Origin of the sequence: Bacillus sp. FSL K6-2865 (assembly GCF_040311405.1) — a bacterium.
Classification (GTDB): Bacteria; Bacillota; Bacilli; order Bacillales; family Bacillaceae; genus Bacillus; species Bacillus velezensis.
Genome location: NZ_CP152036.1, coordinates 1982878 through 2038302 on the forward strand (window position 1 = coordinate 1982878; position 55425 = coordinate 2038302).

The 55425-nt window shown below is 43.0% G+C and carries 66 protein-coding genes and 2 pseudogenes (1 of these 68 only partly in view); 49 read left to right on the forward strand and 19 right to left on the reverse strand.

Translation table 11 applies throughout. From position 1 onward, the window contains the following. Both ppsA and NYE42_RS09815 read left to right on the forward strand, forming a co-directional pair. Positions 1-239, forward strand: partial view of a phosphoenolpyruvate synthase gene (gene ppsA / locus NYE42_RS09810; RefSeq protein ID WP_352426981.1) — the 3' end only. It extends 2359 nt beyond the left edge of the window; only the last 239 of its 2598 coding nucleotides appear in the window; the start codon falls outside the window, past its left edge; its stop codon occupies positions 237-239. A 276-nt stretch (positions 240-515) separates the two neighbouring features. Continuing rightward, positions 516-992 carry a hypothetical protein gene (locus NYE42_RS09815; protein ID WP_352426982.1) on the forward strand — a complete coding sequence of 159 codons (477 nt, stop codon included), beginning with the start codon at positions 516-518 and terminating at the stop codon, positions 990-992. Here the strand turns inward: NYE42_RS09815 and NYE42_RS09820 are convergent. Continuing rightward, positions 964-1062, reverse strand: a complete 99-nt coding sequence (locus NYE42_RS09820) for a YjcZ family sporulation protein (RefSeq protein WP_072589120.1) — start codon at positions 1060-1062, stop codon at positions 964-966. The two genes, NYE42_RS09815 and NYE42_RS09820, sit on opposite strands and share 29 nt — an antisense overlap. A 502-nt stretch (positions 1063-1564) precedes the next feature. Further along, on the reverse strand, positions 1565-1987 hold the full coding sequence (locus NYE42_RS09825; RefSeq protein ID WP_136803537.1) for a hypothetical protein: 423 nt from the start codon (positions 1985-1987) through the stop codon (positions 1565-1567). A 480-nt stretch (positions 1988-2467) separates the two neighbouring features. On the opposite strand from NYE42_RS09825, the gene NYE42_RS09830 reads away from it, so the two are divergent. Together NYE42_RS09830 and NYE42_RS09835 are read left to right on the forward strand one after the other, a co-directional pair. Then, positions 2468-2653, forward strand: coding sequence for a hypothetical protein (locus NYE42_RS09830; RefSeq protein ID WP_061890627.1), 186 nt, complete (start codon positions 2468-2470; stop codon positions 2651-2653). 346 nt (positions 2654-2999) lie between these two features. Continuing rightward, complete coding sequence (locus NYE42_RS09835; RefSeq protein ID WP_236655738.1) at positions 3000-3461, forward strand: DinB family protein; 462 nt, start codon at positions 3000-3002, stop codon at positions 3459-3461. 150 nt (positions 3462-3611) lie between these two features. Here NYE42_RS09835 and adhP read toward each other — a convergent pair whose 3' ends face one another. Then, positions 3612-4628: an alcohol dehydrogenase AdhP gene (gene adhP / locus NYE42_RS09840; RefSeq protein ID WP_327943176.1), complete on the reverse strand. Its 1017-nt coding sequence runs from the start codon at positions 4626-4628 to the stop codon at positions 3612-3614. 1204 nt (positions 4629-5832) lie between these two features. On the opposite strand from adhP, the gene NYE42_RS09845 reads away from it, so the two are divergent. The 7 genes and pseudogenes from NYE42_RS09845 to NYE42_RS09875 all read left to right on the forward strand — a co-directional run bounded on the left by NYE42_RS09845 (position 5833) and on the right by NYE42_RS09875 (position 10017). Next, entirely contained in the window at positions 5833-6036 is a 204-nt protein-coding gene (locus NYE42_RS09845; protein ID WP_041482442.1) for a hypothetical protein, read from the forward strand. A 20-nt stretch (positions 6037-6056) separates the two neighbouring features. Then, a pseudogene (locus NYE42_RS09850) lies at positions 6057-6272 on the forward strand (hypothetical protein); the annotation flags it as partial. A gap of 183 nt (positions 6273-6455) precedes the next feature. Further along, a complete protein-coding gene (locus NYE42_RS09855; protein WP_352426983.1) occupies positions 6456-6872 on the forward strand; it encodes a UPF0715 family protein in 417 nt (138 codons plus the stop codon). A gap of 35 nt (positions 6873-6907) precedes the next feature. After that, positions 6908-7669: an N-acetyltransferase gene (locus NYE42_RS09860; RefSeq protein ID WP_061860577.1), complete on the forward strand. Its 762-nt coding sequence runs from the start codon at positions 6908-6910 to the stop codon at positions 7667-7669. Between the two features lie 217 nt (positions 7670-7886). Beyond that, positions 7887-8429 carry a GNAT family N-acetyltransferase gene (locus NYE42_RS09865; protein WP_335390053.1) on the forward strand — a complete coding sequence of 181 codons (543 nt, stop codon included), beginning with the start codon at positions 7887-7889 and terminating at the stop codon, positions 8427-8429. 273 nt (positions 8430-8702) lie between these two features. Further along, positions 8703-8942: pseudogene (locus tag NYE42_RS09870) on the forward strand (hypothetical protein). 595 nt (positions 8943-9537) lie between these two features. After that, positions 9538-10017, forward strand: a complete 480-nt coding sequence (locus NYE42_RS09875; protein WP_095352117.1) for a DUF4944 domain-containing protein — start codon at positions 9538-9540, stop codon at positions 10015-10017. A 46-nt stretch (positions 10018-10063) separates the two neighbouring features. Here NYE42_RS09875 and NYE42_RS09880 read toward each other — a convergent pair whose 3' ends face one another. Further along, on the reverse strand, positions 10064-10291 hold the full coding sequence (locus tag NYE42_RS09880; protein WP_095352116.1) for a hypothetical protein: 228 nt from the start codon (positions 10289-10291) through the stop codon (positions 10064-10066). Between the two features lie 284 nt (positions 10292-10575). On the opposite strand from NYE42_RS09880, the gene NYE42_RS09885 reads away from it, so the two are divergent. The 3 genes from NYE42_RS09885 to NYE42_RS09895 all read left to right on the forward strand — a co-directional run bounded on the left by NYE42_RS09885 (position 10576) and on the right by NYE42_RS09895 (position 13322). Next, positions 10576-11196, forward strand: a complete 621-nt coding sequence (locus NYE42_RS09885; RefSeq protein WP_160223078.1) for a DUF3885 domain-containing protein — start codon at positions 10576-10578, stop codon at positions 11194-11196. A gap of 224 nt (positions 11197-11420) precedes the next feature. Then, entirely contained in the window at positions 11421-12494 is a 1074-nt protein-coding gene (locus tag NYE42_RS09890; RefSeq protein WP_168984969.1) for an LLM class flavin-dependent oxidoreductase, read from the forward strand. Between the two features lie 207 nt (positions 12495-12701). Beyond that, the gene (locus tag NYE42_RS09895; RefSeq protein WP_015239922.1) at positions 12702-13322 is read left to right on the forward strand and encodes a lytic polysaccharide monooxygenase; all 621 of its coding nucleotides are present in this window, start codon (positions 12702-12704) and stop codon (positions 13320-13322) included. A 164-nt stretch (positions 13323-13486) separates the two neighbouring features. On the opposite strand, the gene NYE42_RS09900 is transcribed toward NYE42_RS09895, so the two are convergent. From NYE42_RS09900 to NYE42_RS09915, 4 genes are all read right to left on the reverse strand, one after another. Continuing rightward, the gene (locus NYE42_RS09900; RefSeq protein WP_352426984.1) at positions 13487-13585 is read right to left on the reverse strand and encodes a YjcZ family sporulation protein; all 99 of its coding nucleotides are present in this window, start codon (positions 13583-13585) and stop codon (positions 13487-13489) included. Positions 13586-14365: 780 nt separating this feature from the next. Then, the gene (locus NYE42_RS09905; protein WP_007410338.1) at positions 14366-14902 is read right to left on the reverse strand and encodes a hypothetical protein; all 537 of its coding nucleotides are present in this window, start codon (positions 14900-14902) and stop codon (positions 14366-14368) included. 285 nt (positions 14903-15187) lie between these two features. Then, the gene (locus NYE42_RS09910; protein ID WP_265450959.1) at positions 15188-15349 is read right to left on the reverse strand and encodes a hypothetical protein; all 162 of its coding nucleotides are present in this window, start codon (positions 15347-15349) and stop codon (positions 15188-15190) included. 168 nt (positions 15350-15517) lie between these two features. Then, a complete protein-coding gene (locus NYE42_RS09915; RefSeq protein WP_007410336.1) occupies positions 15518-17935 on the reverse strand; it encodes a peptidase G2 autoproteolytic cleavage domain-containing protein in 2418 nt (805 codons plus the stop codon). 379 nt (positions 17936-18314) lie between these two features. Between NYE42_RS09915 and NYE42_RS09920 the strand changes: the two genes are divergently transcribed. From NYE42_RS09920 to NYE42_RS09935, 4 genes are all read left to right on the forward strand, one after another. Continuing rightward, on the forward strand, positions 18315-18749 hold the full coding sequence (locus NYE42_RS09920; RefSeq protein ID WP_003154017.1) for a dUTP diphosphatase: 435 nt from the start codon (positions 18315-18317) through the stop codon (positions 18747-18749). A gap of 375 nt (positions 18750-19124) precedes the next feature. Beyond that, entirely contained in the window at positions 19125-19949 is an 825-nt protein-coding gene (locus NYE42_RS09925; protein WP_352426985.1) for a poly-gamma-glutamate hydrolase family protein, read from the forward strand. A 105-nt stretch (positions 19950-20054) separates the two neighbouring features. Continuing rightward, entirely contained in the window at positions 20055-20204 is a 150-nt protein-coding gene (locus tag NYE42_RS09930) for a hypothetical protein (RefSeq protein ID WP_007410334.1), read from the forward strand. After that, positions 20191-21021 carry a prohibitin family protein gene (locus NYE42_RS09935; RefSeq protein ID WP_007410333.1) on the forward strand — a complete coding sequence of 277 codons (831 nt, stop codon included), beginning with the start codon at positions 20191-20193 and terminating at the stop codon, positions 21019-21021. The genes NYE42_RS09930 and NYE42_RS09935 overlap by 14 nt, the downstream gene beginning before the upstream one ends. A gap of 27 nt (positions 21022-21048) precedes the next feature. On the opposite strand, the gene NYE42_RS09940 is transcribed toward NYE42_RS09935, so the two are convergent. Continuing rightward, entirely contained in the window at positions 21049-21498 is a 450-nt protein-coding gene (locus tag NYE42_RS09940) for a YndM family protein (RefSeq protein ID WP_003154009.1), read from the reverse strand. Between the two features lie 153 nt (positions 21499-21651). Between NYE42_RS09940 and NYE42_RS09945 the strand changes: the two genes are divergently transcribed. Continuing rightward, entirely contained in the window at positions 21652-22080 is a 429-nt protein-coding gene (locus NYE42_RS09945) for a hypothetical protein (RefSeq protein WP_003154006.1), read from the forward strand. A 338-nt stretch (positions 22081-22418) separates the two neighbouring features. On the opposite strand, the gene lexA is transcribed toward NYE42_RS09945, so the two are convergent. Beyond that, positions 22419-23039, reverse strand: a complete 621-nt coding sequence (gene lexA, locus NYE42_RS09950; protein ID WP_076424212.1) for a transcriptional repressor LexA — start codon at positions 23037-23039, stop codon at positions 22419-22421. A 155-nt stretch (positions 23040-23194) separates the two neighbouring features. On the opposite strand from lexA, the gene yneA reads away from it, so the two are divergent. From yneA to NYE42_RS09980, 6 genes are all read left to right on the forward strand, one after another. After that, positions 23195-23506 carry a cell division suppressor protein YneA gene (gene yneA, locus NYE42_RS09955; RefSeq protein ID WP_003154001.1) on the forward strand — a complete coding sequence of 104 codons (312 nt, stop codon included), beginning with the start codon at positions 23195-23197 and terminating at the stop codon, positions 23504-23506. Between the two features lie 15 nt (positions 23507-23521). Next, the gene (locus NYE42_RS09960) at positions 23522-24172 is read left to right on the forward strand and encodes a recombinase family protein (protein WP_003153998.1); all 651 of its coding nucleotides are present in this window, start codon (positions 23522-23524) and stop codon (positions 24170-24172) included. 68 nt (positions 24173-24240) lie between these two features. After that, positions 24241-24474 carry a DUF896 domain-containing protein gene (locus NYE42_RS09965; protein WP_003153997.1) on the forward strand — a complete coding sequence of 78 codons (234 nt, stop codon included), beginning with the start codon at positions 24241-24243 and terminating at the stop codon, positions 24472-24474. 166 nt (positions 24475-24640) lie between these two features. After that, positions 24641-26644, forward strand: coding sequence for a transketolase (gene tkt, locus NYE42_RS09970; RefSeq protein WP_032865999.1), 2004 nt, complete (start codon positions 24641-24643; stop codon positions 26642-26644). A gap of 151 nt (positions 26645-26795) precedes the next feature. Beyond that, the gene (gene sirA, locus NYE42_RS09975) at positions 26796-27242 is read left to right on the forward strand and encodes a sporulation inhibitor of replication protein SirA (RefSeq protein WP_003153995.1); all 447 of its coding nucleotides are present in this window, start codon (positions 26796-26798) and stop codon (positions 27240-27242) included. Between the two features lie 85 nt (positions 27243-27327). Beyond that, on the forward strand, positions 27328-27546 hold the full coding sequence (locus NYE42_RS09980; protein WP_003153994.1) for a YneF family protein: 219 nt from the start codon (positions 27328-27330) through the stop codon (positions 27544-27546). A gap of 73 nt (positions 27547-27619) precedes the next feature. Here NYE42_RS09980 and NYE42_RS09985 read toward each other — a convergent pair whose 3' ends face one another. Further along, complete coding sequence (locus tag NYE42_RS09985) at positions 27620-27793, reverse strand: aspartyl-phosphate phosphatase Spo0E family protein (protein WP_012117647.1); 174 nt, start codon at positions 27791-27793, stop codon at positions 27620-27622. A gap of 201 nt (positions 27794-27994) precedes the next feature. Between NYE42_RS09985 and NYE42_RS09990 the strand changes: the two genes are divergently transcribed. The 3 genes from NYE42_RS09990 (at position 27995) to NYE42_RS10000 (ending at position 29720) form a co-directional block, all read left to right on the forward strand. Beyond that, positions 27995-28702, forward strand: coding sequence for a cytochrome c biogenesis protein CcdA (locus NYE42_RS09990; RefSeq protein ID WP_088056486.1), 708 nt, complete (start codon positions 27995-27997; stop codon positions 28700-28702). Between the two features lie 84 nt (positions 28703-28786). Next, positions 28787-29149, forward strand: coding sequence for a response regulator (locus NYE42_RS09995; protein WP_007410327.1), 363 nt, complete (start codon positions 28787-28789; stop codon positions 29147-29149). A 79-nt stretch (positions 29150-29228) separates the two neighbouring features. Beyond that, positions 29229-29720 (forward strand): CcdC protein domain-containing protein, encoded by a 492-nt coding sequence (locus tag NYE42_RS10000; protein ID WP_007611735.1) that lies wholly within the window; start codon positions 29229-29231, stop codon positions 29718-29720. A gap of 27 nt (positions 29721-29747) precedes the next feature. On the opposite strand, the gene NYE42_RS10005 is transcribed toward NYE42_RS10000, so the two are convergent. From NYE42_RS10005 to sspO, 4 genes are all read right to left on the reverse strand, one after another. Next, a complete protein-coding gene (locus NYE42_RS10005) occupies positions 29748-30176 on the reverse strand; it encodes a DUF2621 domain-containing protein (protein WP_007410325.1) in 429 nt (142 codons plus the stop codon). A gap of 233 nt (positions 30177-30409) precedes the next feature. After that, positions 30410-30781, reverse strand: a complete 372-nt coding sequence (locus NYE42_RS10010; RefSeq protein ID WP_007410324.1) for an Hsp20/alpha crystallin family protein — start codon at positions 30779-30781, stop codon at positions 30410-30412. A gap of 93 nt (positions 30782-30874) precedes the next feature. After that, positions 30875-31021: a small acid-soluble spore protein P gene (locus NYE42_RS10015; RefSeq protein ID WP_003153984.1), complete on the reverse strand. Its 147-nt coding sequence runs from the start codon at positions 31019-31021 to the stop codon at positions 30875-30877. Between the two features lie 29 nt (positions 31022-31050). Beyond that, on the reverse strand, positions 31051-31197 hold the full coding sequence (gene sspO / locus NYE42_RS10020) for an acid-soluble spore protein SspO (protein WP_003153982.1): 147 nt from the start codon (positions 31195-31197) through the stop codon (positions 31051-31053). Between the two features lie 231 nt (positions 31198-31428). On the opposite strand from sspO, the gene acnA reads away from it, so the two are divergent. The 7 genes from acnA to NYE42_RS10055 all read left to right on the forward strand — a co-directional run bounded on the left by acnA (position 31429) and on the right by NYE42_RS10055 (position 36225). Continuing rightward, positions 31429-34155 carry an aconitate hydratase AcnA gene (gene acnA, locus NYE42_RS10025; protein WP_352426986.1) on the forward strand — a complete coding sequence of 909 codons (2727 nt, stop codon included), beginning with the start codon at positions 31429-31431 and terminating at the stop codon, positions 34153-34155. A 61-nt stretch (positions 34156-34216) separates the two neighbouring features. Continuing rightward, entirely contained in the window at positions 34217-34726 is a 510-nt protein-coding gene (locus tag NYE42_RS10030) for a redoxin domain-containing protein (RefSeq protein ID WP_003153980.1), read from the forward strand. A gap of 78 nt (positions 34727-34804) precedes the next feature. Then, complete coding sequence (locus NYE42_RS10035) at positions 34805-34930, forward strand: FbpB family small basic protein (protein ID WP_012117651.1); 126 nt, start codon at positions 34805-34807, stop codon at positions 34928-34930. Positions 34931-34993: 63 nt separating this feature from the next. Then, positions 34994-35140: an acid-soluble spore protein N gene (locus tag NYE42_RS10040; protein WP_003153977.1), complete on the forward strand. Its 147-nt coding sequence runs from the start codon at positions 34994-34996 to the stop codon at positions 35138-35140. A 24-nt stretch (positions 35141-35164) separates the two neighbouring features. Further along, the gene (gene tlp, locus NYE42_RS10045; RefSeq protein WP_007410320.1) at positions 35165-35407 is read left to right on the forward strand and encodes a small acid-soluble spore protein Tlp; all 243 of its coding nucleotides are present in this window, start codon (positions 35165-35167) and stop codon (positions 35405-35407) included. A gap of 86 nt (positions 35408-35493) precedes the next feature. After that, positions 35494-35910, forward strand: coding sequence for a YbgC/FadM family acyl-CoA thioesterase (locus tag NYE42_RS10050; RefSeq protein ID WP_003153973.1), 417 nt, complete (start codon positions 35494-35496; stop codon positions 35908-35910). Between the two features lie 15 nt (positions 35911-35925). Then, complete coding sequence (locus NYE42_RS10055; protein ID WP_043021138.1) at positions 35926-36225, forward strand: hypothetical protein; 300 nt, start codon at positions 35926-35928, stop codon at positions 36223-36225. 33 nt (positions 36226-36258) lie between these two features. Here NYE42_RS10055 and NYE42_RS10060 read toward each other — a convergent pair whose 3' ends face one another. Next, positions 36259-36546 (reverse strand): HesB/YadR/YfhF family protein, encoded by a 288-nt coding sequence (locus NYE42_RS10060; protein ID WP_007410318.1) that lies wholly within the window; start codon positions 36544-36546, stop codon positions 36259-36261. Between the two features lie 88 nt (positions 36547-36634). Further along, positions 36635-37216 carry a glycerol-3-phosphate 1-O-acyltransferase PlsY gene (gene plsY, locus NYE42_RS10065; protein WP_007410317.1) on the reverse strand — a complete coding sequence of 194 codons (582 nt, stop codon included), beginning with the start codon at positions 37214-37216 and terminating at the stop codon, positions 36635-36637. 151 nt (positions 37217-37367) lie between these two features. Here plsY and NYE42_RS10070 point away from each other — a divergent pair, with 151 nt between their 5' ends. The 3 genes from NYE42_RS10070 to parC all read left to right on the forward strand — a co-directional run bounded on the left by NYE42_RS10070 (position 37368) and on the right by parC (position 42592). Further along, the gene (locus NYE42_RS10070) at positions 37368-37775 is read left to right on the forward strand and encodes a CoA-binding protein (RefSeq protein WP_007410316.1); all 408 of its coding nucleotides are present in this window, start codon (positions 37368-37370) and stop codon (positions 37773-37775) included. Between the two features lie 423 nt (positions 37776-38198). Next, positions 38199-40166 carry a DNA topoisomerase IV subunit B gene (gene parE / locus NYE42_RS10075; protein WP_007611767.1) on the forward strand — a complete coding sequence of 656 codons (1968 nt, stop codon included), beginning with the start codon at positions 38199-38201 and terminating at the stop codon, positions 40164-40166. A 2-nt stretch (positions 40167-40168) separates the two neighbouring features. After that, entirely contained in the window at positions 40169-42592 is a 2424-nt protein-coding gene (parC, locus tag NYE42_RS10080; protein ID WP_007410314.1) for a DNA topoisomerase IV subunit A, read from the forward strand. A gap of 52 nt (positions 42593-42644) precedes the next feature. Here parC and NYE42_RS10085 read toward each other — a convergent pair whose 3' ends face one another. Then, positions 42645-42770 carry a hypothetical protein gene (locus NYE42_RS10085; protein WP_013352436.1) on the reverse strand — a complete coding sequence of 42 codons (126 nt, stop codon included), beginning with the start codon at positions 42768-42770 and terminating at the stop codon, positions 42645-42647. A gap of 24 nt (positions 42771-42794) precedes the next feature. Beyond that, the gene (locus NYE42_RS10090) at positions 42795-43148 is read right to left on the reverse strand and encodes a hypothetical protein (RefSeq protein WP_003153956.1); all 354 of its coding nucleotides are present in this window, start codon (positions 43146-43148) and stop codon (positions 42795-42797) included. Between the two features lie 376 nt (positions 43149-43524). On the opposite strand from NYE42_RS10090, the gene NYE42_RS10095 reads away from it, so the two are divergent. The 11 genes from NYE42_RS10095 to NYE42_RS10145 all read left to right on the forward strand — a co-directional run bounded on the left by NYE42_RS10095 (position 43525) and on the right by NYE42_RS10145 (position 55325). Then, positions 43525-44943, forward strand: a complete 1419-nt coding sequence (locus NYE42_RS10095; RefSeq protein ID WP_007410311.1) for an alanine/glycine:cation symporter family protein — start codon at positions 43525-43527, stop codon at positions 44941-44943. 203 nt (positions 44944-45146) lie between these two features. Continuing rightward, a complete protein-coding gene (locus tag NYE42_RS10100) occupies positions 45147-46103 on the forward strand; it encodes a sugar kinase (RefSeq protein ID WP_352426987.1) in 957 nt (318 codons plus the stop codon). A 29-nt stretch (positions 46104-46132) separates the two neighbouring features. Next, a complete protein-coding gene (locus NYE42_RS10105; protein WP_076424227.1) occupies positions 46133-47152 on the forward strand; it encodes a zinc-binding alcohol dehydrogenase family protein in 1020 nt (339 codons plus the stop codon). Positions 47153-47165: 13 nt separating this feature from the next. After that, positions 47166-47801 carry a bifunctional 2-keto-4-hydroxyglutarate aldolase/2-keto-3-deoxy-6-phosphogluconate aldolase gene (locus NYE42_RS10110; protein WP_132105958.1) on the forward strand — a complete coding sequence of 212 codons (636 nt, stop codon included), beginning with the start codon at positions 47166-47168 and terminating at the stop codon, positions 47799-47801. A gap of 1 nt (position 47802) precedes the next feature. Beyond that, the gene (uxuA, locus tag NYE42_RS10115; protein WP_352426988.1) at positions 47803-48879 is read left to right on the forward strand and encodes a mannonate dehydratase; all 1077 of its coding nucleotides are present in this window, start codon (positions 47803-47805) and stop codon (positions 48877-48879) included. After that, positions 48876-49712, forward strand: coding sequence for an SDR family oxidoreductase (locus tag NYE42_RS10120; protein WP_352426989.1), 837 nt, complete (start codon positions 48876-48878; stop codon positions 49710-49712). The genes uxuA and NYE42_RS10120 overlap by 4 nt, the downstream gene beginning before the upstream one ends. A gap of 83 nt (positions 49713-49795) precedes the next feature. Then, the gene (locus tag NYE42_RS10125) at positions 49796-50797 is read left to right on the forward strand and encodes a substrate-binding domain-containing protein (protein WP_060561633.1); all 1002 of its coding nucleotides are present in this window, start codon (positions 49796-49798) and stop codon (positions 50795-50797) included. Between the two features lie 74 nt (positions 50798-50871). Beyond that, positions 50872-52143 (forward strand): MFS transporter, encoded by a 1272-nt coding sequence (locus NYE42_RS10130; RefSeq protein WP_352426990.1) that lies wholly within the window; start codon positions 50872-50874, stop codon positions 52141-52143. A 118-nt stretch (positions 52144-52261) separates the two neighbouring features. Next, complete coding sequence (locus NYE42_RS10135) at positions 52262-53098, forward strand: hypothetical protein (protein ID WP_352426991.1); 837 nt, start codon at positions 52262-52264, stop codon at positions 53096-53098. Further along, positions 53095-53703, forward strand: coding sequence for a DUF4166 domain-containing protein (locus tag NYE42_RS10140; protein ID WP_060561630.1), 609 nt, complete (start codon positions 53095-53097; stop codon positions 53701-53703). The genes NYE42_RS10135 and NYE42_RS10140 overlap by 4 nt, the downstream gene beginning before the upstream one ends. Then, positions 53697-55325 carry a YndJ family protein gene (locus NYE42_RS10145; RefSeq protein WP_342497471.1) on the forward strand — a complete coding sequence of 543 codons (1629 nt, stop codon included), beginning with the start codon at positions 53697-53699 and terminating at the stop codon, positions 55323-55325. The genes NYE42_RS10140 and NYE42_RS10145 overlap by 7 nt, the downstream gene beginning before the upstream one ends. Positions 55326-55425: the final 100 nt, after the last annotated feature.

The following is a 55425-nucleotide window of genomic DNA, read 5'->3' on the forward strand; positions in this document are numbered from 1 at the left end:
CCGATTTGGAAGATGGGGATATATTAGTTACCTCCTATACTGATCCCAGCTGGACACCATTGTTTGTATCCATAAAAGGCCTGGTCACTGAAGTTGGCGGACTGATGACCCACGGAGCGGTTATCGCGCGTGAATACGGCTTACCTGCAGTTGTCGGAGTTGAAAATGCAACCCAATTGATAAAAGATGGGCAGCGAATACGCGTTCATGGAACAGAAGGCTCTATTGAAATATTATAATAGCGGGGGTGTGCAGCACGTCACCAGATATTTCCCGCATTTTACTAAGAAAAGCCGGAACCTCTTAGAGGAGGAATCCGGTTTTTTTTTATGTGAAAATGACTCAATGTGTGAACACCGCATTTTGCGGGTGAGCCCTTCAGTGACTAAATCTTTTTATAAAGGTGAGTAATATCCTTTTTAAGTTCACAACATCTGTAATCCAATGAATTAAAAACGACTTAGTAACAATTATTTAGGGGCTATGTTCATGAACAAGTCTTTATTCAAAACAAAATGACCTATTGGGTTAATGGCGTTAAAGATGAAGATAAGTCTGGTGTCTTTGAAAGAGAAAAGTCTGCAGAAGATACAACGGGGCCATCATCAAACATGATGAGCGGTTGGACTGGATATGTATCAGATTGTTTAGGCGATAAGAATATTAGCCAATGGGTAATCACTGGTTTAGCTATTTTATATGGAACTGCTTGCGAATTGTTGATTTTCGGAATCGTTTTTAAAGAATGGATCACAACGCCTTTTGGATTGTTCGCCTCATTCTTCATAGAGGCAATATTGGCGCAGGCAGGGGTGGAAACTCTCCCGCTTACCAGAGTAAAAATAAAAAATGTTTATCTCAGATTGGTTTTTTTAAAAAGTAAAAACGCCATAAAACTTCTTATGGCGTCTGTCCGAACTAAGGGATGCAATGTTTGGGAGACGAATATAAATCGTCAATGTGCTAGAAAAGGAATGCAGCACCTACAATGATTAACAAAATGAACAGCACAACAATCAATACGAAAGAGTTTCCGCCATAATTTCCACCGTAGTTCCCCATATTATTGCCACCTCCTGTTGTTAGGATAGTACATAATATGCCGGACGATAAAATTCGACATAGATTTAAGTCTAAATAAGAAAAAATGGATGTTATGTCTAAAATGAAGAGCTTCTAAAAATGGGAGGTTAACTGAAAGAGAGAAATGGATGGGACGGTTTGCTGTTTAAAGAGGAGGGATATGACTAAACATGCAATAAAACTGTGTATGAAAGTGGTGAGCATGAAGTTACTTCATCATGCAAAGTCACATACGAAGAGGTACAGGGAAATTATAGTTAACGAAAATATTCATCATTTCCCGGGCAAGCGCAGTATACGACAAATCAAAACAAATCACAAAGGGACGGAAGGTACGATACAAGGAGGCTGCTTGCGGGTTTGTGGTGCAGATAAAGTTTCCGTTTCAAAAAGGTCGTATGTTTATTCGAAACTTTACGTTTATTCCTGCAGAATGCTTGTAAAAGAAAGTCGGCAAAACTGCCGACTTTCCTAACGGAATTTAGATCTCAACAGATCTAAAGAAACCATCGACACTATCACCAGTGCCGCTATCATATTTCAGGATGTATTCTCCTTTTTGGTTAACGCTGAATTCCTGAATGAACGTTTTCCCCGCATTTAATGTCGTAGAGGATAAGAGTGTATTCCCATTAGGATAATTAATGGTGAATTTGAAAGATTTGCTGCCGTCATTCGCAACAAAAACTCTGATTTTTCCTGGAGAGCTGCCTTGATAGTTGAATGAAACCTTACCGGTACCGCCAGAAAAAGGCTGACACGCAATATACGGAGCGTCACATGACCAACCAGCAGGTTTCATGATTTTATCTTGATTTGGCAAAGGTTTTGCAGAAACATCTGCAGTCCCCAGTAGTGGAATTAACCCAAAAGCAAGAGCGCCGGCAATAATTTTCTTTTTCATTCGTATTCCTCCTCTTAATAGTGAATGTGATACAGCTATAAATTTACAATATTTATAAAATAATTCCTTCTTTTTCAAGTTGAGAGAAGGAGAAAAAATTTAAAGAGGACAAATAAATGTCACAAATTAACAATCCGTACACTGCAGTAAACTGGTCAAAGCATGAAGATGATTTCACTCTAATGATTTACAATCAATATGAAACGCAGAGATTGCATTGAACGGCGGTCTCCTCACTGGAAGTATCTGGAGTTAAAACAGGCGATCGTTAACCCTGCGCGGGGACATCAGCGTATCCAGTTCAGAATAAGGAAGAAGCTGCTTGATTAAGTGAGGTATATCATTTAGGCAACGATGACCGGGGCGGCTGCGGATCAACTGAAACGAAGTATATTCCCAGGCAAGAAGTATTTCTTTAACCTGAAACTTTTATAAAGCATTAACGTATTACTTTATAAAGGTAAATAAGGAGGCTTCTGAATGGGATTAAAAAATTTCTTTAATAATGAGTTAAAATGCTCTATCTGCGGAAAAACATTAAAATCAGGGGATGAGATAACAGCTTATCTTACACTTCCGAGTGAGAAGAAGATGCCTGTGGGGAGAATGGATAAAGTGTTAAGCAAACACTCTGATAAGGTCTGCTGTAAAAAGTGCAGTGAGTAGGTTTTTAGTGTTATGAGGAACCTCTGGCGGGTTTCCTCATAACAAATATCAACCAATTAAATTAGAAAAAAGCGAAATTGTGATGATTAAAGTAGATAAAGAACTGAGGGATACCAAAGGGATCATTTTTCGTTTACTTTGCTTTTTTGAAGGTTTGTTTAGCTCGTGGATCACTGCACCCCATAAAAGCATGGATGCTAAAATGATAAGACTCATATGTAACAACACTCCTTTGTTTCTATAAATTTTACCATATATATCACAAGGATGTCGATTGAACGAACATCTCTATAAAAAGAAGATGTTTATCTAAAATTGTTGAGAGATTCAGTGAACTATTATGTAGATTAAATTAGAGAAGTTCGAAAAAGGCCTCAAATTACTCAGTGAAGATGAATATGAAGAGGTTCACAGTTCATATCCTACAATTGCTCAAACGTTCAGTCACATCTGCGCGGTGGATGTTATGTGGCTGCAAGTACTTAAAGGAATAGACATGCAGGAAGCATTGGAAGGTTCTATGGCTTATGCAGAAAGGGCTCATTTATATTCTGCAGATGAATTTGCGGCGTCTTATGATGAACTGGCTTCACAGTTTGAAGAATGGATGAATAGCCAAACAGATGTAGAACAAACAATGAACTTACATAATCCTTGGTTAGGTTACAGAGAAACTGCTTACTCAGAAATTTTATTCCATGTTGCCAATCACGGAACTTATCATCGGGGCAGCATAACAACTATGTTAAGACAGCAGGGCTACGCTTCGGCAATGAATGACCTTGTATTATATTGGTATCAGGATTAGTTCAGAGAGTACTTGCAAAATGCATAACCGCCGAATGATCTGTAGAGCTTCTTTTCTGAACTAAATGACAAAGTCTCATTCAGTCTGGGTGGGGCGCCGAGCAAGAATCGAGATCAAAGGCTGCCGTATCATTCCCGGCAGCCTTAATGATTAGGAAGTAAAATCGATAACCATGCGGCCGGTCACTTTACCTTGCTCCATTTCTTCAAAAATATCATTCACATCTTCGATCGGGCGTTTTGTCACTTTAGGTACAACTTTACCGTCTGCAGCAAATTGAAAAGCTTCCTTCAGGTCTTCTCTGGTACCTACTAATGAACCTACTACCTGAATTCCATCTAACACGAGACGGGGAATATCTAAATCCATTTTGTCCACCGGTAAACCGACAGCGACTACGCGGGCTCCTGCTTTTACAACATCAATCGCTTGATTGAAAGGGGTTTTAGAGACAGCCGTGATGACCACAGCATCAAGCCCTAAATCGTTAGTCACTTCTTTTGCTTTAGCGACGGGGTCTTCGTTTAAACTGTTTACAACCGCATCAGCGCCTAAGCTCTTAACAAAATTCAATTTTTCATCGCTAATGTCGAAAGCAATCACTTTAGCGTTAAAGACATTTTTTGCATATTGAACAGCCAAGTTGCCTAAACCGCCGACTCCAAATACACCGATCCATTGACCTGGCTTAATTTCACTGACTTTAACCGCTTTATAAGTTGTTACACCTGCACAAGTAATGCTGCTTGCTGCTGCAGGGTCTAAATTTTCCGGCACCTTTATTGCATAATCAACCGCTACGATTGCTTCTTCAGCCATTGCGCCGTCAACTGTATAGCCGGCATTTTTTACATCGCGGCACAAGGTTTCACGGCCAGTTAAGCAATATTCACAGCAGCCGCAGCTTTCAAACATCCAGGCAATAGAGACGCGGTCGCCCTTTTTCAGACTTGCTACACCTTCACCAATCTCAGTTACAATGCCTATTCCCTCATGACCTAAAGTGACGCCAGTAACATCCCCGAAATCAGCATTTTTAACATGTAAGTCAGTATGACATACACCACAGTATTCCATCTTAACTTTGGCTTCACCATGTCGCAAAGGACGTAATTCTTTTTGTACGATCGCTATACTTTTGTCTTTCGTTGCTACTACTGCTTTCACGTCATACACCCCTTTTTATCATTGGCAGAAAATTGTTACTTATCTTACAATTTAGCACACTGCTCTCCTTTTGAAAACCCTTACATTTTTTGCGGACAAGTGTCTCTGCAAAAATTGAGGGAGCTATGCAGGGAGGATTCTATGGATATCATGTGTCATCTCCAAATGCACAGAATTTACATATATACATAAATAGATGCGTTTTCAAAGGAGGCTTTTTTTGAGCGATAAAAAGCTGACGGAAGATAAGTTTGACAATCACCGGCTCACTAAGTTTTTGCCCTTTATCAGCCCTAACCCTGTTACATCATGTAATCCGGTTCAAAGATACCTTAAAATCGATAAAACCTCGTTCATAAGTCCGTTTTCCAGCGTGAAAGGAGACGTGAGTTTAAGTAGCGCCAAATGCTGCTATTCGTGCGATTGGTTCAAATACAAATCTTCAAGAGGGAGTCATTTTACATGATTTGTTAAAACAATTTGTTTCAGTCAAAGATAAGGCATATTCTATTTATATCGGAAACAATGTAATTGTCGGACATGATGATCTCATTCATGGCCCTTGTCATCTTGGAAATCACACGTTCATCGGACGAAAAGCAAAATGTGAATATCCTGAATTAAATTGATGCATGAGAATTGGCGCTCCACGATGCAAGGCCAGATAAGTTTTGGGAAGAGTCAGATTTCGCTCAGGGAATCACAAAGGGAAGAGATAAAAGCTGTTCATCGGATATTTTTGGGGGAGCTGCAAGAAGGGTCGAAGGTGAGCAGGGCGGCGGATTAAACCTGACCTTCCTGCAAATTTATTCCAGCAGGACTGACAGGAGGATACAATCATAAAAATAAAATGATAAAGCTTCGCGAATGAGCCTAAAAGCGGCTCTTTTATAATTCACCTTTAACGCTTTAATGTAAAAACGCAGCACTCATGGTTCTGCTGGATAAGACAACTTTTCTTATACAATTAGCATATTGCAGTTACTTATTTTTACATAACTGTTGGAAATGGTCTTTCCATCTGAGATAATAAAATTCATCTTGATTGATACATGGGGGAGTAAGGATGGGCTGTTTTTATCAAGCGGCACGCAAACCATTTTACAAACAAATTCCTCAAGCGGTTTTTATAACCGAAGAAATTAGTGCTTTGGATAAACGCTGTAAGAAGAACTCTCTGTTTAAATAAACGAGGTGAAAATCAATGGATGGAATAGAATTTTTAGAATCTGTGTCGCGACTCGGACAACTCATTTTGGTGTTTTCCAGCTACGCCGTTTATTGGAAATTAGGGAAAACAAAAAGGGAACGAAGACTTACAAAATTCGAAGCTTTGCTTAGGTTCTTTGTAATGTTTGGTCTATGTGCATGGGGGCTGTCGTTTCTTGCTTTGAATTTGTGGTCGTAATCTTTCTGCCGATATTTGAGCTTAAACTGCAGAGAATTACACTGGCAGGATATGATTTTACCCTTAGTGAAAAGAATTTCACGGGTAATCATTTGAACTTGAGCCCGGCTGATAAGGTGAATGGTGATGCAAACAGAAATCATTACTTATTGATCACAAAAGGAGCCGGCTGCGGAGATGTGTGGATTAAAGGCTTTTACGGATTCGAACACGATGAGCCGGATGCAGATTGGTGAGCGATACACAGTCAAGGTATTTCCTTGACCTTTTTTAATGGCAATTAAAATTTCTGGATATTAAGATAGTGAATTGATGATCTGTCAAAAAAACATAGATCTTTTAAAGTGATGGATATATACTGATTTTAAACAATAGGAAAAGTATGAGAAATGTATTCTTATAAAAAGCAGGTGAAATATATGGGAGCGGCGACTTGGAGAAAAAGGCAAAGCTATACCTACACATTGGTTTTTTCAAGTTTGTCGTATGGTTTGATCTTCGGACTATATATGTTTGTATACTCGGGTTTTGTGCCATTTGCATTGGTTACTGTAGTTATCATTGCTTTTTATGCATTTATTACTTACTTTTTGTTTGCTGTTCCTGTTCAACTATGGCTAAGAAAGAAGCCTAAAAAGTTTAGTTTGGTTCATCTTTTCATTTATACAGCAGTCGCTTTTTTAGCTGTGTTCTTGTTCTGGCACATAGATAATCCGTCAATTGATTTCACAGTTTTCAGAAGTTTCATTTATTACATAATGAGCATTGTTGCTGCGTTCATATATTGGTTCTGGGACTCTAAATTTCTGAGAAATTACAATGTTCACTGCAAGTAAAGCTGATGTTTCCAAAAGAAAGCGGGTGAGGAAAAATGGAGTACATTGAGTTGACTAGGGACAATATTGATGACAATCATATTTGCTGTGCATTAGGTACGAAACAATATGAGGATGCGGTAAATGAAAAGAAGAGCTGGCTCAAAGATCGGATGATTGATGGCTTTGTGTTCTATCGCCTAAACGAACGGGCAAAAGTTTTTATTGAATATTTACCTGCAGAAGAAGCGTGGGTTCCGATAAGAGCACCTCATTTTATGTTTATTAATTGTCTTTGGGTCTCAGGTAAATATAAGAATAACGGACATGCGAAACACTTGTTAGAAAAATGTGTGTCAGATGCAAAATCCCGCGGTATGGATGGGATAGTTCATATAGTGGGGAAGAAAAAGCTCCCTTATTTAAGTGATAAGCATTTCTTTGAACATATGGGATTTGCTGTGCAAGATGAAGCAGAACCCTATTTTCAGTTGATGTCACTGACGTGGAATGAACATGCACATCCTCCTGTATTTAAAAAACAGGTGAAAAGTAATTTCGTTAATGATGAGGGAATCACAATATTTTATACAGCCCAATGCCCATTTGCAGTCGGATTGTTAAAGGATTTAAAGGAACTGACTGAAAAGAAAGGACTTCATTTTCAGGCCCGGCGAATAACGTCAAAAGATATGGCGCAAAAATCCCCGGCAGTTTGGACGACTTTCAGCGTGTTTTATAATGGGACATTTCTCACTCATGAGATGATGAGCGTGAATAAGTTTGAAAAAAAACTCAATAAGCTTGTAATGGCTTAACTTTGTTTTATTACTATTCCTCGTTTCTATATTCGATACTGAGGGTTTTTCACGAAAATTGTTCAGTACTTTACATCGCGGGCGGCAAATGAATGATTATTGTTTTTGACAAAGATGATAACGTCCATCATTATAGTAAAAATAGATTGAGATAAGTTCTTCAACAAACGAAGAAGTTCTTTTCAAAGATCGATAACAATGAAACAGGAGACTGCAAATGCAAAAAATTGAAACCCTTCGCTTAATTTTAAGAAATTTTACCGAGAGAGATGCGCAAGGTCTGTTGGAATATTCGGCACATCCGAGAGTGAATTGCTTTCTTGATGACAGAATATCTACGTTAGAAGAAGCTGCAGCAAACGTTCAAAAAAGAAGCCGAGATGACTCTTATATTGCAGTTTGTTTAAAAGACAGTAATGATCTAGTCGGAGAACTATTTTATTTAAAAGAAGAGCCAGATACCTATTCCGTTTGTTGGAATTTCAATGCCCGTTTTGAAGGGAAGGGATACGCAAGTGAAAGTGCGAAGGCTTTCCTTGAGTATCTCTTTATGCTAAAAGAAGCAAGAAGGCTTTATGCATATGTTGAAGATGATAACTGCAGGTCACAAAAATTATGTGAAAGATTAGGAATGCGTAAAGAAGGTTATTTTCTTGAATTTATTTCATTTACAGCACACGAGGATGGAACACCTAAATATGAAAACACCTACCAATACGCATTGCTAAAGAAAGAATGGTTAAAACAAAAACATAGTTAATAGAATTTGTGGGGAAATAATTTCCCCTTTGTCGAAAAAACCTTGCTGAAAGCAGGTTTTTTTGTATTTAAGTAAAATACTTCATTAGGTTACCGATCATACCAATGGATTATGGAATTGAAAAAAGTACTTAGATTAGTAACGATCAAAAAGATTAAGCTTGAAGGCTGGGAAAATCATGAAATTCATTATAGCAACGTTGTAAAATTGGAGAGAGGATGAATGTGATGGACATTTTGCAGTTTAACGACAGAAGGAGCGGGAAGTAATCGAATCAGCAATGATGCGCTCGAGAATGGAAAAGTGGTTGATAATCAAAATGTTAAAAGCTGTTCAGAATGAAATCACCAGTTTGATTATTGGAAATCCAGAATAACTGGTGGACGAGCTGTAACTGAAACCGATAATCAAGTGCTGGATATCATCAAACAAGCATACAATCTTGGAATGGTTGCGAAAGATAATATGCTTTTGAGAAATCAAGCAATTAACGCTTATAAAACATCTATTTAATTTTAAATCGGCGTTTCAGGTGAACTTTATATGATTTCTTTTTTCGTAAACATATTTAAAAACGAAATAAGAATTAAAATATGCAGACAAAGCGGCGAAGCATATCGCATAAAAGGTGTTATCAGATGTATGACCGTTCCTAAAAATAAAACTTATGAAGAAAGGAACTCTAACGTGAAATCAAATTTAGTTTCGTTTCTATTAGCATTGTCAGGATTTATATTCAGTATTTATATGCAGTCAATGGCTTACTGGAGCAATGACTCTATGCTGTGGTATTGGGTCGGTGCGGTTTTGTCGTATCTATTTGCTGCAGGATCAATGGTTACTCTGATTCTTCACAAAAACAAAGACTCAATTCTAACAATAAAGTTGTCTCATTTTAATGATTGTAACCGTTATGCTTATTTTAGTCACAACTTTTTGGACGACTTTTATCATTATTGCATGGCAGTCTGGGATGTGAAGCTAAGGGGAATATGATCTTCTTAGTATTTTTTTTATTCCTGGAATTAGAATCCCTTTTTATTATTCTTTCAAATTAAATGTAACAATTTTAATATTCATACGTTCTAAATGATAAAGGCGGGATGTCATGAAAAAACATAAAGTCATTAAAACATTGCTGGGTATTATCACTGTTCTCATAATAGCAGCCGGATTTGCACTGTTTTCTTTAATTTCAGGAGAAAAAGTTAAATATATCGGCTATAGCCAAAGCAAGACGTGGGAAGCGTCAATCGAAAAATCAGGCAAGACCTCTATCGGCCCTAACTATTTCTTGAATTTGTATTACAGAGGTAATAAAGTGAATGAAAAGAACACGGTGATTAAGAGATTAACATTATTTGTTGACGGCCGGAAATATGGTGAAGATAAAGACTATCATCTTTCAGAATACACCGGAGAGAAATTAGAAGGCGGCGGAACGGGAGAAGACCATATTCAGACGTTTGAATATATGCCGGAACATGAAGTAATCGGTCATGAAATCACTGTTGAAGCAGCATGGAAAACCGATCATGAGTCCTATTCAGAAAAATTCAATCTGAAAAGAACGCATTGGTATGACTGAAAGAATAAAAAGAGGGCGGTATAACCCTCTTTTTGACGCAGAGCCTTTATTTTTGTCTGTTTTTCCTCGATGTGCTGAAGTCGATAAAAGAGGCATTGGAGCCGATAAAATTACTTACTAAGACATACATAAAGAAACCATTAACAGCTCCCTGCCGGCATCCGTAAAAAAGAATGGATAATGAGATAAGCAATACAGCCGTAAGCAAGTCTGCAGCCAGACCTATTTTACGGTGAGACTGAAAATATGCTCTTAATCTTCTGATGTTGTTCAAAGCGGACACCTCTTGATGCTCATGTATAAGAAAATAATACCATTGAAATATATGTAATATCAATGAATAGGGTTGGAACGGAGGGGTTCAAAGTTGGGGCGATCTTGTGTAAAAGAAAGGATCAGGATGAATGTGACCAGCATCCACCCTGATCAATGGGGTTCACAGTGTTCTATTTCATTGTATTCCAATCGGAATAATATTACAAGGGTGAAAAAGAAATAAGCGGAATGTTTTCGGCTTCTTCTGCTTCTGGAGCGGGAAAAGGAAAGTGAGATGTTTGAATGAAAATAAATGATTATCTGAAGGAAAGGTTTCCGACTTTAAAATTAGTGCCCGGCATTTATCATCAATGGGACGTGGGAATTCATTTTTCTCTCGGCGGCAATATGTATCAATTTAATGAAAGCGGTGCTTTGAATCTTGAGTATTTTCAGCTTGTCCATCATCAAACCGCAGCACTTTTCAATGAGCTGTTTGAACATAGCGATGACTTGTTTCTTGTTGCCAACGTGTATAAGCACAAAACTCAAGGTAATCACGCGAGAAAATTAAAGGTTTATCAGCCGTTTCTGAAGTGTAAGGATGATTTATATCGGATTCAAGTGAAGACCTGTCCATGCCCGGTCGAAGAAGAATATGAAATGCAGCAGTTTTCTCTATTATGTAAACGGAAAGATCTGCGTATCCCCAAATTACTTAAGGCAGCCGTCCACGAAGATTTTCCGCTGAAGCCAAGGTTCGGGGGCTGTTCCGTTGGGTATCCCGATGTTTTCTTTGTGAATATGACAAAAGATATTATTTTCTTTGTGTATGATGACAGAGGGTGTGAAGTCATTGCTCTTGATGCCGGAAGAATACGAAAGCTTTATGATCAATATCACGATTGGATTGAATTGGACTGAAAATGAACACATGAATTCGAATCCGCTTGTGCCGGCTTTGTTCTTGCCTAGTCCGGCTGCATGAGTATAATGGCAGAATTGAAGGGTGCCTGAAACTTTTTTTTCTCTCATACCGACCTTCTGCATGTTAAGCTTCTGTATTTATTTTGAACGAATTCCTATTTGTAAAACGGCTGAATAGAATAACATAAAAGCTTTTTTACACAGTGCAGGAGGAGAGAAATGTGAGGGCTGAACACCGTGATTGTATGGAAATTGGAATTTATTCATTTGCAGAATTATATCCCGATCCTCTGACAGGGAAAACAGTCAGCGCAAAGCAGCGGATAGATGAATTGATGAAGCTGGCGAAACTGGCTGACGATGCAGGGCTTGATGTATTCGGTGTAGGCGAGCATCATCGTCTTGATTATGCGGTATCTTCGCCGCCGGCCATCTTATCAGCGATTTCACAGATCACTGAAAATATTAACCTGACCAGTGCCACGACTGTATTATCCACCGCAGATCCCGTCCGTTTATTTGAGGATTTTGCAACGCTTGATCTGATTTCAGACGGCCGGGCGGAAATCATTGCGGGACGGGGCGCATTTTTAGACTCGTTTCCTCTTTTCGGTTATGACGTAGGCCATTATAAAGAACTGTTTGAAGAACACATTGACCTTTTTTTAAAATTAAATTCCGGGGAAGAATCGGTTACCTGGAAAGGACGTTACCGGCCGCCGCTGCGCGAGGCAGAAATTTCTCCTCGGCCTTTTCGCGGAAGCATTCCGCTATGGTTAGGTGTTTCGGGGACTCCGGAAAGCGCAGAACGGGCCGGGCGTGCAGGTGCGGGGTTGGCATTAGCTGTACTGAGCGGTGATCCGATGTCATCTAAGCCGCTTGTTGACAAATACCGGGAAGCGGCTTCTAAAGCCGGTCATCCTCCGGAAAATGTGAAGGTTGCCGTAACCGGACATATGTTCATTTCAAAAACGAATGAACAGGCAATACAAGAATTTTATCCGTATCATTCAAATTACTGGTCTCACGTTCATTCATATCACGGAATCGATGAGCCTTTAACGAAGGAAGATTTTGAGCGGGCGTCCGGAAAAGAAACAGCTTTATTTGTGGGAAGCTCACAGCAGATCATTGAAAAAATCATGCATCAATACGAGTTATTCGGACATCAGCGATTTCTCGCGCAAATCGATATAGGAGGTATGCCGTTTAAAAAAGCCGCGGAAAACATCGAACGATTAGCAGCGGAAGTAGCACCGGTTATCCGAAAAGAAACCGGCAAATCCAGCGAATGAAGTTCTGAGCAAAAGGGGCGGGCCGGTCAATCGCGGATTCGACAACAGAATCGGCCCGGCTTTTTCTTTATGATTATAAAAAACAAAGGGAAAAGCGCCAACCTCATTGCTTTTTCCTATCAAGAAAAGGAAGGTCATTTCAACCTCTATCGTGAAGTGTATACACCGAAAGGTTTTTACTAACAAAAGAGGGAGGATGATGCAGTAATGAAGGGTTTAGTCAAAGCTGCAGTTTTAACTGTTACTCTTGGTATTGGAGGCGCTTTCTATTCAAGTGGTGCATCTGCGCACGGGTATATAAAAGAGCCCGTCAGCAGAGCGTACATGGGAGCATTAGAGAAACAAACATTGGGCTGGACGGCCGCTGCGCAGAAATATGGCTCCGTCATTGATAATCCTCAGTCTGTAGAAGGGCCGAAAGGATTTCCGGCTGCTGGTCCGCCGGATGGAAGAATTGCGTCTGCAAATGGGGGATCGGGACAAATTGACTTCGGTTTAGACAAGCAGACTGCAGATTATTGGGTAAAACAAAACATCCGCGGCGGTTTTAACACCTTTACTTGGTACTACACGGCCCCTCATGCGACATCAAAGTGGCACTATTATATCACCAAGAAAAACTGGAATCCGAATAAACCTTTGTCAAGAGATGAATTCGAATTAATCGGAACGGTAAACCACGACGGTTCCAAGGCAGATACGAATCTGACTCATAAGATTTTTGTGCCGACTGATCGAAGCGGGTATCATGTCATTTTAGGGGTATGGGACGTTGCGGATACTTCCAATGCCTTCTATAACGTCATCGATGTAAACCTTACACAATAATCTATGAATTACTGATCGGCTGCATGTTGATACATCGGCCGATCTTTTTAGTTTTAATGTGTGAATGAAAAGGGGAAAAACAGCAGAGCGCCATAAACATTTCATTTATGGCGCCGTACGATCATGGAGGTGCTGCTGACATGGATGCGGAGGTAAGAGGATTCTTAATAACCGCCGAGGAAAGAAGCCCCAACGATGATTAATAAAATGAATAGCACCACGATTAACGCAAAGGAGCTACCATAACCACTTGAGAATCCCATATAATCTCACCTCCTAAAGAGGATTAATACATATTATGCCGAAATGAAAAGTTTGATAGGGATGCTAGTTTACTTTTTGAAAAAAGTTTTTTTAGTCTATATTTCCTTTACATGACCATCCGTTAAAATGAGTAAAAGGAGGCATCGTACTGCTTCCTGTAATAGAAACGGGTAGGCTCATACATTGAGAAGTTGCGAAGAGGATGCGCAGCTGGCTTGTTTTTTAAAAAATGAAAATGTAACACGCTATTAGGATTGGAACCTTTTGATTCAACGGAACAGGCTGAAGAAATGATTGGTTGGTTTCAAGAGCAGTATCATGAAAAAAGGGAATGAGATGGGGAATCGAGAAAAAAGATGCGAAGGGCATAATCGGAACCATGTATCAAAACGGATTGCCTGATGATACACGCGTATACTCCATTCCGAATGGGAACGTTAACGATCTAAATAGAAGAACTTCAAGTGTTCTGCGGTAAATAAAAAAAGCCGATGAAGGCTTAACATGGATTAGACGCTGTAAAGCATTTTTTTGCTGTGCTTTCTGCAGACGGAGTTTGATTGTAAGAAACGATTCCGATAATCACTAACAAGATGATGAACACCAATATGCTCCACAACACTATTTTTAAAGACTTTGACATGGTATACCCTCACTTTGAAAGACTTTACCGGGGCTGCGATCGGAGCCCGCACTTCAAGTATAGTCGTTATAACGGTGAAAAATGTGCAGTCCAGTTAAAAAAAAACTTGCGGGCGCTGCCGCAAGTTTTCTCCGTATTAAGGTCTGTGGAATTCAATATGCTGATTATCACGATCGAACCACCCTCTGAATGCCCAATTGATCCAGCCCCCGTCTCCTTTGTTATCGAAGGACCCGTCTTCGAAGACCCAGATTCCGTAAGTAATACCGTCATAAACGGCTGATCCGTAAAACTGAACGCCGTTAAAGCGGTCTTCATATTCTTGATTTAAGTTGAACACCATGACGTTGTACTTCTGTCCTGATGCGTAAAATGTTGTTTCCATGACATTTTTTACCCAGCCGGTTCGGTTTTGATCTGACTTAACCGCTTCAGCAATGCGATCTGAAATTCCGAGAACATCTACGTTTACGTTCAGCCCGGCATCAACACCTGCTGCTTTTACGTTTTGGTCTGCTGTTTGGGATAATTTACTTTCTAATGGATTTGCAACGGGTGAAACGTGAGGCGCGTTTGCGTGTTCAGACTGACTGGCTGCTGAGGCACTGGCTGTGAAAGGAATTGTTAGAGATAAAGCTAAGCATGATCCGACTATCGTTCTGGCGATTTTCATGGCTATGACCTCCTGAGGAAATTTTTAAAAATTGTTGCAAATTCATGGTATCGCAGAAAAATTGACCAAGCAAAGAGTAGATTTTCTCAAAAGTCATGTCATTCTATTTGTGTTGTTTTCTGTAAATGAAATACTTTTAATTAGGCGAAAAGGGAAGAAAATAATAGAGTCTTTTTATGTATTGTGATAGGATGACCGGATTTTGGGTGAAAATAGCCCGGAGAAACGCCATAATAAGAAAAACACCCGGAGTTTACCGGGTGTAAAAAGTGTTGATATGTCAAGTTAGCAGCATTTTTTACATTTTTTGCATTTTCTTTTATAAACAACGATGTAATCATAATCAAGATGCTTTTTATCTTGTTTCTTCTTTTTTTGTTTAGGCTGCTTTGGGTGGTGATCATAATGTCCGTTCATTTCCATGTCCATATCCATACCCATATCCATACTCATATTCCTCCTTTTTTCATCTGACGGTAGTATTCTATGACAGTAAGCATGGATGGCTTGGACAAATGAAACGGTATGCTGAAAAAGAGGCATCTCATTCGGTATAAAAAACAGGATCATACCCGCCCGATAGAAAAGAGAGGAGATGATCCTGATATTGAGACCCTATTTGATAACCGCAATTGCAATGCCGTACCCTTTTTCAGAACTGTATAAGGCTGTCAGTTTCAATACCTTCCAGCCTTCCGCGGCTTTAGTCCCGATTCCGTTATGAGCCGTGATATAATCTCCCGGGCTGACCGTACTGTCGACCCGTACGTAATGCCGGCCGTTGAGTCCGACAATGTGCCATTCGTCTCTGGCCGCGCGTGCTTCATAGTCAGCTTCAAGAGCCGGACTGCAGTCTGGGTTTTGTTTCGGCACGCGTACCGTTTCTCCTGTTTCCTCGTCAGTCACATTTTCGTATATGAAACCGCCGAACTCGTTTGTCAAAAAGCGGCTTTGCCATCCGAAGCTTGCGGCTCCTGAGATAAAAGCGGCTGTTTCTGAAATGACGCCGAGCATGTAATCTCCGACGTGAGCCGATTCAATTTTTTCGCCTTTCACTGTGACGATTGTCCCGGCGGGAATTGTCTGGCCGGTTACACTTTCAAAATATTCTCCGTACCCTGACAGGGAAGAGGTGACAGCTCCGGCGAACGTACCGTGGCCGCCCGCTGAATCCAATTTCCATTTGATGGACTGATGCCCTCCGGCAACCGTGTATGGTTCTTCCAATGTAATGCTTTCTGATGACAGAATCGTTCTGGAGACTTTGCTGCCCGTAATATGGACATTGTTTGAAGCGGCGATAAATGCCCTTGAACCTTCAGAACTTGAACCTCCGGAAGAGCTGATGATCGCATTTCTGTCACCTCTGGCTGTAATATCGCCTGTTCCCGCAATAACGGCGCTTGTCGGGTTGAATGCAAAACCGGAGCTGGTCGCGAGCTGTGCGCCTCCCTTTAAATTGACGGGGATCTGCTCATAAGTCTGTCCTTTTATAGATGCGGCCGCGCTGTAACCTTCCGCTTGCACCCCGAGAATGACGGCCTGACTGTTAGGGGACGTAATTCCGACGGAACCGCCGTCTCCGATCATCGTACCGTTCATAATATTTACGTTATATTGGCCTCCTCCGATTGAGATGCCTTTAGGAGATGACTTGTATATATCAAAATTTAAAATTTTAACATAATCGGTTTTATTTGATCCGCCGGATATATTGATGTCAACACCGGCTTGTGTAAAGCCGCGTATTTTAATGCCGTTGATCGTGATATTTTGACTGCGGTATTGAAGAGCCACGACTGGATTCCCGCCATAGTCGTATGAGGGATCACCAATAGCTGTGAATCCGTTTACATTAACGTTTTTATAGGCAGAGATGACCAGCGCCCTCGGGGTCACACCGTCATAGAGAGCATTGAATACCGGTTCAATCGCGGTGCAATCGGTTAAAGTAACATCATAAGCCGTCGTGCTTTCGGGGTCTGAGGCCTGATGATGGCCGATATGACGAATATCAAATGAACGTACATCACGATACGAAACATGACCGATAATATGAACATTTTGAGAAGCCGGCCACAGGCTGTGCGCCTTTACCTCAATCCCGCGGATATTTCCGCTCGTATAGTTATTTAAAAGCCATACATGTTTAGAGCCGTCGTCAATTTCAATGCCGTTCGAGTTTGCGCTGCCCTCAGCATGCTCTGTGCCGCGGGGGTTTCCGGAATGGCAGTTGGAGATGAAAATATACTCGCTGTAATGGGTGGTAATGCCGTCGTCTCCGGCGCCGTATGCCACACAGTTATCAATCCATATATATCGGCAGCCGTCTTTCGTCCATTCTGTTTCAGGCAAATGATCGTAAGTCGGAGATGTAATATCAATACCATGGAGACCCGCGTTAACCGTTTCAACATTCTTAATCCAGCCGTATTGCACATTAGCAAACGTTAAACAGCTGGAAAACTGTCCTCCGGGGTTCCTGACCCCGCATTGACGATCAGGATTCCAGTCTAAAGTCATGTTTTCCACAAAAATATTACGGTTTCCATTTTCGTAATCATCGTTAGTAATGACCCATTCGAATGCGGGAGTGTCCTCATGAAGCTTAAGCACGGTAATCCCTTGTCCCTCACCGGAAATGGTAGTCCATGAGGGGAGTTTTATCCCTTGAACCAAAAATTCTCCTGCGGGAACATTTACTTTGACCCGGCCGTTCCCGATCGCTCTCCGAAAAGCTTCTGTATTGTCCCGGCCGTCAGGGACCGCTCCGTAGTCCTCCACATTCACTTCCCGGGTGATTTTATTCATAAGCATTTCGTATTCTGTATCAAGCCGTTCTTTTAAAAGTGAGGTGACCATTCCTTCCGCCGTCACCCGGGCATCTGCGATCTCAAGATTATCATCCGTTGCGGAATGCTTAATAAAATTCTGCATCCTTGCTTTGAGATGCTCCAATTCAGAGGGCTGTGCAGGGCGAGACTGCAATGGGGCGTTTAAAGACGGATCAGGAAAGTTTTTAAATTGAACCATTCTAAAGACACCTCTTTCTTTTGATATAAGCGCCTGAGGCAGGGGACAGAAAAGAGTCGCGCGCCCTTTAAGCGCTTATTCTTCAAATTCTTTATTCAGAACGAAATTCCTTTTGAAACCAAGGTGAAATTTTAAAAAAGCTCTGTTGAAAGAACGGATATAAAGCTTTGCATTATTGTAATTGAAGCTGTCATGTGAAAATGGAGGAAAAAACTGATAGGAGGGGCCCTCATTTTAGGTTTATTCTCATTGGCTTCGCAGTGCTTCCTCTTCGGCTGCATACACACCAAAATCAACATTCTTATCAGTTAAATGGTATAATGGGGCACGGATTGGTCATCAATACGACTGAAATAGGGAAGCAAAAGGAGCAGCGAAAATGACTTTACAAATCAAAATTAAATATTCAGATGATACGCAAACGAGAATCAGTAAAATTGAACAGGGCGATTGGATTGATTTGCGGGCAGCTGAAGATATAACAATCAAAAAAGGTGAATTCAAACTTATCCCGCTTGGAGTTGCGATGGAACTGCCGGAAGGATATGAGGCCCATGTCGTTCCGCGTTCAAGTACATATAAGCATTTCGGTATCATTCAGACAAATTCAATGGGAGTCATTGATGAATCTTATAAAGGCGACAATGACTTCTGGTTTTTTCCTGCATTCGCGCTTCGGGATACCGACATTTCCAAGGGGGAGCGGATCTGCCAATTCAGAATCATGAAGAAAATGCCTGAAGTGGAGCTGATCGAAGTAGACAAGCTCGGGAACAATGACCGCGGCGGACTGGGATCAACAGGCACGAAATAAAACGAAAAAAGACTGCTTAACAGCAGTCTTTTTTTTATGGAAACAGCAGTTACATTCAATTTGTTTCGGGGATTCTTGAATTGGGAAATCATACGTCACGTTCGAATTTGACTTCGAAATAAGCGGCCGCTCCGTAACCGTCTATGCCGGCTCAAATATTGATAAAATGATTTCCCTGCAGTCCTCACTCTCCTCCAAAACTGGAGAAGGGTTTCATTTTTATCATTTAAGCCTTCCGTCTCTTTGAACAGAAAGACTTTTTTAGGTTAAAGGATAGAAGTTGTTTTGATGTTTTTATTCTTCAAGATGAACGGAGGTTTTGTCCAACGTATATAATATTGTGACAAAAGTGTAAACAAAAGAAAGGATGATGTTATGGCAAAAAGGGTTAGAAGAGTAGACCGTAAAGCAGCTGGCAAAGAGGCAGAGCAGAAGAAACCGTCCAAAGTCACCCTGTTCTGCCGTTCGCTTCAAAGGCTGAAGCATTTGTATTGTAACATAAACATACAAATGCCATCAATAACCAAAAAAGGAATTTTAGTTTTAATTTTACCGTTTTTGCTTCTGCCGTTCTTTCGGGCTGATGCCGCTTCAGATATTTACGGCGGTTTCGAGGAATTAAAGCTGAATGAAGATCCTTCCGATTTTTCCATTTCAACGCGAGAGCATGACCCTTCTGTCCTCATATTAGCTATACACGGCGGAGGCATAGAGCCGGGGACCAGTGAGTTAGCCAGAGAAATTGCCGAAAACCGGAGTTTATATTTATTTGAAGGGTTAAAATCAGCCGGTAATGCGGCTCTGCATTTGACAAGTTCGCATTTCGATGAACCGAAGGCCGTGCAAATGGTGAAAGAGCACTCTCATGTCATTTCATTGCACGGTTACGGCAGTGATGATAAAAAGATAAAAATCGGCGGTACGGACAGAGAACGGGCCGAACTTTTGACCGATGTGCTGAAACGGCACGGGTATCCTGCCGTTCTTCTTGGCATAAATGATAAATATGCAGGCGTCAGTCCGAACAACCTTGCCAATCAATCTTCATCCGGATTGAGTATTCAAATCGAAATGAGCACCGGCTTCAGAAAATCACTATTTGACACTTTTACGCTGAAAAGCAGAGCATCCACACAAAATGGGACCTTTTATCAATTCACAAAAACGATTTCTGATTTTATCACTGAAAATTACCAATAAGCACGCCTATTTTGCCGGCGGGGCTTTTTCTTTTGAAATTTATGAAACTTTAAGTTCTTAAGATCGTATACATAATTGACAGGATGAAAGAAAAGAGGTGGGCAAATGAAAGTGATGATCGGGTCTATCATTCTTCTTGTCATCATCGGATTCGGTTTATGGCTGATGCTTAGTCCAATCTTTAAACAAGTGGGAAGCGGAGCCAAAAAATTCAAAAAGTCATGGGAGGAAGAAGATCAGCATGAGCGAAAATAAGCGCGGAAACACAAAAAAAATTATCGGCGGTGTGATTATAGGTGCAGCCCTTTTAATTGCGGGCGTTACAGCGTCACTATTCATTGAAAAAATACCGAACGGTTATGTCGGGGTTGTATACTCACCGAATGGCGGGGTAAAATCCGACACATTGGACCAAGGCTGGCACTTAGTCGGATTATTTAATAAAGTAACGGAATATCCGGTGCGTATGCAGACAGTGAATAATGAAAATATAAAAGTGGCAACCTCAGACGGTAAAAATATAGAAATGGATATCGCTTACAACTATGTCGTGCAGCCTGATAAAGTAGTCGATCTGTTTAACAAATTCGGAGCGGTAGACGTTGAAACGATTGAAAATACATATTTAAAAACAAGGCTGTGGGATGCGGCGCGAAAATCAATCAGCAAATACTCGGTTATTGACACGTACGGGCAAAAATCTGCAGAAGCCGCTGCCGATGTTCAAAAGAGATTTGCTGATGATATGAAGAGTCTTGGATTTTTAATTGATGATCTGACGCTTGGCGTACCGAAGCCGGATAAAGCCACACAGGAAGCTATCGATGCAAGGGTGAAGTCTTCACAGGAACTTGAACGGACACAAACTGAAATTAAAATAGCCGAAGCCGAAGCGAAAAAGAAAAAAATTGAAGCGGAAGGGATCGCTGATTATAACGAAATCATAAAGAAATCAATGTCCGATGAAATGATCAAATATAAATGGATTGAAAAATGGGACGGAAAAACGCCGAAAGCGACAGGCACAGACTCACTGCTGCAGCTGCCGCTGGACGATCAGAAGCAAAAATAAAAAGAGAAGGAGGCGATTGCCTCCTTTTTATGTTTTTTCCTGAGGGTCTTTTTCCGGCACTAATTCTTCAGACGCCTCGGTTTGATAGCTCCATAGCGTGCTATCCGTCTCTGTTGTGTCCTGATAATCTTCGGGAAGTACATATTGCTGCAAATACCGGTGAAAGAATGCCTCAAAAACAGAAATGCAAAGTGCAGAGATAACCGATGCCGCGGCAGGAGAGACATTAAATCCGCCAATGTTCATAAGGAATATCCATAATATAATGAATGAAATCCCGAAATCAGCTGCAACGGCTGTGAAATTGCTTGTTCTCGGCAGAATCATGCAATCACCCGCAAAATAAGTGATTAAACTTAAGATCACTGTAATAAACAGAACGTTTAAAAAGGTTACTTGGTACATAAGATCCAGAACAATGTACAGTAAAGCAAGTGTGAGCGCCGTTTTAGAAGCGAAAGCAATTACGTGTTTCATTTGAACCACCTTCGTTATTTCGTTTAGTATTCATTGTAAGCAATCCGCAAATTTTTAAACTGGTATATAGTGGTTATAAAGCATACGTTTTAATAAAATGTGAATAGACATCACAGGATTCGCAAGTTAAAATATGTAAAAAGGGGGATGCAAATGAAAAAATACTGGATATGTATTGCTGTTTTTTTATTATGTTTTAGCGGAATACACTCAGCTAAAGCGGCTACCACTGAATTCGGATCAAAAACAAGCTTCACTTTGGAGGGAAATGCAAAAGAGTTTCATATTGAAAATCCGGGGGCTGTAGCTGCCGACGATTACTTTTTAGGATATAAGTTCACCATAATGAACAACTCTTCGTGCGGTTTAAGCATGAAACTCCAGCGGATGGCGCTGAACGGGAATTTTTATACATTAAGTTCTAAAAACTACAGCGGCAGCTGGTTAAACCTCAGTGCCCAGGATAAAAAATCAATTGATCCGTATCACAAATACAGAATTCTGGTTGAAAGTTCTTCAAACGTCTGTGGCCCCGTCTATATTAAAGGGTTTTACGGTGTAGAATATTATCATTTTGATTGAAAATAGATACTCGCTAAAGGCAGCGGGTTTTTTTATATTTAAATATAACTTATTGTACTATGTACTAAATATTCATATATAAATTTTAATGCACCCGTCCAAAAAAAACATAAACAAAAGTAAATTCATCACGCACAAATATACAAAGTTGAAAAACGAATGAAAAGTTTCTCGAGGGAAACATTATTAGTTGACTTCAAAAGTGTGATGTCGGATAATAAGAATGTAAGTTTTTCCTCCTTAGCAGATTCGTTTCTTAAGCCAGGGCGAATCTGCTTTTTTTATGCAAAAAAACCCCTTACAGAGGGGTTTTTTACGATAAATGAAGTTTAATAGAATTAATGTACGGCTCTGAATACGCCGATAACTTTCCCCAAAATGCTTACGTTTTGCAGGATAATCGGCTCCATCGTCGGATTTTCCGGCTGCAGCCGCACATAATTGTCTTCTTTATAGAAGCGCTTGACCGTCGCTTCATCATCTTCGGTCATAGCTACGACGATTTCTCCGTTATTGGCCGTGTTCTGCTGTTTGACAATGACGTAATCTTTGTCAAAAATGCCGGCGTCGATCATACTTTCTCCCATGATTTCTAACATAAAGACATGTTCGCCCGGAGGAACCATCCGGTCAGGAAGCGGAAAATACTCGTCGATATTTTCAACAGCCGTAATCGGAATACCCGCCGTCACTTTCCCGATGACCGGAACGTTTACGACCTGGCTTTTCGGAATGTGGACTTCTTCTTCATCCAATATCTCAATCGCCCTCGGTTTAGTTGGGTCCCGTCTGATCAGGCCTTTTGTCTCCAGCCGCGCCAAATGGCCGTGCACGGTTGAACTGGAAGCCAGTCCTACTGCTTCTCCTATCTCTCTTACAGAAGGCGGATATCCTTTCGTTTTTACCTCTTCTTTAATAAAACGCAGGATATCAAGCTGCCTTTTTGATAGCTTCGTCATATTTCGCACCTCAAAACGTCGATTTTAAGTAGATTATAGCATGATTTTCCTGACAGTACAAACATAGGTTCGAAAAAACGATTGACAGAAACGTTTGTTCGTATATACTGAAAGATATAAAAAGCGAACAAACATTCTTATCGGAGGTTGTTTACATGGCGAAAGAATCTATTATATTTGTCGGACTGTTTACTGCGATTTTAAGTGCCGCTATTTTACTTGTCTCATGTGCGGGAAATGATCAGTCCCTCAGCCAATATGTTAAAATAAAGGTTCAGGACGGCGATACACTCTGGTCACTTGCGGATCATGTAGCAGAAAAGAAACACATTAATAAAGAAGATTTCATTGAGTGGGTGACGGAGAATAATCATCTCCAAACTGCTGATATAAAGCCCGGAGACGAACTTATTCTTCCGGTTAAGAAAAAGCATCCGGCCGTATATCAGCTGGCCATTGTCAATTAGAGAGGAAAGAGAGAAATGAAGGCGCTCATTTATGCCCGCGTAAGCACAAACAAAGAACAGCAGCAAACGTCATTAAAAAGACAGGAAGAGGAGCTCAGTGAGATCGCTGCTGCAAACGGCATGGAAGTCGTGAAAGTCATTTCTGAGAAAGCCAGCGGTTACGAAATGGACCGCGACGGAGTATTTGAAATGCTTGATGAAATTAAAAAATCACATATTGACGCGATATTGGTGCAGGACGAAACGAGATTGGGAAGAGGAAACGCCAAGATTGCGCTTTTGCATTGCATTTACAGGGAGAACGTAAAAATATATACGACGGCTCATAAAGGTGAACTGGAGCTTTCCGAAGCTGATTCGATGGTACTCGAAATCGTCAGTATTGTTGAGGAATATCAAAGGAAAATTCACAATATGAAAATCCGGCGGGGAATGAAAAGAGCCGTGAAAAACGGCTACAAACCTGAACGGAATCTGAAAAACAGACATGAAAACAGCGGAAAAGAAAAAAAAGAGGTTCCGGTTTCGGAAATTATCAGGCTGAGAGCCAACAAGCTTACCTTTGCAGAAATCGCAGCGACCTTAAGGGGATTCGGCTACGATGTGTCCAAAGCCACGGTTCACCGGCGGTTTCAGGAATATACCGCAGACACAGAAGGCAGCTGACGCGCATCAGTTGTAAAAAAGACTGCGTTTTAGTAGTATATAATCAACACGCACCAAAGGAGCTTATTATGATTTCTAAAGAAAAAATCGCAAGAATTAACGAATTGGCTCAAAAAGCTAAATCAAACACGATAACGGATGAGGAAAAAGCTGAACAGCAAAAGCTTCGCCAGGAGTATTTGAAAGGATTCCGCTCCTCAATGAAAAATACGTTAAAGAGCGTAAAAGTGATTGATCCGGAAGGCAACGATGTCACCCCTGAAAAATTAAAAAGAGAACAACAGAAAAATAATCTTCATTAAACAGAAAGAATACGGCAATACGTATTCTTTTTTCGTATATACTAATATCAGGATGTGCTTTACGACAATTTTCAACAAGTTTATCTCAAATTTAAGCTGAAAGAGTTGAGAAAAAGTCAGCATCGCTTTATGATGAAAAGGTACAACAATAAGGAAGGGGATTATAATGGATACAATTGAAAAGAAATCAGTTGCCACCATTCGTACACTATCTATAGACGCAATTGAAAAAGCGAATTCCGGACATCCGGGCATGCCGATGGGAGCCGCTCCGATGGCATATACGCTGTGGACGAAATTTATGAATGTAAACCCGCAGAATCCGGGCTGGTTTAACCGCGACCGCTTTGTTTTATCAGCAGGCCACGGTTCAATGCTTTTATACAGCATGCTGCATTTAAGCGGATATGACCTCAGCATTGAAGACTTGAAACAGTTCCGTCAATGGGGAAGCAAAACACCGGGACATCCGGAGTTCGGGCATACAGCCGGAGTAGACGCAACTACCGGGCCGCTTGGACAGGGTATTGCAATGGCAGTGGGAATGGCAATTGCAGAACGCCATCTGGCTGAGACATATAACCGTGATTCATTCAACGTAGTTGATCATTATACATACAGTATTTGCGGAGACGGCGATTTAATGGAAGGCATTTCTTCCGAAGCCGCTTCTCTTGCAGGCCATCTTGAATTAGGCCGCCTGATCGTATTATACGATTCTAATGACATTTCCTTAGACGGAGATTTAGACCGTTCTTTCTCTGAAAATGTAAAGCAGCGTTTTGAAGCAATGAACTGGGAAGTTCTTTATGTTGAGGACGGAAACAACATCGCTGAATTGACGGCTGCAATTGAAAAAGCGCGCCAGAATGATAAAAAACCGACATTGATCGAAGTGAAAACGACAATCGGTTTCGGTTCTCCAAACCGCGCGGGGACATCCGGCGTTCACGGCGCTCCGTTAGGACAAGAAGAGAGCAAGCTGACAAAAGAAGCGTATGCTTGGACGTTTGAAGAAGATTTTTATGTTCCGGAAGAAGTATACGGGCATTTCAATCAAGCTGTAAAAGAAGCCGGCTCGAAAAAAGAACAGGAATGGAATGAACTGTTCGCGGCTTATAAAGAAAAATACCCTGAGCTTGCTGAACAGCTGTCACTTGGCATGAAAGGCGAGCTTCCTAAAGACTGGGATCAGGAAGTTCCCGTTTATGAAAAAGGCAGCAGCCTTGCTTCCCGCGCATCTTCAGGTGAGGTGCTGAACGGGATCGCCAAGAAAATTCCTTTCTTTGTCGGGGGATCTGCTGACCTTGCGGGTTCAAATAAAACGACAATCAAAAATGGAGGAGACTTCACGGCCAAAGACTACGCCGGGAAAAACTTCTGGTTCGGTGTCCGTGAATTTGCGATGGGCGCTGCATTAAACGGAATGGCGCTTCACGGTGGCCTCCGCGTATTCGGCGGCACATTCTTTGTGTTCTCTGACTATTTAAGACCTGCCATTCGTCTGGCGTCATTGATGGGTCTTCCCGTCACTTATGTATTCACGCATGACAGTATTGCCGTAGGAGAGGACGGGCCGACTCACGAACCGATTGAGCAGCTTGCTTCTTTACGCGCACTTCCTAACCTTTCTGTGATCAGACCTGCTGACGGAAATGAAACCGCAGCTGCATGGAAGGTTGCCGTTCAAAGCCAAGATCATCCGACAGCTCTTGTATTGACACGCCAAAACCTGCCGACGATTGATCAGCAGGCTGAAGAAGCGTATGCGGGCGTGGAAAAAGGGGCTTATATCGTTTCCAAAGCCCAAACGGAATCACCGGCCGCTCTTCTTTTAGCGACAGGTTCTGAAGTCGGACTTGCGATCGAAGCTCAAGCGAAACTGGCTGAAGAAAACATTCACGTATCTGTAGTCAGCATGCCGAGCTGGGACCGCTTTGAAAAACAATCGGCCGAGTACAAAAACAGCGTGCTTCCTCCGAATGTGACGAAACGTCTTGCGATCGAAATGGGTTCAAGCTTCGGATGGGGCAAATTTACCGGTCTTGAAGGAGACGTTCTCGCAATTGACCGTTTCGGTGCTTCAGCTCCGGGAGAAACAATTATGAAAGAATACGGGTTTACTGCAGAAAACGTGGTTGACCGCGTGAAAAAACTTTTAAACAAATAACGAGACAAAAGAGGATGAGTCAAATCATCCTCTTTTTCCTGTTTATGCGACAAAAATAGAAGGGGCGGCGTAACAGTAATAGACAATTCTTTCTTTTCTCCTTTTGTATAATAGAAAGCAATAACGAAGCGCTGTAAAAGGGGATGAGGAAATGGAACGTCATTACTATACACACCTGATAAAGGATGAGTTTGCGAACCACTACTTCGGGCGGGAAACGGCTATGTTTGAGTTGTTTCGAGACTATCATTGGACAGACCTGACACCCCAGGAATATCAAATGACAGAAAAGCAAGTTCAATATATAACGGAACCGATTCCGGTGATACATATGCATCAGCGTCTCCAGCTGCATTTAAACCGAATGAGTTACAGCCGTTTGGATTCCATTTACCGGCTTACACTGCCCGGAGAAAAGGGCCGCGCCACCTTCATGATGAAAGACAGTTTAATTGAGATTGCGGCTTCGGGAGATTATGAGGCGGAAACGATTTTCTTTGAGATTCTGCGTAAAATCAGCCCCTGTTTTCTTGCAATGGATTTCAAGACACGGCGCTACGGGTGGTTAAATCCGGTCAGAGAAAGAAATTTTGTCTAAAAACGAGGAAAAAGAGATGTAAATGTTGTATAATAGCCTTTGGTTTAGTACACTTTAAACTAGACAACATGAAGGAGGAAATAAAATGACTTTATGGGTTGGCATCCTAGTGGGCGTTGTCGCATTGCTCATAGGTGTTGCACTCGGGTTTTTTATTGCTCGTAAATATATGATGAGCTATTTGAAAAAGAATCCGCCTATTAATGAACAAATGTTACGCATGATGATGATGCAAATGGGAATGAAACCTTCTCAAAAGAAAATTAATCAAATGATGAAAGCCATGAATAATCAAGCGAAATAATACGTACAGATTATGATATAGAGATACATGGTTATAAAAATAAAAAACCCGGAGAGGGTTTTTTATTTTGGCGTCATGTTTCACCCCAACTGCCGGTGTGCAGTTCTTTTTGGTATTGTATGAGAAGGTGGTCAAGCTCCTGGCTGAGTTCTATCGTAATGTTTGATGTCATTCCGTTTGTCATGACGATTTTAAGCAGCTCTGCCCGTTTTTTTTCAATTTCATTTAATAGATGCTCTCTAATCACAGGGATATATCCTTTCATACATAAATCTTTCACCTGAGTCGCTATTATTATATCCACATTTATACTGTTTTTCAAATAAGAAGGAGTATAATATCTCGATGTCAAATTAAATTATATAAGCTTTTTCTATAAAAAGTAATCCTTCTCGGAAAAGTGTTAAAAAAATGAAATGATTTTGTCATAACTCGAAGGGAGTGTGTCATCGTGAGTTTTAATTACTTTCTGACGTTTGGGGCCGGATTTCTGTCTTTCATTTCTCCATGCTGTCTGCCGTTGTACCCCGCCTTTTTATCTTACATAACTGGTGTCAGTATGGACGAGGTGAAAACAGAAAAGGTGATGCTGCAAAAGCGTGGCCTCGTGCATACACTTTGTTTTTTGCTTGGTTTCTCCGTGATTTTTATCGCATTGGGATATGGAACTTCGTTTATCGGCAGTTTTTTTACCCAATATCATGAAGCGATCCGCCAGTTTGGCGCTATCATGCTGATCCTTTTCGGGCTGATTACTGCCGGTGTGTTTCAGCCGAAATTCATGATGAAAGAGCGGCGCATTCACTTTAAGCGCCGTCCGGAGGGGTTTATCGGTTCGGTTCTGATCGGTCTTGCGTTTGCAGCCGGCTGGTCGCCGTGCAGCGGGCCTATTTTAGGAGCCGTGTTTTCGCTGGCCAATACAAATCCTTCTTCAGCAGTGCCGTATATGTTTTTATATGTTCTCGGATTTGCGATTCCTTTTCTTGTTCTTTCATTTTTTATTACCAGAATGAATTGGATTCGCAAGCATCAGCTGCTTATCATGAAAATCGGCGGCATTCTTATGATTCTGATCGGAGTTATGCTGTTTTTTAACTGGATGAGCTACATTCTGATCGTTCTGTCAAATCTTTTCGGAGGATTTACGGGTCTGTAACGGATTAATAACTTTTGAACTATTATATACCCTTTTGTTTTTGGTACAATAAGACTAGTTAATGTTAAATATGTGGAGGGGAATATGACACGAGTTTTAGTTGTAGATGACGCCAAGTTCATGAGGGTGAAAATCAGAGAGATTCTGGAATCGGCGAATTATACAGTTGCCGGGGAAGCGGCTGACGGTGAGGAAGCCCTGGCAGTATATCAAAAAATCCGTCCCGACCTGGTGACAATGGATATTACCATGCCGGTCAAAAACGGTATACAGGCCCTGCAGGATATTTTAGCTTTTGACCCGAAAGCCCGGATCATCATGTGCACCGCCATGCGGCAGCAGCGGATCGTTCTGGAAGCGATTGAATTAGGCGCTAAAGACTTTATCGTTAAACCGTTTGAAGCATCTAAAGTGCTGGAGGCCGTAGGCCGGGTAACGGGAACGTAAACGTGTTCTCTTTTCAAATTGGTTTTTTTTATGTTTTTGGAGTATAGTATATAGTATCAAACTCCGTGCAAGCAAAGGAATGATAAAGATGATGATTATAATTTCATCCGTTATTGCAGCGGCCATGGCAATTTCCGTGATGATCGTCAGGATTAAATCCTCCGACAAGCCCGCTTCACCTAAAAAAATAATTCTCCCGCCGATTTTCATGAGTACGGGAGCGCTTATGTTCCTTTTTCCGATTTTCAGAGTGACGGGCGAAGAATTTTTGGAGGCCATTACGCTGGGCGTGATCTTCTCTATTTTTCTGATTAAAACATCTAAATTTGAGATTAAAAATAATGAAATCTATTTAAAACGGTCAAAAGCGTTTGTGTTTATCCTGATTGGTCTCTTGGTTATCAGAATCGCTATGAAATCCATTTTGAGCACGACGATTGATTACGGAGCTTTAAGCGGAATGTTTTGGATTCTGGCTTTCGGAATGATTGTCCCGTGGCGCATCGCGATGTTTTTGTCTTACCGCAAACTTTCGAATGAACTGAAGACCGCTGATATTCAGATGAATTAAAACCTTTCCGTCCGCCGGAAAGGTTTTTTATTTGAGCAGGGCTTGATAAGGAGTAAGATCAATCTGTTTTTCCCGGAGATGCTTTTTTAAAAATTGATGATCACGCTTAGGAGTGGCCAGTATGTAACCCCTGATGATTAAATCACGGTTTATTTGTTCAGCTTCCTCCGCTAAGGAAAGTTCACCGATTTTTCCGGCGATTTTCGCTTTGGCTACATCCCGGAAGAGCTCCGGTACGGGGGCGACCAGTTCATCCAAAAACGCCTTGTCACCCTCATTCCATAAGTGCCTGCTTTTTTCAATATAATAGTCCTGCCAATCCAGTTCTGACCGGCCGTCTTCTTTCGGTAAGCGTTTTAAAAATTTTCGAAACATAAAAAACCCGCCGATAGACAGCAATCCGATCATCACGATGACCCAAAATAAAATAAACCACATAAACCAGCCTTCCAGCATTGTTCTATCTCCTCCTTACTTTAACCATATTGTAAACGAAGACAGAATAGAAGAACACATGAAAAAAAGAATAGAAAAAATGATAGATGTCCAGTCATTCCGGTTGCTAGAACATATTCTATCGTATAGTGATTCTGCTATTTGGCCATGGGAGATTCACTTTGAGGGTATATGACTGATATGACCGGACAAAAAAGCCGCTTCCATTGAGGGATGAAAGCGGCTTTTTTATGTTATAGAGGAAATTGAAAGGAAAATGAGGCAGGAGTCTCATTTGGCTCCTTGTTCATGGAGACGGTCAGAATATGGTTGGTGAAATCAGTGAAAATATGTTTGTCATTCAGATAAAAAGGAAGCATCATTTGTTTGTTTAACGTCCGTTCAAGCGTTTTAACAGAGAGCATAAATTCATTCCCCGAAAGAGTGACGGTTATCGCTTGCACCTGCTTCAGCGCCGTCAGGTCGGCTTCAATGATATATTGACGGCTTGTTTCATATAGATCGATCGGCAGCGTCTCGTCATACCAAGCATACGGGTCCTCGTAAAACTGCCGCAGCCATTCTTCCGTATCATCAAATTCTTCAGCGTTTTTTGAGTGATTCATGGAAGCATCCCTCCATATTAAAAAGCCTTGCTATAACGTATGCAGAAGCTTTGAATGGGTGAATGGCACAAAAAAACAGACACGGGGTCTGTTTTACATATCGTGGCTTGTATTATGTTTTTGTCTTGTATGGTTGCGGTTTTTCACTTTTTTGCTTCCGCTCAGCGGTTCCGGCTGGCCGGGGTTATGGCCCTTCGGAGCATTTTTATGCATATCTTTACTCGTATTTTTATTTGTCATGTTAAAGCCTCCTTTTTAAGGTGTTCCGGCTATTGGTTTGTTTTTCTTTTTTTATTGTTCTGCCGTTCTTCTTCCGTCAGGACGAGCTGGTCATTTTCTATATAACCCGCGCCTTTGCCTTGGCTTTTCGCATCATTCATGCCGTTAATGACATGATTGGCTTTCCGTTTTACCATGATCATCACCTCAACATTAATATGGCTCTTTACAGCCCGTTGTATGAGGCGGAAAATCGGACAAAATTTACCGAAAATCATGCTGATAAGACGATCTTATTGTATTTAATAAAAACATTGATATTTACTTATGTATGATTTTATACTAAGATGAAATTGTGAGAAAATTGTGATGGAATGTGAACATTCATCTAAAGAACGATCTTGATCATTGAAGGGGGATTTTGGGAAATGACAAATCAGCAAAAAGTCGCAACACAAGACGTTTTCCAAGCAAGAAAAACATTTTCTTCAAATGGGAAAACATACAACTACTATTCATTAAAAGCATTGGAAGACGCAGGGGTCGGCAATGTTTCAAAACTTCCTTATTCTATTAAGGTTCTTTTGGAATCAGTTTTGCGTCAGGTAGACGGACGCGTCATTACAAAAGAGCATGTTGAAAATTTAGCAAGATGGGGTACTGCTGAATTAAAAGATATCGATGTGCCGTTTAAACCGTCACGGGTTATTCTACAGGACTTTACCGGCGTTCCGGCCGTAGTTGACCTGGCATCTTTAAGAAAAGCCATGGCTTCTGTCGGCGGAGACCCTGATAAAATCAATCCTGAAATTCCGGTTGACCTGGTCATTGACCACTCCGTACAAGTCGACAAAGCCGGTACGGAAGACGCGTTAGCCATTAATATGGACTTAGAATTCGAAAGAAATGCAGAACGTTATAAATTTTTAAGCTGGGCAAAGAAAGCGTTTAACAATTATCAGGCCGTTCCGCCTGCAACAGGTATCGTTCACCAGGTAAACCTTGAGTTTTTGGCAAGTGTCGTTCATACGAAAGAGGAAGACGGAGTACTTGTGACATATCCTGATACATTGGTGGGAACAGATTCCCATACAACAATGATTAACGGAATCGGCGTCCTCGGCTGGGGTGTCGGCGGTATTGAGGCGGAAGCGGGAATGCTCGGCCAGCCTTCATATTTCCCTGTTCCTGAGGTCATCGGCGCGAAACTTGTCGGAAAATTGCCTAACGGAACGACGGCGACTGACTTGGCGCTGAAAGTCACTCAAGTGCTGCGCGAAAAAGGCGTAGTCAATAAATTTGTTGAATTCTTCGGTCCTGGTGTTGCTGAGCTTCCGCTTGCGGATCGGGCGACTATTGCCAATATGGCGCCGGAATACGGAGCGACTTGCGGATTCTTCCCGGTTGACGAGGAAGCACTTTCTTACCTGCGTCTGACCGGCCGTGAAGAAGAGCAGATCGATATTGTGGAAGCATACTGCCGCAACAACGGTTTATTCTATACGCCTGACGCGGAAGAGCCTATTTTTACAGACGTTGTGGAAATTGATCTGTCAAAAATCGAAGCGAACCTTTCAGGACCGAAACGTCCGCAGGATTTAATCCCGCTTTCCGTTATGCAGGAAACGTTTAAAAAACATCTAGTCAGCCCGGCCGGCAACCAAGGATTCGGAGTGGATGCTGCTGAAGAGAACAAAGAAATTTCATTTAAACTTAACAGCGGCGAAGATGCGGTTATGAAAACAGGGGCGATTGCAATCGCTGCTATTACAAGCTGTACGAATACATCAAACCCTTATGTATTAATCGGTGCCGGATTGGTAGCCAAAAAAGCGGTAGAATTAGGCTTGAAAGTGCCGAATTATGTTAAAACATCACTTGCACCGGGGTCTAAGGTTGTTACTGGATACTTAGTCAACTCAGGCCTGCTTCCTTACATGAAGGAGCTCGGCTTTAACCTCGTAGGGTATGGCTGTACGACATGTATCGGGAACTCCGGCCCGCTTTCTCCAGAGATTGAAGAAGCGGTTGCTAAAAATGATCTCTTGATCACTTCTGTCTTGTCAGGTAACAGAAACTTTGAAGGCCGGATCCATCCGCTTGTCAAAGGAAACTACCTTGCGTCACCTCCGCTTGTTGTCGCATACGCATTAGCAGGCACTGTGAATATCAACCTGAAAACGGATCCGATCGGTGTCGGAAATGATGGACAAAATGTTTATTTCGATGACATCTGGCCGTCCATGGATGAAATCAATTCTCTCGTCAAACAGACTGTTACGCCGGAATTATTCCGCAAAGAGTATGAAACGGTATTTGACGACAACCAGCGCTGGAACGAAATCGAAACGACGGATGAAGCACTGTACAAGTGGGATCAGGATTCCACTTACATTCAAAACCCGCCGTTCTTTGAGGAAATGTCTGTAGAGCCGGGAAAAGTTGAGCCTTTAAGAGGACTTCGCGTTGTCGGCAAATTCGGCGATTCTGTGACGACTGACCACATTTCTCCGGCCGGAGCGATCGGAAAAGACACACCGGCGGGCAAATACCTGCAGGAAAAAGGCGTTTCTCCTCGTGACTTTAACTCTTACGGCTCACGCCGCGGAAACCATGAAGTCATGATGAGAGGAACATTCGCCAATATCCGCATTAAAAACCAAATCGCACCGGGTACAGAAGGCGGATACACAACACATTGGCCTACCGGGGAAGTGACATCTATTTATGATGCCTGCATGCGGTATAAAGATGATAAAACGGGTCTTGTCGTCCTGGCCGGAAAAGATTACGGAATGGGCTCTTCACGTGACTGGGCTGCAAAAGGAACAAACCTGCTCGGCATCAGAACAGTCATTGCCGAAAGCTTTGAAAGAATTCACAGAAGCAACCTCGTCTTCATGGGTGTGCTGCCGCTTCAGTTCAAACAGGGTGAAAACGCGGATACACTCGGCTTAACCGGTAAGGAAGTCATCGAGGTGGATGTTGATGAATCTGTACGTCCGCGCGACTTGCTGACTGTCAGAGCTATCAGTGAAGACGGTACGGTAAAAACATTTGAAGTTGTTGTCCGTTTTGACAGTGAAGTGGAAATTGATTACTATCGCCACGGCGGCATTTTACAAATGGTGCTTCGCGATAAAATGAAACAGTAGCAGAATGAACAAAGGAGAGAAAGCAGTCTGCTTTCTCTCTTTTTATGCGGGAGGCCTTAAGATGCTTGCGAAATGGCTGGGCGGAATGTTACTTATCGGGTTGTTAGTGTATGCGGGCTGGAACATTTATTCTGTACAAAAAAGTCCGAAAGAAGGGACAGAAGAAGGGATGAAAGCCCCTGACTTTACACTTGATACATTGTCAGGAAAAAGCATCTCCCTTTCTGATTATAAAGGAAAAAAAGTGCTCCTCAATTTCTGGGCGACGTGGTGCAAGCCGTGCCGAATGGAAATGCCCGATATGCAGGAGCTGCAAAAAGAATATCCTGATATTGCGGTAGCAGCCGTTAATTTTACATCCTCTGAAAAAAATATACAGGCTGTGAAATCATTTGCTGATCATTATCAGCTGACCTTTCCTATTCTGATTGACAAAAGCGGAATTAACGGAGATTTCAACGTGCTTTCTTATCCGACAACATACATATTAGACGAAAAAGGAACCATTCAGCATATTCGCGTAGGCACGATGACAAAAAAAGAAATGAAAGAAAAACTGGATCTCAAATAGAGGTTCAGTTTTTTTATTGTGAAGGGCTTAGGTTTTGAAAAATTGGAAAAAATGAATGAAAACACGGAGGTGAGAAGATTGAAAAAAATGCGAAAACGTTCTTTTCATGAATTGGTTATGGAAAATAAACGTGAGCTGATGACCAATACGGAATATTTGAATCAGCTTGAAGAAAAGCTGGAGCAGCGGTTCAAACAAAAATAACCTTTAATTTGCAGTCATGTTTGCACCTCCTTTTGCAAAATATACTCTTAAGGAGGGATGAACATGGGCATAAACAAGAAAGACGGCCAGCCGCAATACGCTCCGAGCCACTTAGGGACAAAACCCGTTAAATATAAACGCAACAAAGGGGAAAAGTTTCATGACAAGTCAAACGGACATCCGATTGTCATGCAGACGAAAGGCGAATAACATCATCAAAGGAGAGCAGACATTATGACAAACAATTATCAAAAACCGAATCCGGATGACCGTTCCGATAACGTTGAAAAGCTGCAGGATATGGTGCAGAATACAATTGAAAATATAGAAGAAGCCAAAGAATCAATGGAATTTGCGACAGATGAGGAAAAACAGCGCATTCAAGAGAAGAATGCCAGACGCAATGAAAGCATTGAATCGTTCCGCAGTGAAATCCAGGATGAATCGGCTGCAAGAGAAAACGGCTATCAATCATAATAAAAACCAGGGAAACCTGGTTTTTTTCTCTTTCCGGCTCGTTGTGATAAAATGGGGCTAATCTGATAATAAGGGAGCAGAGAACGTTGCATGTGTCAAAAAAAGAAATAGAAGTGCGTTATGCGGAAACAGATCAAATGGGTATCGTCTATCATGCCAATTACTTAGTCTGGATGGAGGTCGGCAGAACGGCGCTGATTAAGGAACTCGGATTCCTTTACAAGGATATGGAAGATAGAGGAGTGCTGTCCCCTGTATTGGATATCAGCATTTCTTATAAAAAGCCGCTCCGCTACGGAGAAACGGCTGTCGTACATACTTGGATTGAAGAATATAACGGATTTAAAACCGTTTACGGCTACCACATCTATAATCCGGATCAAGAACTTGCCATCAAAGCGACATCCTCTCATATATGCGTTGATAAAGAGAGCTTCAAACCGATTCAGTTTCGCAAGGCTTTTCCTGATTGGCATGCCGCTTACGAAAAGGCAAAAAAATAAGGAGCGGCTGCAGTTATGGCATTTGGAATTACGCGCAGGGAACTGGAAAGATGGAAGCGGGATGTATCGGAAGGGAAAATCGCTTTTTTAACGCATTACTGGCTGGATGACCGTTTTCCGGAGGCTAAGACCGTGACGAAGGCCGGTTCAAGCGATCTCAATAAACTGATCAGATGGGGAGCGGAATACGGGCTGAAGCCGGAGTGGATTCACCATAAAAATGAATTTCCCCACTTTGACCTGCTCGGTGATACGCAAAGAAGCATATTAGAAAAAGAACATCTGACTGATCATCTCAAAAGGTTCAGGCTGTAAAAAAAAGAACGCATCCGCTGCGTTCTTTTTTTCTTACACGTAATCAAATACCGGCTCTTCTGCCTGATCTGAATATGTGACTGACAAATCGTGATTATCAAAGTACCATAAGTCGCTTTCTTCAATAAAAAAGGTAATGCCTTCAACTTCCGTGCTGGTGCCGATGTTCATCGGCCGGTCTTTTAAAATGCCGAGAGAAAAGCCTTTCTGAACGTTGCTGCATCCCCCGTAACGGACAAAGAAACGGACATGGTCGCCTGTTTCCAGATCGAGCTCTTCTTTGTACCAATCCAGCGCGCCTTTCGTTACTTTCATGTTCATCCGGAACACTCCCTTTTTGTTTCTCATATAAAGAAATTATCTCTATTATAAACGCATATGGCATTTTGATGTCAAAATTGAAGTTTCATCAAAACCATTTGATCTTCGGTTCTGTTTTGTTTATAATCCGTTTGATGTTTGCCCTGTGTCTGTAGATAACAAACGCGGTTAAGAGCGTCACTACGACTAATAAATAAGGGTCTTTTACAAACAGACAGTAAATAATCGTATAAATCCCTGTTAACATTGAAGACAGAGAAACAAATTTCGTAAGGAATAAAAATACGAAAAATACTGCAACCATCGTAACGAATAACAGCGGAGCATAAAACAGCAGGACGCCCCCTGATGTGGCTACGGCTTTGCCTCCCTTAAACTTTGCGAACACGGGGAATACATGGCCGATTACTGCTGCCACCCCTGCGAGAAGAGGATGAATGGGGACGTGCAGTAAATATGGGAGCGCCGCGGCCAAGGTGCCTTTTAAAATATCGGCTGCGATGACAACAGATCCCGCTTTAACGCCAAGCGTGCGAAAAGCATTTGTAGCGCCCAAATTGCCGCTTCCGTGTTCTCTAATATCGATCCCTTTCGCAAGTTTGCCTACGATTAAACCTGACGGGATGCTGCCTATTACATAGGCCAAAATAATCAATAAAGCAATCAACATCTACATTTCTCCTTTTCAATGTCCCTTCACTCTATTTTAACACGAGTTGTTACCGTCTGATGACAAGTTTTTTGAGAATTAAGCTGACAAAGCGCTTTTTTTGATTCCGGCGAAGCGGTCATGTACAATATATCAAAAGGAGATGGTAAAGATGCAAAATCCTTCAAAATCAGAGATTAAAGAAATCCTGGATCGGAGCAAACGGATCGCAGTCGTCGGGCTGTCAGACCGTCCCGACCGGACTTCTTACATGGTTTCCAAAGCGATGCAGGATGAAGGGTATGAAATTATTCCCGTCAATCCAACGATTGATGAGGCGCTTGGCGTTAAAGCCGTCGCTTCATTAAAAGACGTGGAGGGACCGATTGATATCGTGAATGTGTTCAGACGCTCTGAGCAGCTTCCCGGCGTCGCTGAAGAATTTTTACAGACGGACGCTCCCGTTTTTTGGGCGCAGCAGGGCCTTGCAAATGAAGAAGCGTATCGCATGATTACAGACAAAGGACGGACGGCTGTTATGGATTTATGTATAAAAGTCGCCCGCGCTGTTATAAAATAGGAACAAAAAAGGCAAAAATCCTTGGCAAATCAGGGGTTTTTGCTTTTTTATTGAAAGAATACTCTTTGCGTATGATGATGAAACAGATACAATAAAGCATGAACAGCTTTTTTAGAAACCCCTTTATACAGGGGTTTACAGTCTGTTTGCGATGGCCGGCATAAAGCTATATAATAGAAAGCGAACTCATGTTCTTATTCGCTGAAAAGGGCACCAGAAAGATGAAAAGCCGTTCGAATGTATGTCTTGCGGCCTAAAAAACGAGCCATTCGCTTAAATATGTTGCGAAATCAAGCATATTGGTTATAATTGTGAGTCCGAGGAGAATTGGACCGAAGCTTGCGCATACTGAAAAACAAAGACATGAAAACATTTAAAAAAGAAAATGATTAAGAGCAGGTTTTTTGAAAGGGGTTTGTACGTTTGGCTAGAAAACAGCAATTTGATTACAACGAAGATGCCATACAGGTGCTTGAAGGCCTGGAAGCCGTCAGAAAACGACCGGGAATGTACATCGGTTCGACGGACGCACGCGGCCTGCACCATCTGGTATATGAGATCGTCGACAATTCCGTCGATGAAGTTCTTGCCGGCTACGGAGATCATATTATCGTAACGATACATAAGGACAACAGCATCTCCGTACAGGACAGAGGACGCGGAATGCCGACCGGGATGCATAAGCTCGGAAAGCCGACGCCGGAAGTTATTTTCACCGTGCTGCATGCCGGGGGGAAATTCGGACAGGGCGGCTATAAAACAAGCGGCGGTCTGCATGGTGTCGGTGCATCTGTCGTAAACGCATTATCGGAGTGGCTGACGGTTACTATTGAGCGTGACGGATATGTGTATAAACAGCGGTTTGAAAACGGCGGCAAGCCCGTGACTTCACTTGAAAAAATCGGAACGACCAAAAAAACAGGAACGCTTACCCATTTTAAACCTGATCCGTCAATGTTCAGCGCAACGGTTTATAATTTTGACACGCTGTCAGAACGTCTGCGCGAATCGGCTTTCTTGTTAAAAGGTTTGAAAATAGAATTAATTGATGAACGGAACGGCGTAAAAGAAGTATTTTATTATGAGAACGGAATTGAAGCGTTTGTCGCTTATCTAAACGAGGAAAAAGACGCTTTATGCGAAGTGGTTTCCTTTGAAGGCGAGCATCATGACATTGAAGTCGATTTCGCGTTTCAGTTTAATGACGGGTATTCAGAAAATATGCTGTCATTCGTTAATAACGTCAGAACAAAGGACGGCGGCACCCACGAATCAGGAGCCAAAACGGCAATGACAAGAGCGTTTAACGAGTATGCGCGAAAGGTCGCCCTTTTAAAAGAGAAAGACAAGAACCTTGAAGGCGCCGATATCAGGGAAGGTTTGTCCGCAATCATTTCCGTGCGTATCCCGGAGGAACTGCTGCAATTTGAAGGCCAGACGAAAGGGAAGCTTGGCACAAGTGAGGCGAGATCCGCCGCGGATGCCGTCATTTCCGAGAATCTTGCTTATTTCTTGGAAGAAAACCGCGATACGGCAACCCTGCTTGTCAAAAAAGCGATTAAAGCAAGCCAGGCCCGTGAAGCGGCCCGTAAAGCGAGAGAAGAAGCGAGAAGCGGCAAAAAACGCAAAAAATCAGAAGCGACGCTGAGCGGAAAACTCACACCGGCCGGTTCCAGAAACCCGGCGAAGAATGAATTGTATCTGGTGGAGGGAGACTCTGCGGGAGGTTCTGCAAAACAGGGAAGAGACCGGAAATTCCAAGCCGTGCTGCCCCTTCGCGGAAAGGTCATCAACACAGAGAAAGCAAAGCTTGCAGACATCTTCAAAAATGAAGAAATCAATACGATTATTCATGCGATCGGAGGCGGTGTCGGCGCAGATTTTGAGATAGACGACATCAATTATGACAAGATCATCATCATGACGGACGCGGATACCGACGGCGCGCACATTCAAGTCTTGCTGTTAACGTTTTTCTACCGCTATATGAAACCTTTAATCGAGCACGGAAAAGTCTTCATCGCCCTTCCGCCTCTTTACAAAGTGAGCAAAGGAAGCGGTAAGAAAGAGATTATTGAATATGCTTGGTCCGACGAAGAAATGGACGGCGTTTTAAAGAAAGTCGGCAAAGGGTATACCATCCAGCGCTATAAAGGTCTGGGAGAAATGAACGCAGACCAGCTCTGGGAAACGACGATGAATCCCGAATCGCGAACGCTCGTCAGAGTCAAGATCGACGATGCGGCACGGGTAGAACGCCGTGTAACGACATTAATGGGAGACAAAGTAGAACCGAGAAGAAAATGGATTGAAAAAAATGTTGCCTTCGGATTAGATGAGGAAAGCAATATTTTAGAAAATGAAAACTTGTCGGTCGCTGAGGAGGTTTAATAGTGGCACAGCCAGAATTATTTCATGATTTACCGTTAGAAGAAGTAATCGGCGACCGTTTCGGACGCTACAGTAAATACATTATTCAAGACAGGGCGCTGCCCGACGCTCGTGACGGTTTAAAGCCGGTGCAGCGGAGAATTTTATACGCCATGCACGCGGACGGAAATACATTCGATAAAAATTTCCGTAAAGCGGCGAAAACGGTCGGGAACGTTATCGGTAATTATCATCCGCACGGTGACAGCTCTGTTTATGAAGCGATGGTGCGGATGAGCCAGGATTGGAAAGTGCGGAATGTGCTGATTGAGATGCACGGCAACAATGGAAGCATTGACGGTGATCCGCCGGCTGCCATGCGTTATACGGAAGCGAGATTATCTTCTATCGCGTCCGAGCTTTTGCGTGATATTGATAAAAATACGGTTGAATTCGTTCCGAACTTTGATGACACTAGTAAAGAACCGGTTGTTTTGCCCGCCATGTTCCCTAACTTGCTTGTCAACGGATCAACCGGGATTTCAGCGGGCTATGCGACTGATATTCCCCCTCATCATCTGGGTGAGGTCATTGATGCCGTCATTAAACGGATTGAATCTCCGGATTGCACCGTCGATGACTTGATGCAGGTGATTAAAGGGCCTGACTTTCCGACAGGAGGCATTATTCAAGGAGTCGACGGCATTCGGAAGGCTTATGAAACCGGAAAAGGCAAAATTATTATCCGCGGCAAGGCTGAAGTGGAATCCGTAAGAGGCGGACGGGAGCAGATTGTCATTACAGAAATTCCGTTTGAAGTAAACAAAGCCAATCTCGTAAAGAAAATGGACGAATACCGCATAGACAAAAAAGTCGAAGGTATTTCTGAAGTCCGGGATGAAACTGACCGCACGGGGCTTCGGGTGGTCGTTGAGTTAAAGAAAGAAGCCGATGCAAAAGGCATTTTGAATTTCTTATATAAAAACACTGATCTGCAGACAACTTATAACTTTAATATGGTCGCCATACATAACCGCCGGCCGATGCTGATGAGTCTTACGGCCATCCTGGATGCGTATATTTCCCATCAGAAGGAAGTGGTGACAAACCGCTCCGTCTTTGAATTGCAAAAAGCAAAAGAGCGGCACCACATCGTTGAAGGACTGATGAAGGCACTGTCTGTGTTAGATGAGGTCATAGCCGTCATCCGGGCAAGCAGCGACAAGAAAGATGCGAAACAAAACGTAATGTCTAAATTCGCATTTACGGAGCCGCAGGCCGAAGCGATCGTATCCTTGCAGCTGTATCGTCTGACAAACACGGATATTACGGCGCTAAAAGAGGAAGCGGAAGAGCTCAGCAAGAAAATTCAGGAGCTCGAAGCCATTTTAAGTCATGATAAAAAGCTGTTAAAAGTCATTACAAGCAGCCTGAAAAAATTGAAAAAGACCTATGCTGACAGCAGACGGTCTGTCATTGAAGAAAAGATTGAGGAAATTAAAATCAATCTTGAAGTGATGGTTGCCTCTGAGGACGTATATGTGACAGTCACAAAAGACGGCTATGTAAAACGAACAAGTCAGCGGTCATTTGCCGCTTCTAACGGCCAGGATTTCGGTATGAAGGATACTGACAGGCTGATTCACCAATTTGAAATGAATACAACGGATGTTCTCCTGCTCTTTACCAATAAGGGAAGCTATGTTTATTGTCCGGTTCACCAGCTTCCCGATATCAGGTGGAAAGACATGGGGCAGCACGTAACGAACATCATCACGATTGACCGTGATGAAACCATCGTGAAAGCTATACCGGTAAAAGAATTTGATCCATCTTCATATTTATTGTTTATGACGAAAAACGGCATGGTGAAGAGAACTGAAATGACGCATTACAAAGCGCAGCGTTACTCGAAAGCGCTTGTTGCCCTTAACCTTAAAGGGGACGACGAGCTGATTGATGTTCATGTCACAGACGGCGGCAGCCAGCTGTTTATCGCCACCCGCCTCGGGTACGGTTTATGGTTCGGTGAAGATGAAGTAAATGTAGTCGGTGCCCGTGCGGCCGGCGTAAAGGGCATAAATGTAAAAGACGGTGATACCGTCGTATCAGGACAAATTCTGCATGAGACAGATTCGCTTGTCCTTGTCACACAGCGGGGAGCAATCAAGCGGATGAACCTATCTGAATTCGAAAAAACATCCAGGGCGAAGCGCGGTGTCATCATGCTGCGTGAGCTTAAAAAGAACCCGCATCGCGCAGTCGGCGTATTCGCGTGCGCTTTAGCCGACATGATCGCTGCGGAAACAGAAAAAGGCGAGAGAATCGAAATCGCCGTGAAGTCCTTGCGGGCGAATGACCGATACAGCAACGGCTCCTTCTTTACCGATGAAGATGAGACAGGGCCGGTAACAGATGTATGGCGTATCCCCGCGTCTGATGTTTAAGAGTAAAAATAAAATAAAAAAACCTCCGCTCATTGAGCGGAGGTTTTACTATTTAGCTTTCATGGCTGCCGAATAAGTCAGTGATAGCGTGAACGACTTCGATTCCCTGCCATACAAATAAATTCAATGCAGTGAATGAAAATAACCCTAAAATCACCATTCGTAAGATAAACAACATGTTTAACAACCTCCTCATTTTATGTTACATAGATAGGCGATGTTGAACATGAAGCTCATCGAAATAAGAGGACTGATAAAATTTAGCGATTAAAAAGCTTTTCTTTCGCTGTCTTCTCCGGGAAGCGGGGCGTCTCCTGTCTGATATCACGATCAGTGAGACAGAAGCGGCAAAAAGCGCCGTCAAGATATATGAGCCCGTCAGCGATTTTTTCTCATCATCAGCATTTTGGCCGGCCTTCATTTCGTGCATTTCCTGCTGGTCGGCTACCGCTTTAAAATGATGAGCAGTATCGAACGCATGGGGAATGGAGAGCAAATGAAAGCTTGCAATCGCTAAAAATAAAATAGAAGCTTTTAAAAACAAGATTTTTTTCAAATGTTCTCCCCCCTTCATAAGTCTGAATATTTTTATTATAATACCCTAATTTAAATGTAAAGTAAACATATTTATTAAATTTAAAAAATTATTATCCTGGTTAAGTATATACCATTCCATCCATCTTTTCATCTCTTTTTTCTTAAAGACCTATTTGTTATGATATGCACGCATTCCTTATGGCGTGACAACATTTTTCGGGCTGTAAGATAAAAAACGGGGCATGACAGCAAAAGACGTGATGTAGAAACCGAAACATTTTCTTAAAAAAACTTCTCAACCACTGTTGTTGTGATATAATAATACTCGTTGTGTTAAAAGATCTAACATATGCAGCAAAAATGACAGTAAAAGATATGTAAAAGGGAGGTTAAACATGGAGGCTTTCATCAGTGAAATCATAAATGTTCCAAATGATTTTATTTGGAAGTATCTTGTTTATATTTTAGTCGGGATCGGATTGTACTTTACGTTCCGTTTTCGCTTTATTCAATTCCAATACTTTATTGAAATGTTTAGAATCGTCGGGGAGAAGCCGCAAGGAAATAAAGGAGTGTCTTCAATGCAGGCATTCTTTATCTCAGCCGCTTCTCGTGTCGGAACCGGAAACTTGACCGGCGTCGCGCTGGCGATTGCAACAGGCGGTCCCGGCGCAGTATTTTGGATGTGGATCGTAGCGATTGTCGGTATGGCTTCCAGCTTTGTGGAAAGCACCTTGGCGCAGCTGTATAAAGTGCGTTCCGGTGACGAATTCCGCGGCGGTCCGGCATATTACATGGCTAAGGGACTGGGCGCCCGCTGGCTCGGTATTTTATTCGCCGTATTGATTACCGTTTCTTTCGGACTTATCTTTAACGCCGTGCAGTCAAATACGATTTCTGTGGCGTTTGACGAAGCATTCCATGTGAATAAAACAGTTATCGCAATCATTTTAGCTGTATTAACGGCTTTCATTATATTCGGCGGTCTGAAACGTGTTGTTTCCGTTTCGCAATTAATCGTTCCGGTCATGGCGGGTATGTATATTCTGATCGCGCTGTATGTCGTGATTGTAAATATTACAGCGGTACCTGAGCTGTTTGTTACGATTGTGAAAAATGCGTTCGGTCTTGAACAGATCGTCGGCGGAAGCTTAGGAAGCATCATTATTATCGGTGCGCAGCGCGGCCTGTTTTCAAACGAAGCGGGTATGGGAAGCGCGCCGAATGCCGCAGCGGCTGCACATGTGTCGCATCCGGCTAAGCAGGGATTAATTCAGACGCTCGGCGTGTTTTTTGATACATTTATTGTTTGTACATCGACTGCCTTTATCATTTTATTGTACAGCTTTACGCCTAAAGGAGACGGCATCCAAGTGACACAAGCCGCATTGCAGCACCACCTCGGCGGATGGGCGCCGACATTTATTGCGATTGCGATGTTTTTATTCGCATTCAGCTCTGTCGTCGGCAACTATTACTATGGTGAAACGAATATTGAATTTATTAAAACAAGCAAAACATGGCTTAATATTTACCGCGTATTCGTCGTAGTGATGGTGGTATACGGATGTTTGGCTGACTTCCAGATCGTCTGGGACATGGCAAACTTGTTTATGGGACTCTTGGCTCTCATTAACTTAGTGGCAATTTTACTGCTGAGTAATGTAGCCTACAAGATCTATAAGGATTATGCCGCTCAGCGCAAAAAAGGTCTTGATCCCGTATTCAAAGCCGAGAATACCCCGGAGCTCAAGCATATTGAAACATGGGCGGAAGAAGAAGGTACAAGCCCCGAACGTAAGACTGCTAACTGAGGAAACATGCATACAATTTTCAAAAAACCCCTTACATTTTGTTGTGAGGGGTTTTTTCATGTGAAAAATCGGATTATTTTTACTGAAAACAGATTTTTTTGAATTTATTGTATTTTTCTCTTGTGTGTGTAAGGGTTTTCATATAAAGTTTTACTAAACCGGTTTACCAAACCGATTTAGTCTTAAAAGAAAGGAGTATTGATGTGGCTTCTGATTATGGCATTTTTACGATCGGTGACGCGATGATCACCTTAAATCCCGCAAGCACAGGACCTTTGCGTTTTGTTACCCATTTTGAACGAAAAGCAGGAGGAGCTGAACTGAATTTTGCGATTGCATGCGCCAGATTGAATCTGCACTCAAAGTGGGTCAGCAGACTGGGGAAGGATGAGTTCGGCAGATTGATTTATCAGTTTGCCAGAGGAGAAGGAATTGATGTGACTGACGTCTCCTATGTTGAAGGCTTTCCTACATCTTTAAATGTCAAAGAGATCAGAAATGACGGTTCAGGCAAGACGTTTTATTATCGTTTCAATTCACCAATTCTGACTCTTGCACCGGGAGATATAACAGAGAATATGTTTGACGGCATTCACATCGTTCATCTTACCGGTGTGTTCCTCGCGCTTGATAAGAAAAATCTTGAAATTGCTGAAAGGGTGCTTTCCATCGCCAAAGCAAGAGGGATTCCCGTATCTTTTGATCCGAATATCAGGCTGAAGCTGTGGACGATTGAGGAGGCGCGTGCGGCATTTCATCAAATCTTTCCGCATACTGATATTCTTCTGGCGGGCCGGGACGAAATGAAACAGCTGACAGGTATAGGGGAAAATGAAGCATTAGCCCGGTTTGCAGAGACCTATTCAATCAGTCAGCTTGTCATAAAAGACGGTGAAGCAGGTTCTGCGCTGTATCATGATCATAAGTGGGTTCACAAAGAGGCTTTCCCGGTTGCGCCTGTTGACACGGTAGGAGCGGGTGACGGCTTTAATGCCGGCTACCTGTACAGTTATCTGCATGGTTTTGAACCGGAAAAACGTCTGGAGTTTGCCAATGCGGTCGGTGCGCTCGTCACCACAGTTTCCGGTGATAATGAAGGGCTTCCCTATCTAGAAGAGGTTCTGTCATTTGTAAACAAAGAGACTGTGATTGAACGGTAGCAAGCACAACTTAAAAAGCGGGTGAGAAAATGAAAGCGGTTCAAGTACGGAAAGCATTTGATCTGATGGTGACGGAATGTGAGAAACCGTCTGTTGTCCACGCGGATGATGTTCTTGTCAAGGTGAAGCGGGTCGGAATTTGCGGATCAGATTTGCATATTTATCATGGGACAAATCCGTTAGCGTCCCTGCCGAGAGTAATCGGACATGAAGTCACAGGGGAAGTCGCAAAGACCGGTTCTCATGTCCGGCGTTTCAAGCCGGGTGACCGCGTAGTGGTTGAACCGATATCTTATTGCGGAACATGCTATGCCTGCCGGAAAGGACGTCCGAACGTCTGCAAAGCGCTCTCGGTGTTCGGCGTTCATGAAGATGGCGGGATGCGGGAATATATCGTGGTTCCGGAAAAGCAGCTGCATGCCGTTTCCCCCGATCTGCCCTGGGAGGAAGCGGTCATGGCAGAACCATATACGATCGGCGCCCAGGCCGTTTGGAGAGGCCGTGTCGAGAAGGAAGATACCGTTTTGATTCAGGGGGCGGGACCGATCGGAATCTGCATATTAAAAATGGCAAAGTTCAAAGGCGCTTCTGTCATGATAACCGACTTGAATGATGAACGCTTGGCATTCGCTGAAAAAAACGGTGCGGACGTTACCGTCAACGCGCAAAAAGAAGATCCCGTTTTGCGGGTGAACGAATGGACAAAAAAAGAAGGCGCCAATGTCGTCATTGATGCCGTCTGTCTCCCCTCAACGTTTGAAACGTCCATTGACGCGGTGTCTCCGGCCGGTCATGTGGTTGTGCTTGGTTTTGATGAGAGGACTGCCGGCATTTCTCAGCTTCCGATCACAAAAAAGGAAGTCACGATAACCGGTTCAAGATTGCAGACGAATCAGTTTCCGTACATTACAGACTTACTGAATAAAGGCCTGTTAACGCACAGCGGTCTTATTACACATACATTTTCAGCAGATGACGTCCATCAAGCATTTCAGTTGATCGAACAGCACCCGGGCAAGGTGGGAAAAGCAATCATTACGTTTGATTAAAGGAGGAGCGAGAATGCTGCCTAAGTACGCCATTTACGAAAAACTTCTGCATGCACAAGTGGTGGCTGTCATAAGGGGACAAAACAGCCAAGAGGCGCTTGAAGTTTCAAAAGCGGCCATTTCAGGAGGTATCAGCGCCATTGAGCTTACATACACAACTCCTGAAGTGGAAGATGTCTTTAAAGAACTCCGGCATCAAGATATTCTTCTTGGAGCCGGTTCTGTAATGGATACAGAAACGGCGAGACACGCCATTTTATCAGGCGCCTCATTTATCGTCAGCTCTCATTTTGTAAAAGAGATAGCATCTCTATGCAACCAGTACAGCGTACCGTATCTTCCGGGATGCATGAGTGTGTCTGATATGGCTTTGGCGCTTGAAGCCGGATGTGATGTGGTAAAGCTGTTCCCCGCTAATTCGTTTGACCCTTCATTTATCAAGTCGGTCAACGGTCCTCTGCCGAATGTCCGCATTATGCCGACCGGGGGTATCTCATTAAACAGCATGAATGACTGGCTCTCTGCCGGAGCGGTCGCGGTCGGTGTGGGAAGCGACTTGACAAAAGCATATCAAAAGGGCGGCTATGAAGCTGCCGTATCCCTCAGCAAAGAATACGTCTGCCGAAAAAACGAATTTACGGGGGTGTAACATGAATATCACGTTTCGCTGGTACGGCCAAGGTAATGATACGGTGACTCTTGAACATGTCAGACAAATTCCCGGGGTCAAAGGCATCGTCTGGGCTCTTCACCAGAAGCCCGCGGGCGAAGTATGGGAAAAGGAGGACATTGAAGCGGAAGTCAGATACATTCAATCCTATGGGTTTCATGCAGAGGTCGTGGAAAGCGTGAATGTTCATGAAGCCATTAAACTCGGTCATGAAGAACGCGGACAATATATTGAGCACTATAAACAGACCATTCGCAATCTGTCCGAATTCGGCGTGAAAGTCATCTGTTACAATTTCATGCCGATATTTGACTGGACGCGTACCGATATGTTCCGCGCGCTGGAGGATGGGTCAACCGCTTTGTTTTTTGAAAAAGCGAAAGTGGAAAGTCTCCCTCCGGAGGAACTCATCCGCACGGTTGAAGAATCTTCTGATTTGACGCTTCCCGGGTGGGAGCCGGAGAAAATGGCCCGGATCAAGGAACTGTTTGAGGCCTATCAAACGGTTGATGAAAAACAGCTTTGGGCCAATCTAGAATTCTTTTTACATGAAATCCTTCCTGTAGCGGAGGAACACGGCATTCAAATGGCCATTCATCCGGATGATCCGCCCTGGTCAATTTTTGGCCTGCCCCGTATTATCACCGGTGAGAAAAGTTATGAAAAGCTGCGAGAGATTTCAGATTCACCCGCCAATTGTATTACGTTATGCACGGGTTCGATGGGAGCGGATCCCGCCAATGATATGGTGAAGATCACCAAACACTATGCGGGAGCTGCGCCGTTTGCCCATATACGAAATGTGAAAATCTGCGATAACGGTGATTTTACCGAAACTTCGCATCTTACCAGTGATGGGTCCATTGATATTACCGGTGTTGTAAAAGAATTGCACGGCCAAGACTATAAAGGATATGTACGGCCTGATCACGGCCGTCATATCTGGGGCGAACAATGCCGGCCGGGTTATGGTTTATATGATCGTGCATTAGGAATTATGTATTTGAACGGACTGTGGGATGCGTTCTCGTCTCATGAGAAAGGGGTGAAGAGATGAGACCGATTCATGAACGTTTATCAGGAAGAACCGCTGTCATAACAGGCGGGAGCGGTGTTCTCTGTTCAGCAATGGCAAAGGAGCTTTCACGGCAGGGGATGAAAATTGCGATCGTCAGCCGGAATGTTGATAAAGCAGAGCGTGCGGCGGGCGAGATTGCTGACGCTGGAGGAACCGCGGTTTCTGTACCGGCTGATGTTTCAGCCCGTGATTCGCTCGAAAAGGCAAAAGACGAGATTATCAGCCGGTTCGGTTCTGTCAATCTTTTAATTAACGGAGCCGGGGGAAACCACCCTGATGCGATAACTGCCAGTGAGACGTATGAAGAGGATGAGCAGGGCACATCATTTTTTGATATGGACGAAACGGGGTTTTCCAGCGTATTTTCAACCAACTTTACCGGTGCATTTCTGGCATCGCAAGTGTTTGGAAAAGACCTTTTGAAGGCGGAATGTCCCGCGATTATTAATATTTCTTCTATGAGTGCGTATACACCGATGACAAAGGTGCCCGCCTACAGCGCGGCCAAGGCGGCGATTCAGAATTTTACGATGTGGATGGCTGTTCATTTCGCAAAAAAAGGGCTGCGGGTGAATGCCATCGCTCCGGGTTTCTTTTTGACAGCGCAAAACCGTGAGTTGTTATTACAGGAAGATGGAAGTCTGACAGACCGATCCAATAAGATTATGGCACATACACCGATGAAACGTTTCGGGAAACCGGAAGACCTTCTGGGAACGCTCCTGTGGCTTTCGGATGATTCATGCTCAGGCTTCGTCACCGGGGTCACCGTTCCCGTCGACGGAGGTTTTATGGCTTATTCCGGAGTGTGACAGAATCCATGTCCCTGTCAGATTGTAAACCATTTACTTCTGACTTATACTAGTGAAAAATGAAGACAGACGGGGATGAGTCTATGAAAACCATTACAATTTCTGATGTGGCGAAATATGCAAACGTATCCAAAAGCACCGTATCTCAATTTTTAAATCAGCGCTATGACTATATGAGCGAGAAAACGAAACAAAAAATAGAAGCGGCCATACAAGAGCTGAACTATCAGCCGAATTTCGTCGCCCGCAGCTTAAAACAGAAATCAACATTTACAGTAGGTGTGGTGGTGGCTAATATTCTTCACACTTTTTCCACTCAGGTCATCAGGGCGGTGGAAGACTATTTTCATGAACAAGGATTTCATATTATTGTCTGCAATGCGGATGATGAACCGGAAAAAGAAAAGAAATATATTGAAATGCTGCGGGCTAAGCAGGTGGACGGAATTATTATTTTTCCGACGGGCGAAAATCTCTCTTTATATGAAAAGATGAAACGTGATACGTTTCCGGTCGTGTTTATGGACAGAACCATTGAAGAACTCGGGATTCCGACAGTGATGCTTGATAACCATCATGCAGCCGGTCTTGCCGTTGACCGGTTTATCGAGAGCGGCATTAAGAGAATTGCGATTATTACGACGTCCATTATTCGGGAAATCAGTCCGAGGGTAGAAAGGATTGAAGGGTATAAGAAGGCGCTTGACCGCCACGGAATGATGGTGCGGGACGAATATATCAAAACAGCCGATGCGGCTGATATTTCCAATGTTTTGTCAGAGCTGTTCTCACTTGAGGAGCCTCCGAAAGCGATATTGGCGGCAAACGATATCGTTCTTGTTGAGGTGCTGAAGTATATGAAGGAGCATGATATGGCAATTCCGGATAAGGCAGCCGTCATCGGAATTGATGAAGTTCCTTTTGCGGGTTTTTTTACTCCTCCAATTACGACGATCGTCCAGCCTGCGGCAGAAATGGCGCGAAAAGCGGGAAGCCTTCTTCTTCGTCAGATACAAGAAAAAGATGGCGGTGAAAAACGGATTCACCGCTATAAACCGGCGCTGCTCGCAAGGCAATCCGGATAACCGGTTTCATTGCATAAATCGGTTTACTCCGGCAATTTAAATGTCTGAATACTATGAAATGAGAGGGGGATTTTATGTTCTCAAAAGATAGATTCCCTATTCTTCTTCTTTTATTTTCAGCCGGGGTGATTAACTATTTAGACCGCTCAGCGCTGTCTATTGCAGCGCCGTTCATACAGCAGGATCTCACATTGTCGGCAACCCAAATGGGGCTGATTTTCAGCAGTTTTTCTGTCGGATACGCTGTGTTTAACTTTCTCGGCGGTGTTGCATCTGACCGGTATGGGGCTAAATTGACATTGTGTACGGCGATGATCGTTTGGTCTCTTTTCAGCGGAGCGGTTGCGCTTGCTTTCGGATTTGTAAGTCTATTGATTATCCGTGTTTTATTCGGTATGGGGGAGGGGCCGCTGTCGGCTGCCATAAGCAAAATGGTCAACAATTGGTTTCCTCCGTCTCAGCGCGCCACGGTCATTGGCCTGACAAACAGCGGCACGCCGCTCGGCGGGGCGATTTCCGGCCCGATTGTCGGGATGATTGCTGTGGCGTTCAGCTGGAAAGTTTCCTTTGTTCTGATCATGATCATCGGTTTAGTCTGGGCGGTCATCTGGTTTAAATTTGTCAAAGAACGGCCGGCGCCGACGGAAGACGCCCCGGCAATGAAAGCGGAGATTCAACCGCATGAGCAGCATATCCCGATGACCTTTTATTTGAAACAAAAAACGGTTCTCTTCACGGCTTTTGCCTTTTTCGCTTACAATTACATCTTATTTTTCTTCTTAACATGGTTTCCGAGCTATCTGGTGAAAGAACGCGGTTTAAGTGTTGAATTTATGAGCGTGGTGACTGTTATTCCCTGGATTCTTGGATTTATCGGTTTGGCGGCAGGCGGAATGATTTCTGATTATGTATTCAAAAAAACCGCCGGAAAAGGGGTTTTGTTCTCACGGAAAGTCATTCTTGTCACTTGTCTGTTCGCTTCCGCTGTACTGATCGGATTTGCCGGACTTGTTACCACTACCGTAAGTGCCGTTATTCTCGTTGCTTTATCAGTCTTCTTTTTATATATAACGGGCTCTATCTATTGGGCGGTGATTCATGATGTGGTTGATCAAAGGAATGTCGGATCAGTCGGCGGCTTTATGCATTTTCTTGCAAACACGGCCGGTATTATCGGGCCTGCTTTAACCGGCTTTATCGCGGACAAAAGCGGATCATTCTCCGGGGCGTTTTTGCTTGCAGGCGGATTAGCCGTTTTGGCCTCGGCTGCGGTAATCCGTTTCGTGCGCCCGATTATCATTCAAACCGCTTCTGAAGATAATAAAGACACGATACCTTATTCATAAGTCATCAAAGCCACTGAGGCTGTCCTGCCGATAACGGGATGGCCTTTTCGTTCTGCCGCTTGATCTGTTCCTATGATAATATAGGAATTGTTTACAAAAGAAGGGAAGAGGAGGGGACATGAAACAGAAGCCGATATATGTCGAAATCAATATTGCATCTGATATAGAAACGCTTTGGGAATATACGCAAAACCCGCATCTTCATAAGGAATGGGATCTGCGGTTTTCTGACATTACATATCTTCATAGGCTGCCAGATGAACCGCAGAGATTTCTATATGAAACACGAATCGGTTTTGGGCTGAAGGTATCCGGCACGGGCGAATCAATAGGTGACATAAGGCTTCGCTCGTCAGAAAGAGTGTCTTCGCTCGCTTTTGCCTCTGATCATCCGCTGTCACTTATAAAAGAAGGCAGAGGCTACTGGAAGTATATAGAGCGGGATAACGGACAAACCGCATTTTTGACTCAATATCAATATGAAACGGCCCGCGGTCTGCCGGGAAGTTGGATAGACCGGTTTTTATTTCGTCCTCTGCTAAGCTGGGCTACCGCATGGAGCTTTGATGCGTTGCGGCTTTGGATAGAACAAAACAGACATCCGAAGATATCAGGCCGTTTCGGGTTTGTCTATGTCTTTATGTGTCTCGTATTCAGTCTGTATTGGTTTTTTCAAGGCTTTCATGATGGCTGTGCCGATGCAGAGATCGTGAGGGGAGCGCTGGAGACAGGGTTAGGGGTATTATGGCTGCTTCCCATGCGGAGAAAGTGGCTGATTCACACCGGGCAGTCAGTCTTCTTTTGTGTAACGGCACTGCTATATTCGGGCGGCGGATTCGTGATCTCATTAGGAGTGCTTACGATAGCCGCAATGATTCTTAAGCCTAAGCTGCCGAGCGCCTGGCATACAAAACCGAGCGCCTGGCATACAAAACGAAAGAGAGAAGTGAAATGACGGATTCAATGTATGAAAAAGCGATTACTCATTATCAATCACTGCACCCGATGCTGCAGAAACGGTACAGATTTGACGGATCACGCACGTTTTGCGGAGAAGGAGTTATGTCAGAAATAAAGGGAGGTTCTTTTCTTGTCAGAATGCTTTTAAAGACAGGTGTTTTTTTCAGATGTTTTTTCTCAGAGAGGGGAAACGATATCCCTTTCACTATCGAAAACAAAAACAGGCAAAATGGCGTGGAATGGAATCGTACCTTTTTCTTTAAAAGCAAAACGCGTTTTTTTGATGCAGTCATGGAATATGATGAGCGGGAAAACAGAATTCTTGATTACTTCGGCAAACCCCGCATCCTACTGTCTGAACTGCATTTAGAAGCGTCTTCAGACGGAGGGCTTGTTATTACATCCGGAAGGCAGTGGCTCCTGATAGTCGGAAAGAAAATCCCGCTTCCGGCATGGCTGTGCGGCAGTTCAACCGTTTATGAGGCTTATGATGAGGAAATGAATTGCTTCAGCATAAAGGTTCATGTGAAAAACCGGATACTCGGCACGCTTTTCTCTTACCGGGGGACTTTCCGTGAAACAGAGGGGGAAACATGCTGAAGCGTCATCTCATGGTAAGCGTGATTTGCTTTTTGGGATTTGCGGCGGCTGAAGCTCCGTATATATCAGCTGCTGAGACGTTTGTTTTATTTTCCGTACTTTTTTTCGTTCCCGCTGTATTCGATTTTGCTTTTCGGCCGTCAAAGACCTTAGAGAATGTGTTATTACGAAGTTATCCTGTTGCCGCTTTATGTGCGGCGCTTGCGCTTGTCACAGACTTCAGTTTTTTTGCCGTTGTGTGGCTCATTTATACGCTTGGGCTGGCACTGTATGCTGTCCGGCGGCTGATGAAAACAAATATTCACAGAACAGAAGAGATGTCTGTTATGGCGGGTTTCATTTATTTGGCCGGGGGCGGATTCTGGTTCTTCGCATATGTCCTTGAGATTCCCGTTATGAATTTCGGTCCGCTTATCGTTCTGCTGACGGCGGTGCACTTTCACTATTCCGCTTTTCTCATTCCGATCTTTAACGGATTGCTCGGCAGGATCATACGGGAGAAACGGGTTCTTTACAGATGGAGCACGGTCATTATTTTGATTTCGCCGATCCTTATTGCCTTGGGGATTACATTTTCAAAAACACTTGATGTGATTGCTGTCGCTCTGTATCTGGCGGCTCTGTATGTAAATGCATATCTCGTCTTTACGGTGCCGTTTGTTACGAAAACAGGCAGGATCTTGATCAGGAGTTCTTCGGCTGTGTTAATGATCACAATTGCTTTTTCTTTGATATATTCGTACGGTGTCTACCGCGAGGAGGCAATGCTCACGATCAGCCAGATGATTTGGATTCACGGGGCCGTCAATGCATTCGGCGTTATCCTTCCGGCTTTGGCGGGGTGGAGGTTGGAAAATCCGAGACCGTTTGATGAGGGCAGCGAAAGAACGTTCAGCCGTATTTACGGGAAGAGAACGATAGGCAAAGACTTTTTGACTGATATTCATGCAACAAATGACATCCATTATACCGGCCTTCTGGATCAGATGAGAGAACTGCATTCTGAAGACTTTTCAACCCAAAAACTGGCGCCGGCCGTTATTTCCTTTTATGAAGAGACAATTGATTATGACATCATGGCAAAAGTGACGTGGAGCGGATGGTTTCGTCCGTTCGCGCGCGTGTACGAGCCGTTCAGCAGAAGAGCGGGGCAGATTCACCTGTCCATGAATCCGGATTGGTATATCATGCACAGTGATATTATAGGAGTTGACTCTGACAAAGACGGCAGAAAAAATGTCCGTGCGTGGATCAGAACAAATGAAAAGCAGGAAACCGTTTTTACTGCGCTGTATTCAGCGTACAGGGCAAAAGGGGAAGGATACATGAATATCTCTCTTCCGCTGCCGTACGGCCAAATGACGGGCATTTTAAAGCCTTATGCGCGTAAGCAGAATCTTGTTTTGACAAGCAGACGGCGAAAAAGCGGAGCGGGTGATGAAGGGATTTATCTGCAGACGAAATGGGGGACGTGTCATCTTCCGCTGGCAGAGACATTTCTTATTTCAGCCCAGAGCGAAATCAGCCTGAAGGCCGTTCATCATATGTGGCTGTTCGGACTGAAATTTTTAACTGTGCATTATCGGATCACTCATGCTTCCGCAGGTAACCGAAGCAAATAACTAGCTGCAGCGCCGCCTGTTCATCAGGCGGCTTTTTCTCATCTACATGGGTTATATTCACCTTTTTATTTACGAGCTATTTTGCGGCGGATGACACGAA

Bases quoted from the DNA above. Each gene is read 5' to 3' on its own strand.
- NYE42_RS09815 (WP_352426982.1), top strand. From the start codon at position 516: ATGACCTATTGGGTTAATGGCGTTAAAGATGAAGATAAGTCTGGTGTC.
- NYE42_RS09820 (WP_072589120.1), bottom strand. From the start codon at position 1,062: ATGGGGAACTACGGTGGAAATTATGGCGGAAACTCTTTCGTATTGATT.
- NYE42_RS09825 (WP_136803537.1), bottom strand. From the start codon at position 1,987: ATGAAAAAGAAAATTATTGCCGGCGCTCTTGCTTTTGGGTTAATTCCA.
- NYE42_RS09830 (WP_061890627.1), top strand. From the start codon at position 2,468: ATGGGATTAAAAAATTTCTTTAATAATGAGTTAAAATGCTCTATCTGC.
- NYE42_RS09845 (WP_041482442.1), top strand. From the start codon at position 5,833: ATGGATGGAATAGAATTTTTAGAATCTGTGTCGCGACTCGGACAACTC.
- NYE42_RS09855 (WP_352426983.1), top strand. From the start codon at position 6,456: ATGGGAGCGGCGACTTGGAGAAAAAGGCAAAGCTATACCTACACATTG.
- NYE42_RS09860 (WP_061860577.1), top strand. From the start codon at position 6,908: ATGGAGTACATTGAGTTGACTAGGGACAATATTGATGACAATCATATT.
- NYE42_RS09865 (WP_335390053.1), top strand. From the start codon at position 7,887: ATGCAAAAAATTGAAACCCTTCGCTTAATTTTAAGAAATTTTACCGAG.
- NYE42_RS09875 (WP_095352117.1), top strand. From the start codon at position 9,538: ATGAAAAAACATAAAGTCATTAAAACATTGCTGGGTATTATCACTGTT.
- NYE42_RS09885 (WP_160223078.1), top strand. From the start codon at position 10,576: ATGAAAATAAATGATTATCTGAAGGAAAGGTTTCCGACTTTAAAATTA.
- NYE42_RS09895 (WP_015239922.1), top strand. From the start codon at position 12,702: ATGAAGGGTTTAGTCAAAGCTGCAGTTTTAACTGTTACTCTTGGTATT.
- NYE42_RS09900 (WP_352426984.1), bottom strand. From the start codon at position 13,585: ATGGGATTCTCAAGTGGTTATGGTAGCTCCTTTGCGTTAATCGTGGTG.
- NYE42_RS09905 (WP_007410338.1), bottom strand. From the start codon at position 14,902: ATGAAAATCGCCAGAACGATAGTCGGATCATGCTTAGCTTTATCTCTA.
- NYE42_RS09910 (WP_265450959.1), bottom strand. From the start codon at position 15,349: ATGGATATGGGTATGGATATGGACATGGAAATGAACGGACATTATGAT.
- NYE42_RS09915 (WP_007410336.1), bottom strand. From the start codon at position 17,935: ATGGTTCAATTTAAAAACTTTCCTGATCCGTCTTTAAACGCCCCATTG.
- NYE42_RS09920 (WP_003154017.1), top strand. From the start codon at position 18,315: ATGACTTTACAAATCAAAATTAAATATTCAGATGATACGCAAACGAGA.
- NYE42_RS09925 (WP_352426985.1), top strand. From the start codon at position 19,125: ATGGCAAAAAGGGTTAGAAGAGTAGACCGTAAAGCAGCTGGCAAAGAG.
- NYE42_RS09930 (WP_007410334.1), top strand. From the start codon at position 20,055: ATGAAAGTGATGATCGGGTCTATCATTCTTCTTGTCATCATCGGATTC.
- NYE42_RS09935 (WP_007410333.1), top strand. From the start codon at position 20,191: ATGAGCGAAAATAAGCGCGGAAACACAAAAAAAATTATCGGCGGTGTG.
- NYE42_RS09940 (WP_003154009.1), bottom strand. From the start codon at position 21,498: ATGAAACACGTAATTGCTTTCGCTTCTAAAACGGCGCTCACACTTGCT.
- NYE42_RS09945 (WP_003154006.1), top strand. From the start codon at position 21,652: ATGAAAAAATACTGGATATGTATTGCTGTTTTTTTATTATGTTTTAGC.
- lexA (WP_076424212.1), bottom strand. From the start codon at position 23,039: ATGACGAAGCTATCAAAAAGGCAGCTTGATATCCTGCGTTTTATTAAA.
- yneA (WP_003154001.1), top strand. From the start codon at position 23,195: ATGGCGAAAGAATCTATTATATTTGTCGGACTGTTTACTGCGATTTTA.
- NYE42_RS09960 (WP_003153998.1), top strand. From the start codon at position 23,522: ATGAAGGCGCTCATTTATGCCCGCGTAAGCACAAACAAAGAACAGCAG.
- NYE42_RS09965 (WP_003153997.1), top strand. From the start codon at position 24,241: ATGATTTCTAAAGAAAAAATCGCAAGAATTAACGAATTGGCTCAAAAA.
- tkt (WP_032865999.1), top strand. From the start codon at position 24,641: ATGGATACAATTGAAAAGAAATCAGTTGCCACCATTCGTACACTATCT.
- sirA (WP_003153995.1), top strand. From the start codon at position 26,796: ATGGAACGTCATTACTATACACACCTGATAAAGGATGAGTTTGCGAAC.
- NYE42_RS09980 (WP_003153994.1), top strand. From the start codon at position 27,328: ATGACTTTATGGGTTGGCATCCTAGTGGGCGTTGTCGCATTGCTCATA.
- NYE42_RS09995 (WP_007410327.1), top strand. From the start codon at position 28,787: ATGACACGAGTTTTAGTTGTAGATGACGCCAAGTTCATGAGGGTGAAA.
- NYE42_RS10000 (WP_007611735.1), top strand. From the start codon at position 29,229: ATGATAAAGATGATGATTATAATTTCATCCGTTATTGCAGCGGCCATG.
- NYE42_RS10005 (WP_007410325.1), bottom strand. From the start codon at position 30,176: ATGCTGGAAGGCTGGTTTATGTGGTTTATTTTATTTTGGGTCATCGTG.
- NYE42_RS10010 (WP_007410324.1), bottom strand. From the start codon at position 30,781: ATGAATCACTCAAAAAACGCTGAAGAATTTGATGATACGGAAGAATGG.
- NYE42_RS10015 (WP_003153984.1), bottom strand. From the start codon at position 31,021: ATGACAAATAAAAATACGAGTAAAGATATGCATAAAAATGCTCCGAAG.
- sspO (WP_003153982.1), bottom strand. From the start codon at position 31,197: ATGGTAAAACGGAAAGCCAATCATGTCATTAACGGCATGAATGATGCG.
- acnA (WP_352426986.1), top strand. From the start codon at position 31,429: ATGACAAATCAGCAAAAAGTCGCAACACAAGACGTTTTCCAAGCAAGA.
- NYE42_RS10030 (WP_003153980.1), top strand. From the start codon at position 34,217: ATGCTTGCGAAATGGCTGGGCGGAATGTTACTTATCGGGTTGTTAGTG.
- NYE42_RS10040 (WP_003153977.1), top strand. From the start codon at position 34,994: ATGGGCATAAACAAGAAAGACGGCCAGCCGCAATACGCTCCGAGCCAC.
- tlp (WP_007410320.1), top strand. From the start codon at position 35,165: ATGACAAACAATTATCAAAAACCGAATCCGGATGACCGTTCCGATAAC.
- NYE42_RS10055 (WP_043021138.1), top strand. From the start codon at position 35,926: ATGGCATTTGGAATTACGCGCAGGGAACTGGAAAGATGGAAGCGGGAT.
- NYE42_RS10060 (WP_007410318.1), bottom strand. From the start codon at position 36,546: ATGAACATGAAAGTAACGAAAGGCGCGCTGGATTGGTACAAAGAAGAG.
- plsY (WP_007410317.1), bottom strand. From the start codon at position 37,216: ATGTTGATTGCTTTATTGATTATTTTGGCCTATGTAATAGGCAGCATC.
- NYE42_RS10070 (WP_007410316.1), top strand. From the start codon at position 37,368: ATGCAAAATCCTTCAAAATCAGAGATTAAAGAAATCCTGGATCGGAGC.
- NYE42_RS10085 (WP_013352436.1), bottom strand. From the start codon at position 42,770: ATGTTGTTTATCTTACGAATGGTGATTTTAGGGTTATTTTCATTCACT.
- NYE42_RS10095 (WP_007410311.1), top strand. From the start codon at position 43,525: ATGGAGGCTTTCATCAGTGAAATCATAAATGTTCCAAATGATTTTATT.
- NYE42_RS10105 (WP_076424227.1), top strand. From the start codon at position 46,133: ATGAAAGCGGTTCAAGTACGGAAAGCATTTGATCTGATGGTGACGGAA.
- NYE42_RS10110 (WP_132105958.1), top strand. From the start codon at position 47,166: ATGCTGCCTAAGTACGCCATTTACGAAAAACTTCTGCATGCACAAGTG.
- uxuA (WP_352426988.1), top strand. From the start codon at position 47,803: ATGAATATCACGTTTCGCTGGTACGGCCAAGGTAATGATACGGTGACT.
- NYE42_RS10120 (WP_352426989.1), top strand. From the start codon at position 48,876: ATGAGACCGATTCATGAACGTTTATCAGGAAGAACCGCTGTCATAACA.
- NYE42_RS10125 (WP_060561633.1), top strand. From the start codon at position 49,796: ATGAAAACCATTACAATTTCTGATGTGGCGAAATATGCAAACGTATCC.
- NYE42_RS10130 (WP_352426990.1), top strand. From the start codon at position 50,872: ATGTTCTCAAAAGATAGATTCCCTATTCTTCTTCTTTTATTTTCAGCC.
- NYE42_RS10135 (WP_352426991.1), top strand. From the start codon at position 52,262: ATGAAACAGAAGCCGATATATGTCGAAATCAATATTGCATCTGATATA.
- NYE42_RS10140 (WP_060561630.1), top strand. From the start codon at position 53,095: ATGACGGATTCAATGTATGAAAAAGCGATTACTCATTATCAATCACTG.
- NYE42_RS10145 (WP_342497471.1), top strand. From the start codon at position 53,697: ATGCTGAAGCGTCATCTCATGGTAAGCGTGATTTGCTTTTTGGGATTT.